Annotated in this window: 47 protein-coding genes and 3 tRNA genes (2 of these 50 cut by a window edge); 25 read left to right on the top strand and 25 right to left on the bottom strand. The window is 70.6% G+C overall.

The window, feature by feature from the left end:
- The 9 genes in view from ACIBG8_RS39445 to ACIBG8_RS39485 are tightly spaced (at most 13 nt apart) and all read right to left on the bottom strand, a layout consistent with a single transcriptional unit that may run on beyond the window.
- On the bottom strand, positions 1 to 192 hold the 5' portion of the coding sequence (locus tag ACIBG8_RS39445; protein ID WP_397348324.1) for an antibiotic biosynthesis monooxygenase family protein. It extends 117 nt beyond the left edge of the window; 192 of the gene's 309 nt are visible here — the first part of the coding sequence; its start codon is at positions 190 to 192; its stop codon lies beyond the left edge, outside the window.
- A complete protein-coding gene (locus ACIBG8_RS39450) occupies positions 192 to 932 on the bottom strand; it encodes an SDR family NAD(P)-dependent oxidoreductase (protein WP_397348325.1) in 741 nt (246 codons plus the stop codon). The genes ACIBG8_RS39445 and ACIBG8_RS39450 overlap by 1 nt, the downstream gene beginning before the upstream one ends.
- Positions 932 to 1,399: an anthrone oxygenase family protein gene (locus ACIBG8_RS39455; protein ID WP_397348326.1), complete on the bottom strand. Its 468-nt coding sequence runs from the start codon at positions 1,397 to 1,399 to the stop codon at positions 932 to 934. The genes ACIBG8_RS39450 and ACIBG8_RS39455 overlap by 1 nt, the downstream gene beginning before the upstream one ends.
- Entirely contained in the window at positions 1,396 to 1,851 is a 456-nt protein-coding gene (locus ACIBG8_RS39460) for an SRPBCC family protein (protein ID WP_397348327.1), read from the bottom strand. Before ACIBG8_RS39460 ends, ACIBG8_RS39455 begins: the two co-directional genes overlap by 4 nt.
- Positions 1,848 to 2,105 carry an acyl carrier protein gene (locus ACIBG8_RS39465; RefSeq protein WP_397348328.1) on the bottom strand — a complete coding sequence of 86 codons (258 nt, stop codon included), beginning with the start codon at positions 2,103 to 2,105 and terminating at the stop codon, positions 1,848 to 1,850. Before ACIBG8_RS39465 ends, ACIBG8_RS39460 begins: the two co-directional genes overlap by 4 nt.
- A 13-nt stretch (positions 2,106 to 2,118) precedes the next feature.
- Positions 2,119 to 3,345 (bottom strand): ketosynthase chain-length factor, encoded by a 1,227-nt coding sequence (locus ACIBG8_RS39470; protein WP_397348329.1) that lies wholly within the window; start codon positions 3,343 to 3,345, stop codon positions 2,119 to 2,121.
- Positions 3,342 to 4,598, bottom strand: coding sequence for a beta-ketoacyl-[acyl-carrier-protein] synthase family protein (locus ACIBG8_RS39475; RefSeq protein ID WP_397348330.1), 1,257 nt, complete (start codon positions 4,596 to 4,598; stop codon positions 3,342 to 3,344). The genes ACIBG8_RS39470 and ACIBG8_RS39475 overlap by 4 nt, the downstream gene beginning before the upstream one ends.
- 4 nt (positions 4,599 to 4,602) lie before the next feature.
- Positions 4,603 to 5,013 carry a cupin domain-containing protein gene (locus ACIBG8_RS39480; protein WP_397348331.1) on the bottom strand — a complete coding sequence of 137 codons (411 nt, stop codon included), beginning with the start codon at positions 5,011 to 5,013 and terminating at the stop codon, positions 4,603 to 4,605.
- Entirely contained in the window at positions 5,010 to 5,333 is a 324-nt protein-coding gene (locus tag ACIBG8_RS39485; RefSeq protein WP_397348332.1) for a TcmI family type II polyketide cyclase, read from the bottom strand. The genes ACIBG8_RS39480 and ACIBG8_RS39485 overlap by 4 nt, the downstream gene beginning before the upstream one ends.
- A 162-nt stretch (positions 5,334 to 5,495) precedes the next feature.
- On the opposite strand from ACIBG8_RS39485, the gene ACIBG8_RS39490 reads away from it, so the two are divergent.
- The 5 genes from ACIBG8_RS39490 to ACIBG8_RS39510 are packed head-to-tail and all read left to right on the top strand — an operon-like array spanning position 5,496 to position 11,581.
- A complete protein-coding gene (locus ACIBG8_RS39490) occupies positions 5,496 to 5,954 on the top strand; it encodes a DUF1772 domain-containing protein (RefSeq protein ID WP_397348333.1) in 459 nt (152 codons plus the stop codon).
- A complete protein-coding gene (locus tag ACIBG8_RS39495; RefSeq protein ID WP_397348334.1) occupies positions 5,951 to 8,260 on the top strand; it encodes an MFS transporter in 2,310 nt (769 codons plus the stop codon). Before ACIBG8_RS39490 ends, ACIBG8_RS39495 begins: the two co-directional genes overlap by 4 nt.
- Positions 8,261 to 8,268: 8 nt before the next feature.
- On the top strand, positions 8,269 to 8,652 hold the full coding sequence (locus tag ACIBG8_RS39500) for a SchA/CurD-like domain-containing protein (RefSeq protein WP_397348335.1): 384 nt from the start codon (positions 8,269 to 8,271) through the stop codon (positions 8,650 to 8,652).
- 9 nt (positions 8,653 to 8,661) lie between these two features.
- Positions 8,662 to 10,725, top strand: a complete 2,064-nt coding sequence (locus tag ACIBG8_RS39505; protein WP_397348336.1) for a multicopper oxidase family protein — start codon at positions 8,662 to 8,664, stop codon at positions 10,723 to 10,725.
- A gap of 10 nt (positions 10,726 to 10,735) precedes the next feature.
- Complete coding sequence (locus ACIBG8_RS39510; RefSeq protein WP_397348337.1) at positions 10,736 to 11,581, top strand: DUF6410 domain-containing protein; 846 nt, start codon at positions 10,736 to 10,738, stop codon at positions 11,579 to 11,581.
- Between the two features lie 3 nt (positions 11,582 to 11,584).
- Here the strand turns inward: ACIBG8_RS39510 and ACIBG8_RS39515 are convergent, their stop codons facing one another.
- The 3 genes from ACIBG8_RS39515 to ACIBG8_RS39525 form a co-directional block, all read right to left on the bottom strand.
- A complete protein-coding gene (locus ACIBG8_RS39515) occupies positions 11,585 to 12,010 on the bottom strand; it encodes a response regulator transcription factor (protein ID WP_397348338.1) in 426 nt (141 codons plus the stop codon).
- A 214-nt stretch (positions 12,011 to 12,224) separates the two neighbouring features.
- The gene (locus tag ACIBG8_RS39520) at positions 12,225 to 12,995 is read right to left on the bottom strand and encodes a BTAD domain-containing putative transcriptional regulator (RefSeq protein WP_397348339.1); all 771 of its coding nucleotides are present in this window, start codon (positions 12,993 to 12,995) and stop codon (positions 12,225 to 12,227) included.
- 183 nt (positions 12,996 to 13,178) lie between these two features.
- Positions 13,179 to 13,388: a hypothetical protein gene (locus tag ACIBG8_RS39525; RefSeq protein ID WP_397348340.1), complete on the bottom strand. Its 210-nt coding sequence runs from the start codon at positions 13,386 to 13,388 to the stop codon at positions 13,179 to 13,181.
- 5 nt (positions 13,389 to 13,393) lie between these two features.
- Here ACIBG8_RS39525 and ACIBG8_RS39530 point away from each other — a divergent pair, with 5 nt between their 5' ends.
- Genes ACIBG8_RS39530 through ACIBG8_RS39560 form a run of 7 tightly spaced genes read left to right on the top strand, consistent with a single transcriptional unit; the run spans position 13,394 to position 31,514 of the window.
- On the top strand, positions 13,394 to 15,067 hold the full coding sequence (locus ACIBG8_RS39530; protein ID WP_397348341.1) for an FAD-dependent monooxygenase: 1,674 nt from the start codon (positions 13,394 to 13,396) through the stop codon (positions 15,065 to 15,067).
- A complete protein-coding gene (locus ACIBG8_RS39535; RefSeq protein ID WP_397348342.1) occupies positions 15,064 to 23,685 on the top strand; it encodes a type I polyketide synthase in 8,622 nt (2,873 codons plus the stop codon). Before ACIBG8_RS39530 ends, ACIBG8_RS39535 begins: the two co-directional genes overlap by 4 nt.
- Positions 23,686 to 23,700: 15 nt before the next feature.
- Positions 23,701 to 25,518 (top strand): asparagine synthetase B family protein, encoded by a 1,818-nt coding sequence (locus ACIBG8_RS39540; RefSeq protein ID WP_397348343.1) that lies wholly within the window; start codon positions 23,701 to 23,703, stop codon positions 25,516 to 25,518.
- Entirely contained in the window at positions 25,515 to 26,564 is a 1,050-nt protein-coding gene (locus ACIBG8_RS39545; RefSeq protein ID WP_397348344.1) for a PLP-dependent cysteine synthase family protein, read from the top strand. The genes ACIBG8_RS39540 and ACIBG8_RS39545 overlap by 4 nt, the downstream gene beginning before the upstream one ends.
- 7 nt (positions 26,565 to 26,571) lie before the next feature.
- Complete coding sequence (locus ACIBG8_RS39550) at positions 26,572 to 27,738, top strand: M24 family metallopeptidase (protein ID WP_397348345.1); 1,167 nt, start codon at positions 26,572 to 26,574, stop codon at positions 27,736 to 27,738.
- A complete protein-coding gene (locus tag ACIBG8_RS39555; RefSeq protein WP_397348346.1) occupies positions 27,735 to 29,531 on the top strand; it encodes a carbamoyltransferase in 1,797 nt (598 codons plus the stop codon). The genes ACIBG8_RS39550 and ACIBG8_RS39555 overlap by 4 nt, the downstream gene beginning before the upstream one ends.
- A 12-nt stretch (positions 29,532 to 29,543) precedes the next feature.
- A complete protein-coding gene (locus ACIBG8_RS39560; RefSeq protein WP_397348347.1) occupies positions 29,544 to 31,514 on the top strand; it encodes a hypothetical protein in 1,971 nt (656 codons plus the stop codon).
- Here ACIBG8_RS39560 and ACIBG8_RS39565 read toward each other — a convergent pair whose 3' ends face one another.
- Together ACIBG8_RS39565 and ACIBG8_RS39570 are read right to left on the bottom strand one after the other, a co-directional pair.
- Positions 31,515 to 32,564, bottom strand: coding sequence for a hypothetical protein (locus ACIBG8_RS39565; protein WP_397348348.1), 1,050 nt, complete (start codon positions 32,562 to 32,564; stop codon positions 31,515 to 31,517). It lies immediately after the preceding gene.
- 50 nt (positions 32,565 to 32,614) lie between these two features.
- Positions 32,615 to 33,289, bottom strand: coding sequence for a sulfotransferase family protein (locus ACIBG8_RS39570; protein ID WP_397348349.1), 675 nt, complete (start codon positions 33,287 to 33,289; stop codon positions 32,615 to 32,617).
- Positions 33,290 to 33,320: 31 nt separating this feature from the next.
- Here ACIBG8_RS39570 and ACIBG8_RS39575 point away from each other — a divergent pair, with 31 nt between their 5' ends.
- Genes ACIBG8_RS39575 through ACIBG8_RS39605 form a run of 7 tightly spaced genes read left to right on the top strand, consistent with a single transcriptional unit; the run spans position 33,321 to position 41,621 of the window.
- Positions 33,321 to 34,700: a class I adenylate-forming enzyme family protein gene (locus tag ACIBG8_RS39575; RefSeq protein WP_397348350.1), complete on the top strand. Its 1,380-nt coding sequence runs from the start codon at positions 33,321 to 33,323 to the stop codon at positions 34,698 to 34,700.
- Positions 34,701 to 34,723: 23 nt separating this feature from the next.
- On the top strand, positions 34,724 to 36,235 hold the full coding sequence (locus ACIBG8_RS39580) for an NAD(P)-binding domain-containing protein (RefSeq protein ID WP_397348351.1): 1,512 nt from the start codon (positions 34,724 to 34,726) through the stop codon (positions 36,233 to 36,235).
- A complete protein-coding gene (locus ACIBG8_RS39585) occupies positions 36,235 to 37,245 on the top strand; it encodes an alpha-hydroxy acid oxidase (RefSeq protein WP_397348352.1) in 1,011 nt (336 codons plus the stop codon). The genes ACIBG8_RS39580 and ACIBG8_RS39585 overlap by 1 nt, the downstream gene beginning before the upstream one ends.
- Complete coding sequence (locus tag ACIBG8_RS39590) at positions 37,242 to 38,462, top strand: cytochrome P450 (protein WP_397348353.1); 1,221 nt, start codon at positions 37,242 to 37,244, stop codon at positions 38,460 to 38,462. Before ACIBG8_RS39585 ends, ACIBG8_RS39590 begins: the two co-directional genes overlap by 4 nt.
- 1 nt (position 38,463) lies before the next feature.
- Positions 38,464 to 39,744 (top strand): cation:proton antiporter, encoded by a 1,281-nt coding sequence (locus ACIBG8_RS39595; RefSeq protein WP_397348354.1) that lies wholly within the window; start codon positions 38,464 to 38,466, stop codon positions 39,742 to 39,744.
- 15 nt (positions 39,745 to 39,759) lie between these two features.
- A complete protein-coding gene (locus ACIBG8_RS39600; RefSeq protein WP_397348355.1) occupies positions 39,760 to 40,422 on the top strand; it encodes a response regulator transcription factor in 663 nt (220 codons plus the stop codon).
- On the top strand, positions 40,419 to 41,621 hold the full coding sequence (locus tag ACIBG8_RS39605; RefSeq protein ID WP_397348356.1) for a sensor histidine kinase: 1,203 nt from the start codon (positions 40,419 to 40,421) through the stop codon (positions 41,619 to 41,621). Before ACIBG8_RS39600 ends, ACIBG8_RS39605 begins: the two co-directional genes overlap by 4 nt.
- Here the strand turns inward: ACIBG8_RS39605 and ACIBG8_RS39610 are convergent.
- The 8 genes from ACIBG8_RS39610 to ACIBG8_RS39645 form a co-directional block, all read right to left on the bottom strand.
- Positions 41,618 to 43,861, bottom strand: a complete 2,244-nt coding sequence (locus ACIBG8_RS39610) for a hypothetical protein (protein ID WP_397348357.1) — start codon at positions 43,859 to 43,861, stop codon at positions 41,618 to 41,620. The genes ACIBG8_RS39605 and ACIBG8_RS39610 overlap by 4 nt on opposite strands.
- A 28-nt stretch (positions 43,862 to 43,889) precedes the next feature.
- A tRNA-Arg gene (locus ACIBG8_RS39615) sits at positions 43,890 to 43,961 on the bottom strand.
- A gap of 7 nt (positions 43,962 to 43,968) precedes the next feature.
- Positions 43,969 to 44,039, bottom strand: a tRNA-OTHER gene (locus tag ACIBG8_RS39620).
- Positions 44,040 to 44,115: 76 nt separating this feature from the next.
- Positions 44,116 to 46,257, bottom strand: a complete 2,142-nt coding sequence (locus tag ACIBG8_RS39625) for an RICIN domain-containing protein (protein WP_397348358.1) — start codon at positions 46,255 to 46,257, stop codon at positions 44,116 to 44,118.
- Complete coding sequence (locus tag ACIBG8_RS39630) at positions 46,257 to 47,591, bottom strand: ricin-type beta-trefoil lectin domain protein (RefSeq protein ID WP_397348359.1); 1,335 nt, start codon at positions 47,589 to 47,591, stop codon at positions 46,257 to 46,259. Before ACIBG8_RS39630 ends, ACIBG8_RS39625 begins: the two co-directional genes overlap by 1 nt.
- Positions 47,592 to 47,885: 294 nt before the next feature.
- On the bottom strand, positions 47,886 to 49,040 hold the full coding sequence (locus ACIBG8_RS39635; RefSeq protein ID WP_397348360.1) for an alginate lyase family protein: 1,155 nt from the start codon (positions 49,038 to 49,040) through the stop codon (positions 47,886 to 47,888).
- 386 nt (positions 49,041 to 49,426) lie between these two features.
- Entirely contained in the window at positions 49,427 to 49,750 is a 324-nt protein-coding gene (locus ACIBG8_RS39640) for a hypothetical protein (RefSeq protein WP_397348361.1), read from the bottom strand.
- Positions 49,747 to 50,316 (bottom strand): DUF6461 domain-containing protein, encoded by a 570-nt coding sequence (locus tag ACIBG8_RS39645; RefSeq protein WP_397348362.1) that lies wholly within the window; start codon positions 50,314 to 50,316, stop codon positions 49,747 to 49,749. The genes ACIBG8_RS39640 and ACIBG8_RS39645 overlap by 4 nt, the downstream gene beginning before the upstream one ends.
- A gap of 213 nt (positions 50,317 to 50,529) precedes the next feature.
- Here ACIBG8_RS39645 and ACIBG8_RS39650 point away from each other — a divergent pair, with 213 nt between their 5' ends.
- Entirely contained in the window at positions 50,530 to 51,000 is a 471-nt protein-coding gene (locus ACIBG8_RS39650) for an RDD family protein (protein ID WP_397348363.1), read from the top strand.
- A gap of 22 nt (positions 51,001 to 51,022) precedes the next feature.
- On the opposite strand, the gene ACIBG8_RS39655 is transcribed toward ACIBG8_RS39650, so the two are convergent.
- Entirely contained in the window at positions 51,023 to 51,811 is a 789-nt protein-coding gene (locus ACIBG8_RS39655; RefSeq protein ID WP_397348364.1) for a type II CAAX prenyl endopeptidase Rce1 family protein, read from the bottom strand.
- A 120-nt stretch (positions 51,812 to 51,931) separates the two neighbouring features.
- Positions 51,932 to 52,005: transfer RNA gene (locus ACIBG8_RS39660), tRNA-Lys, on the bottom strand.
- 93 nt (positions 52,006 to 52,098) lie between these two features.
- Between ACIBG8_RS39660 and ACIBG8_RS39665 the strand changes: the two genes are divergently transcribed.
- The 5 genes from ACIBG8_RS39665 to ACIBG8_RS39685 are packed head-to-tail and all read left to right on the top strand — an operon-like array spanning position 52,099 to position 56,891.
- Complete coding sequence (locus tag ACIBG8_RS39665; RefSeq protein ID WP_397348365.1) at positions 52,099 to 52,932, top strand: AAA family ATPase; 834 nt, start codon at positions 52,099 to 52,101, stop codon at positions 52,930 to 52,932.
- A complete protein-coding gene (locus tag ACIBG8_RS39670; protein ID WP_397348366.1) occupies positions 52,929 to 54,263 on the top strand; it encodes a VWA domain-containing protein in 1,335 nt (444 codons plus the stop codon). The genes ACIBG8_RS39665 and ACIBG8_RS39670 overlap by 4 nt, the downstream gene beginning before the upstream one ends.
- A 33-nt stretch (positions 54,264 to 54,296) precedes the next feature.
- Complete coding sequence (locus ACIBG8_RS39675) at positions 54,297 to 54,605, top strand: hypothetical protein (protein WP_397348367.1); 309 nt, start codon at positions 54,297 to 54,299, stop codon at positions 54,603 to 54,605.
- The gene (locus tag ACIBG8_RS39680; protein ID WP_397348368.1) at positions 54,602 to 56,452 is read left to right on the top strand and encodes a hypothetical protein; all 1,851 of its coding nucleotides are present in this window, start codon (positions 54,602 to 54,604) and stop codon (positions 56,450 to 56,452) included. Before ACIBG8_RS39675 ends, ACIBG8_RS39680 begins: the two co-directional genes overlap by 4 nt.
- On the top strand, positions 56,433 to 56,891 hold the full coding sequence (locus tag ACIBG8_RS39685; protein WP_397348369.1) for a hypothetical protein: 459 nt from the start codon (positions 56,433 to 56,435) through the stop codon (positions 56,889 to 56,891). The genes ACIBG8_RS39680 and ACIBG8_RS39685 overlap by 20 nt, the downstream gene beginning before the upstream one ends.
- Here ACIBG8_RS39685 and ACIBG8_RS39690 read toward each other — a convergent pair.
- Positions 56,878 to 57,089: the final stretch of a nuclease-related domain-containing protein gene (locus ACIBG8_RS39690; protein ID WP_397348370.1), read on the bottom strand. 556 nt of this gene lie beyond the right edge of the window; 212 of the gene's 768 nt are visible here — the last part of the coding sequence; its start codon lies off the right edge, out of view; its stop codon occupies positions 56,878 to 56,880. The genes ACIBG8_RS39685 and ACIBG8_RS39690 overlap by 14 nt on opposite strands.

Consider the following 57,089-nt stretch of genomic DNA (forward strand, 5'->3'; position numbering starts at 1 on the left):
GCGGAACTGCTTCTCGTCGACCCAGTCGCTCATGACGTAGTAGACGCTCTCGTCCTCGGCGTCGCGGCTGAGCCACTGCCCGATGTTGCCCGGGTCGCCGGTGATGACCGACCCGATCGACAACCAGGTGTCCTCGAACCCCTTCTCCATGCCGGGGTTGATCTCGAAGCGGATCTGCACGCGGAAGGTCATCAGATTCCTCCATCGACGCGGATGACGGTGCCCGTGACGTAACGGGACTGGGGACCGGCCAGGAAGTGCACGACGTCGGCGACCTCGTCCGGGGTGCCGAGGCGGCCGAGCGAGGTGAGCTGCTTGTAGCGGGCCTGGAGCGCGGCGTACTGCTCCTTGCTCAGGCTCAGCGCGGCCTCGGTCTCGATCACCCCGGGCTCCACCACGTTGACGCGGATGCCGCGCGGGCCGAGCTCCTTGGCCAGCGAGCGGAAGAACCCGACGAGGCCGAGCTTGGCCGCCGTGTAGGAGGTCCGCTGGGCCAGGCCGACCGAGGCCACCCGCGAGCCGATCGCGATGATGGACGACCCCTCGCCCAGCAGCGGCAGCGTCGCGCGGACGAGCTGGTAGGCGCCGGTGAGGTGGGTGTCGACGATGCGGTGCCACTCGTCGGGCTCGATGTCCTCGACCGACTTGTGGCTGATGACGCCCGCGTTGTGGACGACGACGTCCAGGCTCGGCCCGCACTCCTCGACCAGCGAGGCGATGTCGTCTGCGCTCCGGACGTCGGCGCGGATGACGCGGTGTTCTCCAGGCAGCTCCTTCAGCTCCCGCATGAGGTCGATCGCCGACTCCCCGCCCGAGAGCGAGCAGGTCACGACGTTCGCACCGGCGCGGGCGAGGTTCAGCACGATGGATCGGCCGATCCCCCTCGTCCCCCCGGTGACCAGGGCGGTCTTACCATCCAGTCGCAGATCCATCAGACTCCTCCGAGCACGAGCGAGGCTGCCACGGCATTGCCGGCCAGCGCGGTCACGGCGAACACGGTGCGCAGCAGGTTCCAGTTGCGCCAGCGGACCCTGGGGTCCACCGACGCCCAGTCCTCGGGCAGGTCCTCGGGGTCGAGGCCGGCCACGAATCGATTGATCGGGACGTTCTTCACGAGCGACACGTAGATCGCTCCGAGCAGCGCGGCGAGCGCCACGAGCAGCGGGATCACGGCCCTTCCCGGGGCGGTGAACACCAGCGCCAGGTCACACGCGGTCGCGGTGATCATGCAGATCGGCATGAACGGGTCGAACCTGGTCACCAGGAACTGGTGCACGGGGATGTACTCGTCCCGCGGCAGCCGTTCCAGCAGCGGGGCGCCGCCCAGGGAGGCGATCATCAGTCCGCCGGCGGCGAGCCCGCCGCTCGCCAGCGCCAGCGGGAGGAGCAGCCAGATCATTGCCGCTGGGCGGCCTCCTCGATCCGCTCCTTTACGGCGGCCATCTGGATGGCCGTGTTCTTCTTCAGGTGGTTGGCCATGTCCTCGTCGCCGTAGGACATCGCCTCGTTGACGTGGAACTCCTGCACCCACGTCATCTCCACACCCTCGTCGAGCTGGGTGTAGGTCCAGAAGAGGTTCATGAAGTCGAAGGCGTGCGACTCGACCCGGTGGGCGTGCACGGTCCGCGTCTTCCTGTCCGCCGTGCGCTCAGACACCCAGGAGTGGGCGCTGCCGTTCTCGTCCGGGTGCATGGTCAGCTCGAACCTGACCGTGTCGCCCTCCCGGTGGAGGATCTCGACCTTGGCGTACTCGGTGAACAGGTTCGGCCAGTTCTCCAGGTCGTTGGTCATGTCCCAGACCAGGTCCATGGGGGCGTTGACGACGACGGTCGCCTCTGTCCGCGCGCTCATGACCGCACCGCCCCTGCCTTGTTGACGAAGGTGATCAGCTGCCACGGGGTCTCCAGCTCGACGATCATGTCGTCGGGCACGGCCACGCCGTACTGCTTCTCGATCTTGTTGGCGATCTCGAGTACGGCCAGCGAGTCGTATCCCAGGTCGCGGAACGGCACGTCGCCGATCTCGCCGTCCAGGTTGACCGAGTCGTCGACCCCGACCGTGGCCCGGATGACCGAGCGCAGGTCGTCGGTGGTGAACTCCGGCATCGCGTCTCCTCTCTCAGTTCTCTTCGCTGCTCGCGGCGCGCACGACGAGCGCCGCGTTGTAACCTCCGTAGCCGCGCGCCAGAACCAGCGCGGTGCGTACGGGTGCCGGTCGTGGCCCCTCCCTGACGAGGTCGATGGCGCACCCCTCGGCGAGCCTGGTGACGTTTACTGTTGGTGGGATGAGGCCGTCCCTGATCGACAGCAGCGCGGTGGCGACGTCCAGGGCGCCCGCGCCCGCGTACACCCGGCCGGTCATCGTCTTGGGCGCGGTCACCGGCACCCCGTAGGGCCCGAAGACCGCCGTAATGGCCGCCGCCTCGATCAGGTCCTGCTCGGGTACGCCGCAGGCGTCCGCGTAGACGACGTCGACGTCGCGCGGGTGGACCTTCGCCTCGGCCATGGCCGTCCGCATGGCCCGTTCGAGGCCGGGCGGGCGCCCGTTGCCAGGACGGGGGTCGAAGGTGGCCGAGTAGCCGGCGAGCTCGCCGTAGATCGACGGAGCCCCCCGCTCGCGAGCCGAGTCCGCGTCCTCGACGATGAGGATCGCGCCGCCCTCGCCGGCGACGTACCCGTTGGCGTCGGCGTCGAAGGGCAGGTACGCGCGGTCGGGGTCGCTGCGCGTGCTGAGCCGCCGCGTGGGGATCTGGGCGACGATGCCGGCCGGCGAGAGCGCGGACTCCGTGCCGCCCGCCATGATCATGCGGTGGTCGGCGCGCAGGGCCCGGCGCGCGTGGCCGAGCGCGTCCAGCCCGCCGGCCTGCTCGGACAGCACCACGCCGCAGTGGCCGCGCAGCTTGTAGCGGATGGACAGCTGCCCGGTCGTGGCGGCGAAGAACCAGGCGATGGACATGTAGGCGCTGACGTGGCTGGGGCCCTTGCTCCACAGGTTCTGCAGCTCCCGCTGCCCGAACTCGACGCCGCCCGTGGCGTTGGCCGTGATGACGCCCCGCTCGTACTCCGGCAGGTCGTCAGGGTCGAGCGCCGCGTCGGCGAGCGCCAGCTCGGCGGCCGCGAACGCGATGTGGCTCATCATCGAGGTCTCCGGCCGCAACCGGCCGGGCACGTGCTCGGCGGGGTCGAAGGAGGACAGCTCGCCGGCCAGCGTCACCGGGTAACTGGAGCAGTCGAAGCGCCTGATCCGGTCGATGCCGCTCTTGCCATCGCAGATCGCCGCCCAGTACTCCTCTGCCCCCATCCCGTTGGGCGCGACCACGCCGAGCCCGGTCACTACGGCTGTCATGACTCCATCCCGGTGAAGACGACGGCGCTCTGGAAGCCGCCGAACCCGCTGCCGACCGACAGCGCCACGTCCGTGCGGTGGTCCCGCGCGGTCAGCGGCACGTAGTCCAGGTCGCACTCGGGGTCCTTGGTGTGCAGGTTGGCGGTGGGCGGCACGACGTTCCGCTGGATCGCCAGGGCGCAGGCGGCCGCCTCGATGGCGCCGATGGCGCCCAGCGAGTGGCCGACCATGGACTTGATCGAGCTCATCGGAACGTCGTAGGCGCGGTGGCCCAGGACGCTCTTGACCGCGGCGGTCTCGTGCCGGTCGTTCTGCTTGGTGCCCGACCCGTGCGCGTTGACGTAGTCGACCCGGTCGGGCGACAGGCGGGCCTGGTCGAGCGCGGTCCTGATGGCCTCGGCCATCTCCCGCCCGTCCGGCTTCAGCCCGGTCATGTGGAACCCGTTGGCCCGCGTCGCGTACCCGGGGATCGCGCAGTAGATGCGCGCTCCCCTGCGCCTGGCGTGCTCGGCGGTCTCCAGCACGAACATCGCCGCTCCCTCCCCGAGAACCAGCCCCTTGCGGTCGCCGTCGAACGGACGGCACGCCTCCTGCGGCCGGTCGTTGTAGGTCGACGTGGCCTTGATCGCGTCGAAGCAGGCGACGGTGATCGGCGAGAGCGGCGCGTCGGTCCCCCCGGCCAGCACCATGTCGGCCGAGCCCTCCGCGATCAGACCGACCGCGTGGCCGAGCGCGTCGATGCCCGAGGTGCAGCCGGACGACACGACCGCGACCGAGCCCTCGGCGCCGCAGTCCCAGGCGATCTCGCGCGCCAGGGAGCTGGGGGCGAAGTAGTCGTACAGCTCGGGGACCGCGTACTCGTGGTCCACGATCCACTTGCGCCCGCCGTCGCTGACGACGGTGTACTCCTGCTCCAGCCCCATCGTGCAGCCGACGGCGTTGCCCACGGACACGGCCGTGCGCTCGGGGGCGACCCGCGGGCTGCCCGCGTCCGCCAGCGCCTCGCGGGTGGCCACGACGGCGAGCTGCGCCGCCCGGTCCATCCTGCGTACCTCCTGGGCGGAGAGCCCGGCTGCGCGCGGGTCGAAGTCGCATTCCGCGGCCACCTGGCAGCGAAACCCCTCGGGGTCGAAGAACGTGATGCGCCTGGTCGCCGGCACGCCGGAGGTGATGCGCTGCCAGAACGCCTCGCGATCGAGACCGCCTGGAGCCACAACCCCGATGCCGGTCACCACGACAGTGCGGCCGTCCACTCTGCTATGCACCCCCCACTTGCGGTTGCGGTTCGTGCTGCCGGTCGGGCAGCGTCTCCAGGTCCACGTGGCCCAGCTCGGGGCTGGGCGCCAGCGGGCTCAGGTGGAAGATCACGTACGCCTGCTCGGCGCCGTCGTTCTCCATGCGGTGCCTGGCGTTGATCGGCACCATGAGCGCGTCGCCCGGCCCGAGCCGCTCGACCTCTCCGTCCACCCGCATGACCAGCGAGCCGCGCACGACGTGCACGAACTCCTCGGAGTAGGGGTGGTAGTGCTCGCAGATGAACTCGCCCGGTTCGAGGGTGAGCGCGCCGCCGAACCCGGAGGTCGACTTGACGGTGCGGGGGCTGAGCAGGACGCGGACGTCGCCCCCTCGGCGCCTGTTGGAGACGACGTCGTCCCAGGTGATCTTCATTCGCGGGTCCAGGAGTAGAAGATCTCGGCCATGGCGTCCTTCGGCTCGCGCCACCCCGGGTCATAAGGGGTCATGTACTCGGCGAGCTTGTGGTGGATGTCCTGGTAGAGCGGGTGGCTGCGGGCGCGGTAGAGGTTGGGGGTGATGTCCTCGTCCGCCTCGATGAGCTGGAAGTAGAGCCCGTGGAAGCGGAACAGCGTCCGGCGGTCGACGCCGATCATGTGGGGCAGGTCGGTCGCGTCTGATTCGGCCCACACGCGACGAACCTGATCGGTGTCGTTGGGGTCCATGCGCGCGACGATCAAAGCTCGATGAGCCACGGTCCCTCCTTATGGCGGTCCAACGCAGAGCACGCTCGCATCCCCGACTAGGAGCACCGTCCAGCACCGCTGGAGACGGCCGGGTTCCAGCGAGCCCCCATCGGCTCTCGAACGAGCGCGTGCACAGTGGCTGCCAATCCACTCCCGCAATCAGGGGACACGATGCTCACCACGCTCCTGGAGGTCGTCGCGATCGTCGCGAGCGGCCTCGTCGCAGGCGTGTTCGTCGCGATCGCCGTCAGCGTGCTGCCGGCCCTGCGTGCGCTGCCCGCCGACCGCTACATCGACATGCACCGGAGGCTCGGGCAGGGCTATCACCCCACGATGCCCCTGACGGTGAACGGCGGCACGTTCGCCGATCTCGTCCTGGTCTTCCTCACCCCTTCTCCGGCCCGCTACCTGTTCGCCGGCGCCTTCCTGCTCATGCTCGGCACGCAGGGCGTCTCCCACCTGGCCAACGTCCCCATCAACAAGAAGATCCGCGCGCTCGACCCGGCCGCGATCCCAGCGGACTGGGACGACCCCCGCCCGTCCTGGCAGAACTGGCACCTGCTGCGCACGGTGCTGGGCCTGGCCGCGCTGGTCGTCAACGCGGCAGCCACGGCATTGGCGGCCTCATGACGCGCCGCGCGATGGCAGCCGTGCTGCTGGTGGGCTTCCTCGGGTTCTTCGAGCTCGGCATGATCTACGTGGTCGCTCCCGCGATCCGCGACGAGTTCGGCGTCGCCCACTCGGCCACGCAGGCGATCATCCTGGCCTACACCCTGCCCTTCGCGCTGTTCGTGGTGACGGGCGGGCGGCTCGGCGACCTGTACGGCATCCGCCGGGTGTTCCTGGCCGGCGTCGTCGGGTTCTGCGCCGCGTCCCTGCTGGCCGCGGCGTCGTGGAACCTGCCGGTCCTGCTGGCCGCGCGCGGGGCGCAGGGCATGTCGGCCGCGCTCATGACGCCGCAGGTGCTGGCGGCCATCCGGGTGCTCGTGCCGGCCGCGCAGCGCGGCGGGGCCTTCGCCCGCTACGCGCTCGTCGCCGGGCTGGCCACGATGTGCGGGCCGCCGGCCGGCGGGCTCGTGTCGCTGACCGGGCTCGGGTGGCGGCTCATCTTCATCGCCAACGTGCTGATCGGCGTGACGGCGCTGCTCGTCGGGGCGCGGCTGCTGCCCGCCGCCGCCTCCAGGACGGCCAAGCTCGACCTCACGGGAACCCTGCTGGCCGCGGCCACCGTGCTGCTCGTGATCTACCCGCTGACCTTCGGGAAGAGCTGGTGGCTGCTGGCGCTGGCCACGGTGCCGCTGACGTTCTTCCTCCGCAACGAGCGGCGCGTCGAGCGCACCGGCGGCCAGCCGCTGGTCGTGCTGCGCTCCTTCCGCCTGCGCGTGTTCACCGCTGGCCTGCTCGTCAACGTCCTGGTCAGCGTCATCCTCAACGCGTTCTTCATGCTGCTGTCCATCTTCCTTCAGGACGGCCTGGGGCTCAGCGGCTCGAAGGTCGGCCTGATCATGACGCCGTGGGCGATCGGCACGGCCGTGGGCGCGGCGCTGACCGCGCGGCTGACCAAGCGGTTCGGCAGGAGGGCGCCGCTCGGCGGCGCCGTCCTGATGACGCTGGGGATCGCGGCGGCGGCAGCCTCCATCTCCTACATCCAGGAGGCCCCTCTCTTATTGGCGCTCTCCCTGCTGATCGCGGGAACCAGCATCAGCATCGTCTCCACGCCGACGCTCGACCTGGTCATGAGCGCGGTGCCGCGTACCGAGGCGGGCGGGGCGGCCGGCATGTTCACCACCTTCCGCCAGCTCGGCAGCGCGGCGGGCGTCGCCGTGGCCGGCGCGGTCTTCTACGCGCTGCTCGGCGGCGCGACGGGACCTGACGCGTTCGGCCGGGCGTTCACCGTCACCGCCTTCCTGAGCCTCGTCGTCTGCCTGATCATCCTGGGACTGATCTTCATGCTGCCGAAGTCCGCCGCACCCACCGACCAGACCAGCCGTCCCGCCGTCCTGCTCCTTCCCGGGCAGGGCGCGCAGAGCGCCCGCATGGCCGCAGGCCTGTACGGGCACGACCCGAGCTTCACCGCCTCCATGGACCGGGCGTTCGCCGTGCTGGGGCCCGAGCTGCGCGAGGAGTGGCTGAGCGAGCGCCCCTCCGACCTGTACGACGACGTCACCAGGGCCCAGCCGCTGCTGTACGCGGTGAACTACGCCCTGGGCCGGATGGTCGTCGACGCGGGCGTCCGCCCGGCGGCGCTCCTCGGCCACAGCGTCGGCGAGATGTCGGCCGCCGCGCTCGCCGGGGTGTTCACCTTCGAGGAGGGCCTGGCGCTGATGCGGGACCGGGTCGAGCAGATCAGGAAGAGCCCGCCTGGCGGCATGCTCGCCGTCGGCGCCTCCCCCGAGGACCTCGCCCCCTACGTGAACGGCAAGGTCGTGGTCGGCGTGGTGAACGCGCCGCGCCAGACCATCCTCGCCGGAGCGAGAGGACCGCTGGACGAGGTCAAGCAGCGCCTGGTCGCCGACGGGTTCGCCTGCCGCGCGACGCGGGCGCTGCAGGCGTTCCACAGCCCGCTGCTCACGGAGGTCTGCGCCGCCTCGGCCGACACCTGGCGCGCCGTCGAGCTCCGGTCACCGCAGATCCCGCTCTACTCCGCCTACCACCCCGGCCGCCTGACGGACGAGATCGTGCTCGACCCCGACCAGTGGGCGGCGCAGCCGGCGCAGCCCGTCCTGTTCTGGGAGGCGCTCGACCGGCTCCTGAACGACGGCGACTTCCTGCTGGTCGACGCCGGGCCAGGGCAGAGTCTGTGCGCCCTCGCCCGGCGCCATCCCGCGGTGCTCTCCGGCAAGAGCGCCGTCATCGGGCTGCTTCCCGCCCAGTCGGGCGACGACACGCGGGATCGCGACGCGGTCGCCGCAGCACTCACCGCAATCCGCTCATAAGGAGAGCCATGCCGTACGCAGCCATCACCTACAAGGTCAAGCCGGGGCACGAGGACGAGATCGAGAAGATCTTCGCCGGGTTCCGCCGCGTCACCACGCCCGTCATCACCAACGCGGCGGGCGAGAAGGTCGGCGAGCTGCTCGGCAGCGCCGTCTTCATCAAGGACGAGTTCATGGTCAGGGTCATCCACTACGAGGGCTCCATCATCGAGGTCGGCAAGCACATGGCCACCCAGCCGGGCGTGCACGACCTGGAGGAGCAGCTCGCCCCCTACCTCGCCGAGCGGCGCGACACCAAGACGCCCGAGGGCTTCCGCAACCACTTCGCGAACTCGATCATGAGGTCGATCGCCCAGCTCACCCCCGACAACTACCCGGGCGCCAGCTCGTAAGGACCGGTCATGTACAGGGCGGATTACTTCGAGCAGCTGTTCAGCATCGAGACGACGTTGTCCCTCGTGGTCCTCCTGCCCTGGTGGTGGGCCGCGCACGCCGCCTACCGCCTGCCGTACCGCAGGCGGCCGCACGTGGGTGCGCGGGTCATGCTCGGGGTTCTCGCCCTGGCCGCGCTGTTGCTGGTGGGCCGTGCGGTCCTGACCGGCATGCTGGCGGGCTTCGGCTGGGAGGTCGTCGCCGACCGGGTGATCGTGATCGCCCCGGTGACCGTCCTCCCCGCCGCCCTGACCGCCTGGTGGACGGTGCCGCGGCTGTGGCGGCTGAGCTCGCGCGGCCTGCCGGACGAGGAGGCCCGTCGGGCCGCCGCCGACCCGCGCCTGGCCTGGCCCGTCCAGGTCACGGCCGTCGGCGCGGCCATCGGGTTCGTGTACGGCTTCCTCTGGCCGATCTCGCTGCCGTTCACCGGCGAGGCCCTGCTGGGCTTCGTGGTGTTCTGCCTGTGCGCGGCGCTGCTCTGGACCAGGCTCGTACGGCGGAGCCGCGCGGAACTGCGCCGTCCCCGCTGGACCGTGCGCTGGCTGCGCCGCCTGCTCGTGGGCGCGGTGGTCGTGGCCGCGGCAGCGGGCTGCACCGTGGTGTCAGCGCAGTCCAGCAGGACACCGCCGGTCATGAAGATGCACGCCACCGACCATGCGGCGGCGCACGCCCCCGCCGCCTACGCGGCGGGCTCCGCCCCGCCCAGCAAGGACTCGATCAGCGTGACCTCGCTGACCGAGCCCGACACGGGCGCGCCGGACAAGCGCTTCACCCTGGAGGCCCGCGAGCAGCGGATCACGCTCACCTCGGGCGCCGTCGTCGACGCGTGGGCGTTCAACGGCACCGTCCCCGGCCCCGAGCTCCGCGTCCGCGCCGGGGACCTGGTCGAGATCACCCTGGTGAACCGGCTGCCCTCGGCCAACGTGAGCGTGCACTGGCACGGTATGGACGTGCCCAACGCCGCCGACGGCGTGCCAGGCGTCACCCAGGACGCGGTCCCGCCCGGCGGGCGCTTCGTCTACCGGTTCCGCGTCAAGCAGAGCGACGTCGGCACCCACTGGTACCACTCCCACCAGGTCGCCTCGGAGCAGGTCGAGCGCGGCCTGTTCGGCCCGCTCATCGTCGAGCCGGCGGGCGGGCTGAAGGAGACCGGCGTCGTCGACCGGACCGTGATGATGCACACCTGGAAGTCGCAGGGTAAGGACGTGCGCGCCTTCGGCCTGGCCGACGGGCTCGACCGGCAGTCCATCCCGGCCGGCAGCAAGGTGCGGCTGCGCCTGGTCGACACCGCGCCGACGCCCCGCTACCTCACCGTCGACGGGACCTCCTTCCAGGTGACCGCCGTCGACGGCAACCCGATCAACCAGCCGTCCGCACTGTCCAAGGTGCGGCTCACGCTGGGCGGCGGAGGCCGCTACGACCTCGAGTTCACCATGCCCGACGGCCCCGTGCGGATCACCGAGTCCGAGGCCGACACGGCCGGGCTGCTGATCAGCCCGGACGGCACCGGCGACCTGGCGCCCACGCCCAACGCGCCGGAGTTCGACCTCGCCGCGTACGGCAAGCCGTCCACCACCCCGTTCGGCCCGGCGAGCGACTTCGACAGGACCTTCACCTTCGTCTTCGACAACCGGCCCGGCTTCTACAACGGCTCCTTCACCTTCCTGTGGACCATCAACGGCAAGGTCTTCCCCGACATCCCCACCCCTGTCGTGCGCAAGGGCGAGCTGGTCAAGATGCGCTTCGTCAACCGCAGCCACCTCGACCACCCGATGCACCTGCACGGCCACACCATGCTGCTGCTGTCCAGGAACGGCAGGCCGGTGACCGGCAGCCCCGTGTGGCTCGACACGGTCGACGTGCAGCAGGGGGACGTCACCGAGGTCGGCTTCCTCGCCGACAACCCCGGCGTCTGGATGGACCACTGCCACAACCTGCTGCACGCGAAGGCCGGACAGGTCATGCACCTCATGTACGACAACGTGACGTCTCCCTTCGAGTCGGGGAGCTCCACGCCCAACAACCCTCTGTGAGAGGTGAACGATGAACGAGTTCGTCATCGGACGCGACACCGGGCCGGCGGGCAGGATCCTCCGGCTGCTCGCCGGGCTGGCCGGCCTCGGGCTGCTCGCCCGGCGCCTGAACGGCGCCTCAGTGGCGCAGATCGCCTTGGTCGGGGTGTTCTTCCTGCTGCTCGTCGTGGCGTACAGCGTGGTGTGGCGGCTACTGGGTGACCGGGTGATCAGCCGGATCAGCCCGTGGATCACGAGCGGCGTGCTGCTCCTGCCCGTCCTGGCCTACGGGACCAACCCGGGCGGCTCCTCGTTCTTCAACGGCATCGCGGCCACCATGTCGGTCTCGCTCCTCGTCAACGCGGCGAGCGGCTACGGCGGGGTTGAGGTGGCCGCGATCCCCGCGCTGGTGTGGCGGCGGCGCTATCCCACCTACAGCCCCTTCAACACCGCGGACCTGCTGGAGCGGGCGATCCGCGACCGGTCGCCCGGCGCGCTGCCCGGCGTCGTCGCCGTGGTGTCCGCGCTGATCTGCGTGGCGGTGTTCGTCGGGTACTGGCTGCTCCCGCTGACGTCCTACGTCCCGGCGATCGGCGCGGCCGGCAAGGCCCTGCCCACGGTGGGCGCCCTCCTGCTGCTCGTCCCCGCCGCCGTCTTCGGGTACGAGGCGTGGCGGCGCAAGTCGCGCGTGCAGGCGCTCGCGGCGCTCACGGCCCTGCTGCTGACGCCGGCGTTCGTGGTCCTGTCCCAGGGCGGCGGCGGGCCGCAGGGCGTGTTGTGGGGGTCGATCTCGCTGGTCGGCGTGGTCGTGGGCGTCGTCGCGCTGGTCCGCCTGCTGCTGCCGCGGCGGCCCGCGGCGGAGCAGGCGGAACAGTAGGTTTCATATGTCCGTGGTGTCGGGCTGCTTGGGGCGGGCCGACACCACTCCGCCCTTGATCACGGCGTCCATGCGGGAGACGGCGCCGAGTTTGCCGAAGATATTGCGGAGGTGCCGTTTGACGGTCCCCTCCGCTATTCCCATGCGGCTGGCGATCTGAGCATTGCTCCGGGCCTCCGCCACCAGGGCGAGTACTTCCTGCTCGCGCTTGGAAAGGACGCTGACCGGAGCCTGCTCGATATCGTCCTGCTGCGTCGCGGTGACGCCTACGATGATGACCGTGGAACTGGGCGCTGCCTGCTGCAATGCCTGGACCGTCGAGGACAACTCGTCATGATCGGAAATGATGTCGAGGATGGCGTCTCTGGTCTGCCGGTCACCGCCGATGATCAGAACAGCCTCTTCTTCTCGACTTTCCTCGTATTTCATCAGACGTTTCCCCCGTGTCAGACACCTGACGCGCGCAACCCTTGGGCGACCGGCACGCATGCGACGAAAAACCCCGAAACCAGGACAATAATACAAGATCACCCTATGTCTAGAAATGCCTTATGTCTAGACATAGGGAATTGGCATACCAAAACGGGCGATTTTCTCCGCCGCAAACCCGTTTGCCAGAAGATCCTTACTCAGACGCCCGCGATCACAACAACCCGTACGAGGGAACGGCGGGCAGCTCGGAGCCGGTGAGGATCGATCGCTGCAGCCGCTGAACGGGCTCCTGTGGCTCCAACCCGAGCTCGTCCCGCAGGGTTGTCCGCATGTCGGTGAAGGCCTGGAGCGCGTCTCCACGGCGCCCCGCACGGTACAACGCCTCGATGAGCCGGGCGTAGAACCATTCGTTGAGCGGGTGGAGAGCGACGAGGGAACGCAGCTCGGCGATGAGCAGCGACACCCGGCCGAGCCGCATGTCGGCCTCGATCCGCATCGTCAGCGCGCGGATGCGCAGCTCTTCGAGATGGACGGAATGCGCCTGGAGCAGGGGACCGCACGGGGTGTTGGACAGCGGAGCCCCTTTCCAGAGCCCGAGAGCCGTCCGCAGGACCTCGGCGGCCTCCTCCGGCCGCCCTTGCTCGAGCAGCCTGCTGCCCCTGTCGATCATTTGCTCGCAGACGCGAGCGTCGAACTCGTCCCCGTCAAGCCGCAGCAGATATCCAGGCGGCTTGGTAATCAAGCGTTCCGTGTCGCGATTCAGCTCCTTTCGCAGTTGATAGATGTAGGTCTGCATGGTTGTTACCGCGCTCGCCGGCGGACGATCGCCCCACAGCTCGTCAATTACCGACTGCATATCGACGACGCTGTCCGCTCGCAAGAGCAATAACCCCAAAGTGCACCGAAGTTTTGGCGCACTAGGGGTCATCGCACAGCGCCCGCGATATACCTCTAGCGGTCCGAGTACCTTGAAGAGCAGCATTAGCCCCCCAGAAAGGAGTTTGACCTGCTATCGCAGTAGACTTAACACACTGCTTGTAAGAAGAGCAAGGCAAGTACTCCCTAAGAGGGATTTATGCTCCGAAAGAGACATTCGCTTGGAGCGTGACAATCCCCATTATTATTATTTATTTCAATAACCATTCACCACGCGCACACGGGAACCTCAGCGGCGTGAGCGCCGGAAGATGCCGAACTCGATCAGCACGCCCAGGAGCGCGCCGCCGCCGAAGGCGATCAGCTCGTCGAACCCCAGGGCGGTATTACGGGTCATCAGCAGCGTCACGAGGATGTTGCCGACGACGATGCCGCCGATGATGAGGAGGATGAGCCTCACCGCCGGCCAGGTGCCCCCCTTGGTGGACTGGGTGCTCATGATGCATGCTCCTTCCAGGAGTGCCGTCTCTATATGTAGACAGCCTACGCCTGAGTAAGGGGTCGGGCCAGCCCGTCCCAGCCGGAGTGGACATCCGCTCTAGCGCGTGCGGTCACGCTGCCCTTGTGCGTGACGAATACACACCAGTCCTGATCATCGGCGGCGGCTCCGTCGGCCTTTCTGCAGCCCTGTTCCTGTCTTCGCAGGGTGTGCCGTCCGTGCTGGTCGAGCGGCACGACACGATTTCCGTCCATCCACGGGCGTGGGGGTGGTACCCGCGGACGCTCGAGCTGTTCCGCCAGGCGGGCATCGCCGACGCGGTCCTGGCCGCGAGCGAGGGGTTCGCCGGGCACAACCTCAACGGCAAGGTCGAGTCCCTGGCCGGCAAGGAGATCGTCGTCTCGGTCATCCCCGAGCCGGACGAGGTCGGCGGCGTCAGCCCCATCCCCAGGATCATCTCGCTCCCGCAGGACCGCGTGGAGCCGATCATCCGCGACCGTGCCGTCGAGCTCGGCGCCGACCTGCGCTTCGGCACGGAGGTCACCGGCCTGGAGACCCAGGACGGCCGGACCGTGGCGACCGTGGTGAACGGCGGCGAGAAATACACCATCAGCGCCAAGTACGTGATTGCGGCGGACGGCACCCGCGGCCGGATCCGCGAGTCGCTCGGCATCGAGCGCGGCGGGCGCGGCGTGATGCGGCACCAGATCAGCATCCTGTTCCACGCCGACCTGGCTCCCGCGCTGGGCGAGCGCCGCTTCGCCGTGTGCCAGGTGGAGAATCCCGAGGTCAGCGGGGTGCTCGGGCACGACGACACGTTGCTCCAGGGCACGCTGATCAGCACCTTCCACCCGGAGAGGGGCGAGCGTCCCGAGGACTTCACCCCGGAGCGCTGCGTCCACCTCGTCCGCGCCGCCGTCGGCGTGCCCGACCTGGCGGTCGAGCTGCGCGACGTGCTCACGTGGGAGATGGCCTCCTTCGGCGCTGAGACGTACGCCAGGGGCAACGTGTTCCTGGCCGGCGACGCCGCGCACGTGATCCCGCCGGTCGGCGGCTACGGCGCGGGCACCGGCATCCAGGACGTCCACAACCTGGCGTGGAAGCTCCGCGCCGTGCTGGCGGGACACGCCTCGGAGCGGCTGCTGGAGACCTACGACGCGGAGCGGCGCCCGGTCGCCGCCGCCACGATCCAGCAGGCCGAGCTGCGCCTGGCGGCCAGGGCCGGGTTCGCCACGCCCGAGCAGCAGGCCATGGTGCTCGACACGATGTCGGTGACGTTCGGCTACCACTACAGCTCGGCGTCGATCTGCCCGGAGAAGGCGGACGACCTGCCGACGTTCGTCCACCCGACCGAGCTCACCGGCCGTCCGGGCACCCGCGCGCCCCACCTGTGGGCGCGCAGGGACGGCGCGACGATCTCCATCCTCGACCTGTTCGGAACCGAGGCGGTCCTGCTGTGCGGGCCGGACGGCGAGGACTGGCGAGGAGCAGCGGAGGACCTTCCCCTGCGCGTCCACAGGATCGGGCGCGACCTGGAGGCCGACGGCTGGCCCGAGGCGTACGGCGTGCCGTACGACGGGGCCGTCCTGGTCCGGCCGGATGGATTCGTCTGCTGGCGCTCCGGCTCGTCCGAGCTCGGCCTGGCAGAAGCCCTCGACAGGATGATGTGCCGCTCATGAGGTTGCTGGAAACCCCCATCGCGATCATCGGCGTCTCCTGCCGCCTTCCCGGCGCAGGGGACCCGCGCGCGTTCTGGAAGCTGCTGCGCGAGGGCGCGAGCGCCGTGCGCGACACCCCGCCGGACGGGCGGCCGCCGAGCGGAGCGGGCGGCTACCTGGACCGCGTGGACGGCTTCGACGCCGACTTCTTCCAGATGGCGCCGCGCGCGGCCGCCGCCGCAGACCCGCAGCAGCGGCTCATGCTGGAGCTGTGCTGGGAGGCGCTGGAGGACGCGCGCGTCGTCCCGGCCCGGCTGCGCGGCAGCCGTACCGGCGTGATCATGGGCGCTGCCTCCGACGACTACCTCGCCATGACGTACGGCACGGCCGAGACGATCGGCCCGCACACGCTCGCCGGGGTGCAGCGCGCCATGATCGCCAACCGCGTCTCGCACGCACTCGGCCTGCGCGGCCCGAGCCTCGTGGTGGACGCCGGCCAGTGCTCCTCGCTGGTCGCCGTGCACGAGGCGTGCGCCAAGCTGCGCGCGGGCGAGGCCGACGTGATGCTGGTCGGCGGCGTCCACCTGATCCTGGCCCCGGCGAGCAGCCTGAGCGTGGGCCGCGCGGGCGCGCTGTCGCCCGACGGGCAGTGCTTCACCTTCGACGCCCGCGCCAACGGGTACGTGCGCGGCGAGGGCGGCGTCACGCTCGTCCTCAAACCGCTGCCGGCGGCGCGCGCCGACGGGGACCGGGTCTACTGCGTCATCCGGGCGAGCGCGGTCAACAACGACGGGCCGTCCGACGCGCTGACCGTCCCCAGCCGCCTGGCCCAGGAAGAGGTGATCCGCGAGGCGCACCTGCGCGCCTGCGTCCAGCCGTCCGAGGTCGGGTACGTGGAGCTGCACGGCACGGGCACGCCGGTCGGCGACCCGGTCGAGGCGGCCGCGCTCGGCGCCGCCGTGGGGGTCGCCCGGCCGGGCGGCTCACCGCTGCCCGTCGGGTCGGTCAAGACCAACATCGGCCACCTGGAGGGCGGCGCGGGCATCGCCGGGCTGCTCAAGGTGGTGCTCAGCATCCACGAGGGCACGATCCCGCCCAGCCTCAACTTCGCCGCGCCGCACCCGCGCATCCCGCTGGCCGAGCTGGGCCTGCGGGTCCCGACCGAGCCCGAGCCGTGGGGCGGCGGTACGCGGGTGGCGGGGGTGTCCTCCTTCGGGATCGGCGGCACCAACTGCCACGTCGTGCTCACCGAGGCCCCGGGAAGCGCGCAGGAGCCTGTCGCGCCCGCGCCGCGCGTGGCGCCATGGCTCCTGTCCGCCCACTCCCCCGCGGCCCTCCGCGCCCAGGCCGCCGCCCTCATCCCGCTCACGACCTCGGACACGGCCGACGATGCCGCCAGGGTCGGGTGGTCGCTGGCCGCCACCAGGACGGCGTTCCCCTACCGCGCGGCCGTGGTCGGCGAGTACGGCGACGCGCTCGCCGCCATCGCGCGCGGCGAGCCGGGCCCCCAGGTGGTGACCGGCCAGGCGGGCGAGGGCGGGCTGGCCTTCCTGTTCCCCGGCCAGGGCAGCCAGTACCTCGGCATGGGCGACGCCCTGCGCGGGGCGTTCCCCGTCTACGCCGAGTGGTACGACCTGATCGCCGCCGAGCTGGAACCCCTGCGCTCCGGCGAGCTCACCGACACCAGGCACGTCCAGGCGGGACTCTTCGCCGTGGGCGTCGCCCTCTACCGGCTCTTCGAGAGCTGGGGCGTCAGGCCGGACTGGGTGGCCGGGCACAGCGTCGGCGAGATCGCCGCCGCCCACGTCGCGGGCGTCCTGCCGCTGGCCGACGCCTGCCGCCTGGTCGCGGCCAGAGGCGCGCTGATGGCGGGCATGTCCACCGACGGCATCATGATCTCCGTCCAGGCCTCAGCGGCCGACGTCCAGGCCGCGCTCCCGCCCGGCGGAGAGGTCTCGATCGCCGCGCTGAACGGCCCACGCTCGACCGTCATCTCCGGCGCGGAGCCCGAGGTGACCCGGGTGGCCGAGCGCCTGGCCGCCGAGGGGAAGCGCACCAGGAAGCTCGCCACCGACCGCGCCTTCCACTCCCCGCACATCGACCCCCTCATGGACCGCCTCGCCGCCACGGCAGCCGGGCTCGACTTCGGCGACGTCGACGGCCCCCGCATGGTCTCCACCCTCACCGGGCGCCCGGTGGGCGCCGGCGAGCTGCGCGACCCGCGCTACTGGGCGCGCCAGGCGCGCGAACCCGTCATGTACGGCCCCGCCGTACAGGCTCTGCGTGAGGCCGGGGCGAGGACCTTCGTCGAGCTGGGACCGGGCGCGCAGCTCAGCACGATGGGCCGCGTGTGCGTCCAGGACGCCGTTTTCCTGCCCACCCTGCGCCGCGAGGACGAGGCTCGTTCCGTCGTCCGCGCGCTGGCCGGGCTGTGGGTCAACGGGCGCGACCCGGACTGGCGCGCCGTCTTCGGCCGGCGCGCGACGGTGGACCTGCCCACGTACCCGTTCCAGCGGCAGCGCTACTGGATGGACGACGTCCAGGCCCCCGAGCCCCAGCCGGTCCCGGCGGGCGACGACCCGCTGCGCCTGGTCCGCGCGCACACGGCAGCCGTGCTCGGCCACCGGCGTCCTGACGACGTCGATCCCGGCCGTTCCTTTCACGACCTGGGCCTGACCTCGGTCACGGCCATGGAGCTGAGCGCCGCCCTGTCGGCCGCGCTCGCCAGGGACGTCCCCGCCACCGCCGTCTTCGACCACCCCACCCCGCTGGCGCTCGCCGAGCACCTCGCGAGCGGGCCCGAGGAGAGCGCGGAGGCGAGGACGGTCTCGACCGGCGACGCGCTGGCGATCGTCGGGATGGGCTGCCGGTACCCGGGAGGGGTACGGTCGCCGGAGGACCTGTGGCAGCTCGTCGCTGCGGGCCGCGACGCCATCTCCCCCTTCCCGCAGGACCGCGGCTGGGACATCGGCCGCCTCTACGACCCCGACCCTGAACGTCCGGGCACCTCCTACGTCAGGCACGGCGGCTTCCTCGACGACGTGGCCGGGTTCGACGCCGACTTCTTCGGCATCAACCCCAAGGAGGCCGAGGCCATGGACCCGCAGCAGCGGTTGCTGCTGGAGGTGTCCTGGGAGGCGCTGGAGCGCGCCCGCCTCGACCCGTCACGCCTCGCGGAGAAGCCGGTCGGCGTCTTCGTCGGCGCGACCGCGCAGGAGTACGGCCCGCGGCTGCCCGAAGCGGGCGGCTACGCCCTCACCGGCACCACGACCAGCGTCGCCTCAGGGCGGATCGCCTACTGCCTGGGCCTGTCCGGCCCCGCGCTCACCGTGGACACGGCGTGCTCGTCGTCCCTGGTGGCCCTGCACCTGGCCGCGCGGTCGCTGCGCAGCGGCGAGTGCGACCTCGCGCTGGCCGGTGGCGTCACGGTCATGGCGGGCCCCGGGATGTTCGTCGAGTTCAGCAGGCAGCGCGGGCTGGCGCCCGACGGCCGGTGCAAGCCGTTCGCCGCCGCAGCGGACGGCACCGCGTGGGCGGAGGGCGCGGGCATGCTGGTCCTCGCCCGCCTGGAGGACGCGCTGGCGGCCGGGTACCCCGTGCTCGCCGTCCTGCGCGGCACGGCCGTCAACCAGGACGGCGCGAGCAACGGCCTGACCGCGCCGAGCATGCGGGCGCAGGTCAGGGTCATCAGGGACGCGCTGGCCGACGCCGGCGTCCGTACCCAGGATGTGGACGCCGTCGAGACGCACGGCACGGGGACCACGCTCGGCGACCCGATCGAGGCGCGCGCCCTGATCGAGGCCTACGGCGGCGACCGCGACCAGCCCCTGTGGCTCGGTGCGCTGAAGTCGAACCTCGGCCACACCCAGGCGGCGGCGGGCGTCGGCGGGGTGATCAAGATGGCGGAGGCGATGCGGCACGCCACGCTGCCCGGCATCCTCCACCTGGACGAGCCCAGCGCGCACGTCGAGTGGGGCGCGGTCGAGCCGCTGCGCGAGGACCGGCCGTGGACGGCCGACGGGCGGCCGCTGCGCTGCGCCGTCTCCTCCTTCGGCATCAGCGGCACCAACGCCCACGTCATCCTGGAGCAGCCGCCCCTCCCGGCGGCCCCGGCAGCGGGCGAGCCGGCCCACGACCCGGTCCCCCTGCTCCTGTCGGCGAAGTCCGACACGGCGCTGCGCGACCAGGCGGTACGGCTCGGCGACCTGCTGGACGCCGAACCGCCCGTCGAAGGTGTCGCACACGCCCTGGCCACGACGCGCACGCGGTTCCCGCACCGGGCCGTGGTCCTCGCCGATCACAAGGCGACACTGGCCGCACTCGCCGAGGGCCGTGCCGCCGAAGGGCTGGTCCAGGGAACGGCAGCCCAGGGCAGGACCGTGTTCGTCTTCCCCGGCCAGGGCGCCCAGTGGCCCGGCATGGGCGTGGAGCTGGCCGAGACGGAGCCCGTCTTCGGCGAGCGCCTGCGCGCCTGCTCCGACGCCCTCGCCGAGCACGTCGACTGGTCGCTCATGGACGTCCTGCGCGGTGCCCCCGGCAGCCCGCCGCTCGACCGGGTCGACGTCGTCCAGCCCGCGCTGTTCGCGATCATGGTGGCGCTGTCGGCCGTCTGGGAGTCCTGGGGCGTACGCCCCGACGCGGTGATCGGCCACTCGCAGGGCGAGATCGCCGCCGCCTGCGTCGCGGGCGCGCTCAGCCTGGAGGACGCGGCCGCCGTGGTCGCCATCCGCAGCCAGGTCATCACCGAGCTGGCCGGCACCGGCGGCATGGGCTCGATCGCCCTGACGGAGAAGGAGGCACGCCTCCGGCTGCGCGGCACCGGCCTGCACCTGGCGGCCGTCAACGGCCCCGCCTCGGTGGTGATCGGCGGCGCGGCCGACGAGCTGACCGCCTTCCTGGCGGACGCCGAAGCGGACGGCCTGCACGCCAGGCGCATCAACGTGGACTACGCCTCGCACACCCCGAGCATGGCGGCGATCCGCGACAAGCTGCTGGCCAGGCTCGACGGCATCACCCCGCGCGCCGCCTCGATCCCGTTCCGCTCCACCACCCGCGGCACCACCTTGACGGGCACGGAGCTGGACGCCGCCTACTGGTACGAGAACCTCAGCTCGCCCGTCCTGTTCGAGGACGCCGTGGCCGAGCTGGCGACGACCGGGCACGGGCTGTTCGTGGAGACCAGCCCGCATCCCATCCTGACGCTCGCGGTGAGCGAGACCCTGGAGTCGCGCGGGTCGTCCGGCGCGGCCGTCGGGAGCCTCCAGCGCGACCGCGGCGGGTGGCCGCGGCTGCTGACCGCGCTCGCCGACGCGCACGTGCACGGGGCGCCGGTCGACTGGGACCGGCTCGGCCTGCGCGCGCACCCCGTCGACCTGCCCACCTACCCCTTCCAGCACCGGCGCTTCTGGCTCGACGCCCCCGCTGCCACCGGGCTGCGCGAGGCCGGGCTGGCCGAGGACCGGCATCCGTTCCTCGGCGCGCGGGTGGAGCTCCCGGACGGCGACGGCGTGCTGTTCACCGGCCGGCTTTCCGGTGCGGGCTGGCTGGCCGGGCACGCCGTCGCCGGTCGGGTCCTGCTGCCCGCCACCGGCTTCCTGGAGCTGGCCGCGCACGCGGCGGAGGTCACCGGGCGGGGCGTGATCGGCGAGCTCGAACTCGTCCGCCCCGCCGCACTCCCCGAGGGGGACGCCCTGCCGCTGCGGGTCACGGTGACCGACGGGCGGCTGAGCGTGCACACCCGCGAGGAGGGCGGCCCCTGGACGCTCCACGCCACCGGGGTGCTGACCTCCGGCGAGAGCACGGACGCGACCCCCGCTCCGGAATGGCCACCTCCTGGAGCTGACGAGATCGAGCTGACCGGGGCCTATCCCGCGCTGGCCGCGCGCGGCTACGAGTACGGGCCCGCGTTCCAGGGGCTGGTGCGGGCGTTCGAGCACGGCGACGAGGTGTTCGCCGAAGTGGCGCTCCCATCCCAGCTCGCCGCCGACGGCTTCGCCGTACACCCCGCTCTGCTCGACGCGGCCCTGCACGCCTGGCTGTACGCCAGGGAGTCCCTCCTGCTGCTGCCGTTCGCGTGGCGCGACGTCCGCGTGCACGCCACGGGCGCGACCAGCCTGCGCGTACGGCTCGCGCCGGTCGAGGGGACCGGCGAGGTGGCCCTCTCCGCGACCGACGACCAGGGCCGCCCTGTCATCACCGTCGGCGGCCTCACCCTGCGCCCCGCACCGGCGGCGGACACCGACTCGCTGTACGAGGTGCGCTGGCGACCGGCCGACCTGGCGGAGGAGGCGGACTACAGAGCCGTCGAGATCGCCGCGGACACCCCGGCGGACGCCGCCCGCGAGGCGCTGCAGCTCCTGCGCGAGCATCTCGACACCGACGACGCCCACCTCGTCCTGGTGGTCCGTCCAGGCCTGGCGCACTCCCCCGTCGCCGGTCTGGTCAGGTCGGCGCACGCGGAGAACCCGGGCCGCTTCACCGTCCTGGAGACCAGTGCGGCACCCACCGCAGCGCTGCTGGCCCGCGCCGCCGCGAGCGGCGAGCCGCACCTGCGCTTCGACGGCACCCGCCTGCGCGTGCCCCGCCTGGCGGAACGCACCGACGACGACGCCCTGACGCCACCACCGGCCGGTGCCTGGCGGCTCGGGCTGACCGAGAGAGGCCTCATCGAGAACCTCACCATCGAACCGGCGGAACCCGAGCCGCTCGGTCCGGGCATGGTCCGGGTGGCCGTGCGCGCCGCCGGGCTGAACTTCCGCGACGTCGTCGTCACGCTCGGCATGCTGCCCGGCGAGGAGGGTCTCGGCCTCGAAGGTGCGGGCGTGGTGCTGGAAACAGCGCAGGACGTGACCGGCCTGAGCCCGGGAGACCGGGTGTTCGGGCTGCTCCGCGACGCCTTCGGCCCGGTCGCCACCGCCGACGCCAGGACGCTCGCGCGCATGCCGGACGGCTGGACGTTCGCCATGGCCGCCACGGTCCCGGTCGCGTTCCTCACCGCCTACCTGGGCCTGGTGGACGTGACCGGGCTGCGCCGCGGCGAGAGGCTCGTCGTGCACGCGGCGGCCGGCGGCGTGGGCATGGCGGCCATCCAGCTCGCCCGCCACCTGGGCGCCGAGGTCTTCTGCACCGCGCACCCGCGCAAGTGGGACGTGCTGCGCGGCCTCGGCATCGACGACGAGCACCTCGCCTCCTCGCGGACGCTGGACTTCGCCGACGCCTTCCCGGCGGCGGACGTGGTGCTCAACTCGCTGGCCGGGGAGTTCATCGACGCCTCCATGCGCCTGCTGGTCCCCGGCGGGCGCTTCGCCGAGATGGGCAAGACCGACCTGCGCGACCCGGCCGACCATCCGGGCATCACCTACCGCCCGTTCAACCTGCCCGACGTGGACCCCGACCGGATCAGCGAGATCCTCGCCGCGCTCATGCCGCTGTTCGGCAGCCGCGTGCTGCGCCCGCTGCCGGTGACCGCGCACGACCTGCGCAGAGCCCGTACGGCGTTCCGCGACATGAGCCGGAGCAACCACACCGGGAAGATCGTGCTGACCGTGCCGCACCCCATCGACCCCGGCGGGACCGTCCTGATCACCGGCGGCACCGGCACCCTGGCCGCGCACGTGGCCAGGCACCTGGTGGCCAGGCACGGCGTCAGGCACGTCCTGCTCGCCGGCCGGCGCGGCCCCACCAGGGAGACCGACGCGCTGGGCGCCGAGCTGGCCAGGCACGGCGCGCAGGTGCGGGTCGAGGCGTGCGACGTCGCCGACCGCGTGGCCGTCGACCGGCTGCTGTCCCGCATCTCGCCGCAGCGGCCGCTGACCGCCGTGGTGCACGCGGCGGGCGTCCTGGACGACGGCGTCGTCTCCTCGCTCACGCCCGAGCGGCTCGACGCGGTGATGCGCCCCAAGGCGCTGGCCGCGCTGCACCTCCACGAGGCCACAGCGGGGATGGACCTGTCGGCGTTCGTCCTGTTCTCCTCGGCGTCGGGCGTGCTCGGCGAGGCGGGCCAGGCCAACTACGCCGCGGCCAACGCGTGCCTGGACGAGCTGGCCCGCCACCGGCGCGGCCAGGGCCTGCCCGCGATCTCCCTCGCCTGGGGGTTGTGGGCGGAACGCAGCGGCATGACCGGGCACCTCGGCGAGGCCGACCTGGCCAGGATCCGCCGCTCCGGCATGGCGCCGCTGCCCACGGCCGAGGCGCTGGGCCTGTTCGACGCGGCCCTCGGCCTGGACGCGGCCTGCGTGGTGCCGATGCGGCTGGAGGCGGTCGCCGTACCGGACATTCCTCCTGTCCTGCGCGACCTCATCCAGCGGGCCGAGCAGCAGGAAGGCGTGAGCACGTCGGTGAGCGGGGACCAGCTGCTGGAACTGATCTGCACCGAGGCGGCGGGCGCGCTGGGCCACGACAGGGCGGCCCTGCGCCCCGAGGAGAACCTCAAGGAGCTGGGATTCGACTCGCTCACCGCGATCCAGCTGCGCAACCGCATCGCGGCGGCCACCGGCCACCGCCCGTCGGCCGGACTGATCCTGCGCTCCGCCACCCCGCTCGCGATCTTCGAGCGGCTGGAGGCGGAGCTGCGGACCCCAGCCGCGCTAGACGGCTCTTCGAAGCGGCCCGGCGATGCTGAGGCTGTCAGGCACTCGTAGCAGAAGGGCGATCCGATGTCAGGTGTTGTCGGATGGATCGACTATTCCAAGAATCTGGCGCTGGAAGCGCCGCTGATGACGGCGCTGACCGGGACTCTGGCGCAGCGCGGCCCTGACGACGAGGGGGTGTGGATCTCCCCGCACGCCGCGATCGGCTTCCGCGAGCTCGACCTCGGGGTGGACGGTCGCCCGTTCGCCCTGGAGCCGGGGCCTGTGGCCGCCTGCGTCGTCGGGACACCGTACGGGCTGGACGAGCTCCGGCGGAAGCTGCCGGGCGTGCCGTCCGGGGTGTCGGCCGCCGAGCTGGCCGTGCGCGCCTATCTGGAGTGGGGAACCGGCTTCGTGCCGTGGCTGGACGGTCCGTTCGCGATCGTCATCTGGGACGGGCGCTCCCGCGAGCTCGTCCTGGCCAGGGACAGGATCGGCGGCCAGCCGCTGTTCTTCACGACCACGCCGACCGGCGTGCTGTTCGCCTCGCGCAGGGACACGCTGCTCGCCCACCCCGAGGTCAAGCCGAGGGTGGACGTCGACGGGCTGCGCCAGGTCATCTCGCACGCGCTCCCGACCGGGCCGATCTTCGCCGGGTTCGAGGGCGTCGGTCAGGCCGAGATCGTGACGTTCGACGGCGAGGGCAGGGTCAGGCGCGAGCGCTACTGGCAGCTGGCCACCCAGGAGCACACCGACGACCTGGACGCGACCGTCGGCACGATCCGCGGCCTGCTGGAGGAGAGCATCAGGCTCAACCTCCCCGAGGACAGCTCGTCGCTGGCCGCCATGCTCTCCGGCGGCATCGACTCCTCCTCCGTGGCCGCGCTCGCCGCCGCCGAGCTGCGGCGCAGGGGGCACGACCCGCTGCGCACGTACACGATCGACTACCTCGACAGCGAGTTCCAGGCCGACGTCATGCGGCGCACCAAGGACGAGCCCTACGCGCGCATCGCGGCCCAGCACATCGGCTCGGCGCACACGGTGATCAGCCTGCGCCCCTCGGACATCCTGCACCCGCTCGTCAAGGACGGCCTGCTGTACGCGACCGAGGCGCCGACCCGCATCTACGACATGGACGCCGGACAGCACATCTTCCTGCGCCACACGGCGGCGACCGGGTCCAAGGTCATCCTGACCGGGTTCGGCGGCGACAACGCGTTCCTGGGCTCCAACTGGGCGATCGACAGAGGGCTCGTGGAGTCGGGCACCTTCCCGTGGGTGGCCCTGGCCCAGCGGCACGGCGCCGTCAACGGCTTCGGCACCGGGCTGCTCAACAAGGAGACGCTGGCCGTCCTCGACTTCCCCGTCTACTACCGGGACACCTACGCCACCGCCATCGCCAACGTGGCGCACCTGCCCGGCGAGGACCAGTGGCAGCGGCAGCTCCGCCGGGTCTCCTACCTGGTGCTGACGCTGTTCCGCACCGACTACGCGATGTTCTCCGCCGCCGGGCTGCAGGCGCGCTCGCCGATCAACAGCTACAAGCTGCTGCAGTACGCCTACAACATCCCCGCCGAGCTCCAGGCGCACGGCGGCATGGAGAAGGGCCTGCTCAGGGCGGCCGTGGCCGACCTGCTCCCCGAGGAGATCGTGCAGCGGCGGCGCAGCGCCACCCCGGTCAGCAACCACCCCGACTACCCGGGGCAGCTGCAGGCCGAGCTCAAGGAGATCCTCGCCGACAACCAGGCCCCCGTACGCCCGCTGATGGACCTGGACCTGGCCGCCTCCCGCGCCGGCGACCCGCAGATCCTCGCCGAGAACCGGATCGCCCGCGCGGACGTCGAGCTCATGATCCAGCTCAACAACTGGCTGACCGCCTACCGGGTGCGATTGGCGCTGCAGTGATCCACAACGACATCCTGAGCACGATCGGCGGCACGCCCGTGATCCGGCTGCGCCGGCTCACGGTGCCTGGCACCGAGATCCTGATCAAGGCGGAGGGGTTCAACCCCGGCGGGAGCATCAAGGACCGGGCCGTCCTGTCCATGATCCGCCGCGCCGAGCTCAGCGGCCGGCTGCGCCCGGGGGGCACGATCATCGAGTCCACCTCGGGGAACGTCGGCAAGGCGCTCGCCCTGATCGGCGCGGTCAACGGGTACCGGGTCATCCTCGTCGTGGACCCGAACGCCCCCAGGTCGAAGCTGGAGTACGTGAAGGCGCTGGGCGCCGAGATCGTGGTCGTGGACACCGCCGACGAGGGCGGCCTCTACCAGCGGCCCCGCATCGCCCGGGTGAAGGAGCTGCTGCGCGAGATCCCCGGCTCGTTCTGGCCCGACCAGTACAACAACCCGGACAACCCGCGCGCCCACGCCGAGCAGACCTCCTACGAGCTGCTGAGCGACGTTCCGCAGTTCGACGCTCTGGTGACGGCCGTGGGCACCGGCGGCCACATCAGCGGGCTCTCCTCGACGCTGAAGCGCGAGCTGCCCGGCCTGGTGACCATCGGGGTGGACGCCATCGGCTCGGCGGCCATGGGCTTCCCCTTCTCCGGCTACCTGATGCGCGGGCTGGGGCTGCCGTGGATGCCCGGCTGCATCGACATGGACCTGCTGGACCATGCTCATCTCGTGGCCGACCACGAGGGCATCGCCACCAGCATCGTGCTCGCCAGGACGGAGGGGATCCTGGTGGGCGAGTCTGCCGGGGCCGCCGTGTTCGGCGCGCTGCACTACGCGCTGCACCACAACCCGAGCCGGATCGTGGTGGTGGCGGCCGACGACGGCATCCACTACCTCAGCGAGTCCTTCAACGAGGACTGGCTGCGGAAGAACGGCCTCTGGCAGAAGATCGCCGCCGGTGGGCTGACCGACCCCGAGCGGCTGGTCGAGGCGGCGCGCAACCCGGAGTCGCTCCCCGTCCAGCTCACCCGTCGCTACGCCATAACCCGGTAGGACACCGATGAACGTCGAACGGTTACGTCAGCGGATGGCAGAACTGGACGTCGACGCCGTAGTGGCGACGATACGGGAGAACGTCTTCTACCTGACCGGCATCTCCAACGTGAGCCAGTCCGTCCTGCCGCACACCGGGCAGTGCTACGCCGTGGTGACCGCCGACAGGACGGACCTCGTCTCCCCGAGGTGCGACCTCGACCAGGCCCTCGACGCGACCGTACGGCTGGGCGGGATCGTCGGGTTCGGCGACTTCTTCCGCGAGGTCACCCCGGGCGCCGCGCTGGAACCGGCCGAGGAACGCCTGCGGGAGGCCGCCATCGACGTGCCTGGCGCGGCGACCGCCCTGGACGCGCTGGTCCTGGCCGTGGGCCGGGGCTTCTCCGGCACGCTCGCCGTGGACGAGGACGGCGTGCCGTACGGCTTCATGGAGAGGCTCAGCGACGCCCTGCCGCACGCGCGCGTCATGCAGGGCGCCGACCTCCTGCGCTGGACCAGACAGGTGAAGACGCCCGACGAGATCGACCGGCTGCGCGAGGCCGCGGTGATCACCGAGGACGCCATCAAGGCGGTCGTCGCGATCACCAGGCCCGGCGTCACCGAGATCGACCTGGTCCGCGAGTTCGAGCGGGTGATCGTCGCCGCGGGCGCCCGCCCCGGGTTCACCCTCATCAAGTTCGGCAGGTCGGCGGTCGGCGGCCAGCGGCTGCCGACCGACGTCCCGCTGCGCGCCGGCGAGGCGGTGTGGATGGACGTGGGCTGCGTGCACCGCGGCTACTGGTCGGACCTGGCGCGCGTCCACAGCGTGGGCGAGCCGCCGGAGAAGCTGGTCCGCTACCACGCGGCCATGAAGGAGGGCGCGGATCGCGCCCTCGCCGAAGCCCGCCCCGGCATGGCGGGCAAGGAGCTGTTCGACCTCGTCGTGTCGGCCGTCCGCGAGTCTGGCGTGCCCCACTACCGCAGGCAGCACGTCGGGCACGGCATCGGCGTGGAGCTCTACGATCGCGTGCTCATCACCCCCACGAGCGAAGACAGGCTCGAAGAAGGCACCGTCGTCAACGTCGAGACCCCCTACCACGAGCTCGGCTTCGGAGCCGTCCAGGTGGAGGACCCCTTCGTCGTCGGTCGAGCGGGCAACACGCTACTCACCACTCTCAGCCGGGACCTCTCATGATCATCGTTGGTCTTTCCGCGTTGTTCCACGACTCCGCGTGCGCCGTCGTCATCGACGGGCGGCCCGTCGCCGCCGCGCACGAGGAGCGCTTCACCCGCCGGCGCTACGACCGGGCAATGCCGGTCAACGCCTTCCGCTCGTGCCTGCTCGACGCCGGGATCGACATCGCGGACGTCGACTGCGTCGCCTACTACGAGGATCCGGTCGCCAAGCTCTCCCGCCAGCTCTGGACGGGTGTCGACCAGGAGTACGAGCCGCTGCTGGAGTTCGACTACACGGCTTCCGGCATGCCGCGGCTGCACGGCCAGAGCCTGGCCCAGCTCGACGCGGCCCGCCCGCTGCGCGAGATCCGCGAGCTGCTCGGGTTCGACGGCCCCGTCCACACCTTCACCCACCACGAGTCGCACGCGGCGAGCGCCTTCTACTGCTCGGGTTTCCGCGAGGCGGCGCTGTTCACCGCCGATGCCGTCGGCGAGTGGACCACGACCAGCTACGGCCACGCCGACGACGGCGGGCTGAAGCTCCTGGAGGAGATCAGCTTCCCGCACTCGCTGGGCCTGTTCTACAGCGCGCTCACCTCCTACCTGGGCTTCGCCGTGAACAGCGACGAGTACAAGGTCATGGCGCTGGCCTCGTCGGGCAAGCCGCGCTTCGCCGACAAGATGCGGCAGATGCTGGTCAACGGCCCAGGCGGCGGCTTCGAGCTGGACCAGGAGTTCTTCTCCTTCGGCGGCGCGGACCGCATGTTCACCGCTGCCGTCCCCGAGCTGCTCGGCCGGCCCCCGCGCGAGCCGGAGAGCGAGTTCGACGCCTTCCACGAGGACGTCGCGGCCAGCATGCAGGACCTCCTGGAGGAGGTCCTGCTGGACAAGGCGCGCCACCTGCACGAGCTCACCGGCTCCGACAACCTCGTGTACGCCGGGGGCGTCGCGCTGAACTGCGTGGCCAACAGCCGGATCAGGCGCGACGGCCCCTTCACCGAGATGTTCGTGCAGCCCGCCTCCGGCGACTCGGGCGGTGCGCTCGGCGCCGCGCTGCTGTGCCACCACCGGCTCTCCGGCTCGTTCACCCCGGAGGCGCTCCGCGACGCGCGGCTCGGCCCGCGCTACGACGTCAGGCACGTGCGCGACTGCCTGGTGCGCGCCGAGGTGCCGCACAGCGACTTCGCCGGCGACGAGGCAGGGCTGCTCGCCGCCACCGCGGAGCTGCTGGCCCAGGGCAAGGTCGTGGGCTGGTACCAGGGCCGGATGGAGTACGGCCCGCGCGCGCTCGGCGCCCGGTCCATCATCGCCGACCCGCGCGACGAGCGGATGCGCGACCACATCAACGCCCTGGTCAAGAAGCGCGAGGCGTTCCGCCCGTTCGCTCCTGTCGTACCAGAGGAGAGGTGCGCGGAGTTCTTCGAGCGCGACCTGCCCGCCCCGTTCATGCTGGAGACCGCCCAGGTACGGCACGCGTCAGCGCTGCCCGCCATCACCCACGTGGACGGCTCAGCCCGCGTCCAGACCGTGAACAGCGAGGTCGACCCCCGCTTCCACGGCCTGCTCACCGAGTTCGGGCGGCTGACCGGCTACCCCATCCTGCTCAACACCTCCTTCAACATGCGCGGCGAGCCCATCGTCTGCGACGCGGGCGACGCGCTTGCCTGCTTCGTCCGCTGCCGCATCGACGTCCTCGTGCTGGACGACCTGCTCATCCGCCGCGAGGACACCCCGCCGAGCTGGGCCATCGCCGAGGCGGCCATCCCGCGTCACCCGCCCGTGTCGCGCAGCGACAGCTACACGTTCTTCTGAAAGGGGGACGCCATGAAGCCAGCTGACCGCCTCGCCCGACTGCTCTCGGACACCCGTGGTGCCGAGATCCTCGCCGAGTTGCAGAAGGTCATGAGAAAGCCGGGCGTCACCGCCGAGCCGGAGCCGCAGGACGGCATCGGCGTGTGGGACACCGTGTCCACCGACGAGGGAGTGGCCCTGCGGCGGCGCGAGAACGCGGCGGACTGGTTCCGCTGGGCCGACGTGCCGTACGTCCCCGCGCCCGCCGGACGCCGCCGGGTGGCGCTGGTCGGCGAGTCCGTGGCGCGCGGCTGGCTGCTGGAGCCGGGGTTCACCCCGGCCAAGGCGCTCGCCGCGCAGCTCGCCGGCGACCAGGTGGTGGACCTGGCCCGCAGCAACATCGACATCTGGACGCTGCGCGCGACCCTGCGCGCGCTGCCCGCCGTCGAGCCCGACGTCGTCGTGCTCTACGCGGGCAACAACTTCATGTTCGCCCCGCTCGACGACGGCTACCGCGACGTGCTGGCGGCGGCCGTCCGCCGGGGCGGGTACCCCGAGATGCGCAGGGTGTACGTGGAGAACGTGATCCTGCCCGAGGTGGACCGCCTGCTGGAGGACCTCCTGCGGCTCAGCGAGACCAGCGAGATCGTCGTCGTGGTGCCGGAGAGCAACCTGGCCGGGTGGACACCGGCCGCCGAGATCGAGGTGCCCGTCCTGCCGGAGGCCGACCTGCGCTCGTGGTACGCCCTGCGCGCCGAAGCGGTGGCCGCGGGCGACCCGGCTCGGGCCGGGGCGCTGGCCGCCAGGATGGTGCAGCTCGACCGCGGGCTCAGCCCGGTGTCGTGGCGCATCAGGGGCCACGCGGCGCTGGCCGGGGGCGCTCCCGCCCGCGACTTCCTGGAGCGGGCCCGGGACGCCACCCCCGGCCTCCTGCTCGACCACGTGTCCGGCGTGATCACCCCGATCAGGAAGCGCCTGCTGGACTTCGCGCGGGCCAACGGGCTCAAGCACGTCGACGCGGGCGTGGCGCTGTCCTGGGACGAGCACCCCTCGCTGCCCGATCCCGCCTGCTTCCTCGACCACATCCACCTCAACGACGTGGGCATCGAGCGCGTCATGGCGCACGTCGCCGACGCCGTGTCCGGCCTGCCCGCCGGGACCACCGAGCCGGGCCAGGGCGCGTCTCCCCGTGTGCGCGCCCTGGGCCACTCCCTCGCCGCCGGGTACCGCGCGCTGCGCGAGCAGCCGGCGGAAGCCGTACGCGAACAGCTCGAAAGGGCCCTGGCCGCCGACCCGGACAGCACGAGGCAGGTCATCGGGAGCTACCTCGACGTGCTCGAGACGCCCGGCCCCCGCTGGACGCATCCGGCCATGACCGGCCTGCACGCCGACCCGCAGACCATGCAGGTGTGCTACCAGATCGCGCAGACCAGGGAGCACTCCGGCGGCTACTGGACCTTCCGCCGCGTGGTCCAGGAGCTGCTCGGCCGCCCGACCGACCCGGCGACGTGCCGGTGGCGCTCGGTCGACCTGCTGGGGCGCGTCGACGGGCGCGCCTTCCGCGCACCCAACTTCGTGCCCGGCAAGGCGTTCTTCGAGGCGACCAAGGAGAACACGACCTTCCACCTGGCCCTCGCCTCTCCTCAGGGCGGTTGGCTGCGCCTGGTCCACCGCCTCCCCCACGGGAACGCCACGGTCAGCGTGAACGGCGTGCCCGTGGGCGAGCTGCCCCAGGCCGCCACCTGGTGCCGTACGGCCCTGCAGATCCCCGCGTCGGCCACCCGCGAGGGGGTGAACACCGTGGAGATCGCCTGGCCTGTGCCGCGCACGGCCTACGCCGACGCCGTCGAGGCGGACGGCTCGGCGCTGGCCAGGCGGCTCTTCCCGAGCGTGCTCCCGGTGTTCGGCGCCCTTTACACGGCCACCTTCGAGCTGTCCGGCGCTCGGGGGGAGGAGGAGCCCGTCCGGGCCTCGCGGGTGAGCGCGTCGACGGGCTGGCAGTAGCTACTTGCAGCGGACGGAGAAGGCCGACCAGTTGGACATGGCGCGGTTGGGCGCGAGGATCTGGAGGGCGAAGGCGTACTCGGCCGGGCTCCAGACCCTCGTGTCCGCCTCCACCGCCCGCTCCAGGGGGTCACCGGCCTTGAAGGTGAGCGTCTGCTCGGTCCAGAGGTCGTCCTCCGGCCCCCAGGGATCCGAGGCGTGCGCCCTCAGCTTCCCCTTCCACTGGATCCGGACGGTCGCCGGGGTGCTGGTCACCCGCACCACGGCCCTGAGGTGCTCGGGCACGCCGCCGTCGCAGTAGGAGTCGTAGGAGGGGATCGGGTCCACCTTGGCCTCGGCGGTCACCGGCTCCTGGCAGGTCACCGTGAACGTGTGGCGTGGCGTGGTGAGCCAGCCGTCGATCTCCAGGACCGCCCAGTGCTCGCCCGACTTGTAGGCGCTGCCGTACTCGATCTGCTTGGACTGCTCGCCGCCCTGCCCGAAGGACAGCGTGGCCCAGTTCCCGTCCTGGGAGGAGGTCTTCCAGCGGTATCGCAGCGTCTCCGGCCCGTGGTTCACCGACACCGTCGCGACCAGGCCGACCGCGGCGTACGCGCCCTGGCAGTCGCCGACCGCGTGCTTGATCGTCGCGCGCACGTCCTGCCGCTCCTCCGCCGGGGGCGGCGGCTGCGTGCACGACGACACGGTGAACCGGGCCTTCTGGGAGGTGAAGCGCCGGGGCGAGAGGACCTGCACGGCCTGCCAGCCCGGGTAGTCGTCCTCGATCGTCCACCGGGAGCGCACCGTCTTGACGCCCGCGTGCCGGAACCTGAGGGTCTGGATCCGGCCCTTCGTCCCGTCGCTGCGCACCCACCGGTAGGTGACCGTACCCCTGCCCGACCTGATCCGCGCGGTGAACCCGACCTGCGCAGGGCACTCCCCGTCCACCGAGGCCCGCACGCCGCTGACCGTCACCGGCTGCCGTCCGCCCGCCGACGCGGGCACCGCCGTCATGCTCAGTACGGCTCCAGCCACCCCGAGGGCGGCGAGCCATGTGCTCAGGAATCTCATGCCTGCGAGTGAATGCCGTAAAGGTGCGCGGCAGATGAGTAGTGAGCTACTCACTTCCCCCGCACGATGAGCCGCAGCCGCCGCCGCGAACGTTTGGCCGCGAACGCGGTCCTCTCGTTGGCGTGCGGGAACGGCTCCTCGGGCACGGGCACGCCGAGGAATTCGCACAGCGGCTCCCAGCCCTGCCCGGCGTCGAAGACCAGCAGGCGTTCCTTCGGAAGGGCGGCTTTGACGTCCGCTATGTGCTGGTCGAAGACCTTCAGGACGTGCTCCCTGTCGTCGATCCTGCCGCCGAAGATCGGGTCCATGACCGTGGCCCTGGCCATGCGCGGGTAGAGGGCGAAGTCGGGGGCGCGCCTGGCCACCAGCCACCTGAGCACCCGCCTGCGCAGGGGCAGCCGGGTGCGCTCCGCGAGGGCGCTGGCGAAGATGGTGGTGCTCACGCTCTCGTACCACCGGGCGGGGTCGCGGACGGTGAGGACGACCTTGGCCTCCGGGTAGTGCGCGGCCAGCTCCTTCCAGTAGGCCGACGCCGGCCAGTCCACCGCCGACTGGAAGCCGGCGAACATCTCCTCCCACGGCACGCCGTCGAGCCACTGGCGGATGCGGAACGGCTCGGCGATGACCGTGGACATGTGGTAGCACGGCCCGAAACCCAGCCGTTCGAGCGCCGCCTGCAAGGACCTGGTTCCCGTACGCCCGAACCCCGCGCCGATCACCTTCATAATCTGCAATATCCCTCTTACCGTCTTTAATGTGAACTTTCCCGAGCCACTCCTCAACGTCCTGGCCACCGACCCCGGCAGCCCCGTCATGGAGCACGGCGACAGGGTCGTCACGCGGGGCGAGCTGTACGCCCTGATCAGCCGCCTGGCAGCGGCACTGCGCGGCCGAGGGCTCGGCCCAGGCTCCGGCCTGGCCGTCAGGACCGAGGTGACGCCTGAGGCCTTCGCCGCCCACATGGCCGCGCACGTCGTCGGCTGCCGCGTCGTCGGGATCCGCCCCGGCTACCCGCCAGGCCAGCTCGCCCACGTCCTGTCGATGGACGTCGACGCCAGGCTCAGCGACCGCCACAACGAGCTGCCCGGCGGGGCGCTGCTCCTGGAGGACCTCCTGCACGAGACGCCCACCGCGCCGGAGCTCACCGTCACCGCCCGCCCCGGCGACGTCGCCACGGTGACGTTCACCAGCGGCAGCACCGGCCGGCCCAAGGGCTGCGCGCTCACCTACCAGGGGCTGAGCGCGCACTGGGCGTGGCAGCCGGACGTCTGGTCGCCGGTCGCCCGCAGGTTCGCCGCGGCGTTCGAGCGTTACCTGCTGTTCGGCACCCTGGCCAGCATGGTCGTCATGGAGTTCGTCGCGCCCTGCCTGCTGGGCGGCGGCACGGCGGTGATCCCCGAGGACGACGGCAGGCCGGTGTTCCCGCAGGCGTTCGAGCGGTACGGCGTCACCGGGTCGATCATCACCGTCGCCCGCCTGCACCGCATGCTCCCCGTCGGCAGCCTGCGCGCGCTCATGGTCTCCGGCTCCCCGATCAGCGAGAAGCGCCTCAGGGAGGCCGCCGAGCGCCTGGGGCCCATCGTCTTCCAGGGGTACGGCCAGACCGAGGCGGGCTCCATCTCCATGCTCACCCCGGAGGAGCTGGACACCGCTCCCGGGTCGGTCGGCAGGCCGCACCAGAACGTCGAGATCGACATCAGGGCCGGGGAGATCCACGTGCGCAGCCCGTACATGATGTCCGGGTACTGGGGACGGCCGCCGCACGACGGCTGGATCAACACCCGCGACCTCGGCCGCTTCGAGGACGGCCACCTGTACCTCGACGGCAGGACCCGGGATGTGATCATGGTCAACGCCATGGTCGTGTACGCGGGACCGATCGAGCGCACCCTGGCCGCCCATCCCGACGTGGCCGAGGCGTACGTGGTCGGCGCGCCGGACGACGACACCGGCGAAGCCGTACACGCCTTCGTCGTGCCCGCCTCGGGCGGGAAGCCTCGTTACGCGGACCTCGCCGCGCTGGTGCTTCGCGAGCTGGGAGCGGACAACGTCCCCAAGACGCTGACGCTGATCGAGGAGGTCCCGGTGGGAACGAGCGGCAAGCCGGATAAATCACGACTTCTGAGCATTCTCTGATAAACCCGCGCCAACAATGCGGTGTGAATTCTTTTGACTACCTCGTCATCGGCGCCGGTCCCGCCGGGTTGCAGCTCGGCCACCTCCTCCACCAGGCGGCGCGCAGCTACCTGATCCTGGAGGCCGGACCGTCGCCCGGCACGTTCTTCCGCACCTTCCCCCGGCACCGGCAGCTCATCTCGATCAACAAGAAGCACACCGGCTGGGACGATCCCGAGCTCAACCTCAGGATGGACTGGAACTCCCTGCTGTCGGACGACCAGAACCTGCTGTTCACCCGCTACAGCGACCGCTACTTCCCCGACGCCGACGACATGGTCCGCTACCTGGCCGACTTCGCCACGGCCTGCGGCCTCAACATCACCTACGACGCCCAGGTGCTTTCGGTGGAGCGCGGCGACGGGCTGTTCACCGCGACGGACGCGCAGGGCAGGACCTACAGCGCGCGACGGCTGATCGTCGCGACCGGCGTCACCCGCCCCAACCTCCCCGCGATCCCCGGCATCGAGGACGCCGACCTGTACGGCCTCGTCGACACCGACCCCACCGCCTTCACCGGACAGCGCGTCCTCGTCATCGGCAAGGGCAACTCCGCCTTCGAGACGGCCAACAACCTCGTGGAGAACGCCGCCGTCATCCACGTCGCGGGCCCCAACTCCGTCCGCATGGCCTGGCGCACCCACTTCGTCGGCCACCTGCGCGCGGTCAACAACACCCTGCTCGACACCTACCAGCTCAAGTCCCAGAACGCCCTCCTCGACGGCGACGTCAAGCGCATCGAGCGGCGGCCGGACGGCTCCTACCTGGTGACCGTCAGCTTCGCCAGGGCCAACGAGGTCACCAAGGACATCCCGTACGACCGGGTGATCGTCTGCACCGGGTTCCGGTTCGACGCGGAGATCTTCGGCGCGAGCTGCAGGCCCGCGCTGGTCATCGACGACAGGTTCCCCGAGCTCACCCCCTGCTACGAGTCCGTCAACGTGCCCGGCCTGTACTTCGCGGGCACCGTCACGCAGTCGCGCGACTTCAAGCGCGGCACCAGCGGCTTCATCCACGGCTTCCGCTACGGCGCCAGGGCGCTGCACCGCCACCTGGAGTCCAGGTACCACGGCGTCCCCTGGCCGGCGCGGGAGCTGAAGGCCGAGCCGCAGGCGCTCGCCGACGCGGTGATCGAGCGGGTCAACCGCAGCTCCGCGCTCTGGCAGCAGTTCGGGCTGATGAGCGACGTCATCACCTTCGACGGGCAGGGCGGCGCGACCTACCGGGAGGAGGTGCCGGTCGGGATGGAGCGGGGCGACCACGTCGCGATCACCCTGGAGTACGGGCCGGACCACGACCAGGTGGACCCGTTCGACGTGGCGGTCGGCCGCATCAGGCAGAACGACGCGGCGCGGGCGGCGGAGGGGCACTACCTGCACCCGGTGGTCCGTACGCCGACCGAGGTCCACCACATCACCGAGAACCTGGAGAACGAGTGGACCTCGCCAGAGGTGCACGTCGAGCCGCTGCGCGCGTTCTTCGCCAAGGTGTTGTGATGTTCGAGGCGGCGGCCCGCGCGCGCCTGGACCCGGCCCACTACCGCTACTTCTCGGGCGGCGCCGGCGAGGAGGTCACGCTGCGCGCCAACGAGACGGCGTTCCAGCGGATCTGCCTGCTGCCGCGCGTGCTGCGCGGGACGGGCAAGCTCCAGACGGACGTGACCCTGTTCGGCAACAGGGCCGCCATGCCCGTCCTGGTCGCGCCGACCGCCTTCCACCGGCTGGCCCATCCCGAGGGCGAGCGGGCCACCGCGCGGGCCGCCGCGTCGGCCGAGACGATCATGATCGTGAGCATGGCGGCGACGGTCGCGGTGGGCGACATCGCCGCAGCCGCGCCCGGCGCGCGGTTGTGGTTCCAGCTGTACGTCCAGCCCGACCTCGACTTCACCAGGACGGTCATCAGGCGGGCCGAGGCAGCGGGCTGCACGGTCCTGGTGGTCACCGTGGACTCGCCGGCGAGGGGCAGGCGCGAGCACGACCACGGCTTCCACGACCTGCCCGACGGCATGTACTGCGAGAACCTGCGCGACGGCGACCGGGTCCGCCCGATCGCCATGATGCCCGAGCTGACCTGGGAGCACCTGGCCGTGCTCAGGCGGCTGACCGACCTGCCGATCGTGGTCAAGGGCGTCCTGCGCCCCGACGACGCCCGGCTGGCGCTCGACCACGGCGCGGACGGGATCGTGGTGTCCAACCACGGCGGTCGGCAGATCGACACGGTTCCCGCCACGATCGACGTGCTTCCCGAGATCGCGGCGGCCGTGGCCGGGGCGGTGCCCGTCCTTCTGGACGGTGGCGTACGGCGCGGCACCGACGTGCTCAAGGCCCTGGCGCTCGGCGCGGACGCGGTGGCCGTCGGCCGTCCGGTGCTCTGGGGGCTGGCGGCGGACGGCGAGCGCGGCGTGGACAGCGTCCTGCGCACGTTCCGCGAGGAGGTCGAGCACGCGCTGACCATGTGCGGCTGCGCCTCGTTGCGCGACCTCGGCCCGGGGCTGGTGCGACGGTGATCCAGCAGACCATCACGGCGTTGCGCACGAAGCTGTTCGCCAGGGACGGCATCGAGGTGCCCGTCGACCTGTTCGAGGAGCTCTACGCACATCCGGCGGCCGGGGGCCGCAGCAAGGGCGCGGCCCTGTCCGACCTGTTCTGGTACTGGTTGTCGCCGGGCGCCGAGGTGCACCAGGAACACCTGGAGGCGGGCGAGCGCTACGAGGCGGTCGCCCGCACCACCAGGGCGTTCCTCTCCGTACGGCGAGCCGAGGCGGAGGAGCTCACCCGTCGCTGCGTGGCCCGCACCGTGTCCGGCGCATCCGGGCCGGTACGGCTGCGCGACCTGATGATGCCGCTGTGGGCGGAGTTCACCTACGAGCTCGTCTTCGGCGAGCGCTGCCCTCCCGAAGCCCGCGCGCTGATCGCTGCCAACGCCGACGACGTGGCCACCGCACTGAAGTGCTGCGGCCTGCGGCACATGCGGCGGCGCGACCGGCTGACCCGCTACCTGCGGCAGAACCTCCACCGGGTACGCCTCCCGCTGCCCGCCGAGCTGACCCTCCAGGAGCAGGCCTTCTACCTCCAGGGCACCTTCTTCACCACGGCCGTCGTGCAGATGTCGGAGGCCATGGCCCACCTGCTGCTCGTCCTGGCCCAGCACCCCTCGGCGCAGGAGCGGGTCCGTGAACAGGACGCGCACTACCTGGACCTGGTCATCGCCGAGACGCTGCGCCTCTACCCGCTGTTCGGCATCGCCCACCGCATCACCACGGACGACATCGACCTCTCCACCGGTGTCACCGTCCCGGCCGGGTCCGTGCTCTGCTTCAACTACCAGGCCTTCCACCACGCGGGCGTCGACGACCCTGGCCGGTTCGATCCGGAACGGCCCCGGTGGCCGCACCACGTCCCGTTCGGCGTGGCGGCCAACCGGCCGTGTCCCGCCTGGCGGCTGGCGCCGATCGCCATGCGGGCCGCCACCCTGGAGATCCTGCGCGACCGCGCGCTGCACTCCACGGTCTCCCACACCAGGCCGATGCCCAACAGGGGGCCGTGCCTGATCACCGCGCCCGGCACCGCGCCGTCGCCGCGTGCGCTGGCGCTCATGCGGTACCGCGACGGCGTCGAGGACGTCTGGCGCAGCGCCGTACAACTCGTCCTCGGCACCTACATGGTGTGGGACGCGCGAAGGAAGCGCCTCTGCGCGCGCCACTTCCTACAGGAGGAGCTCTGACATGCCCGTCGATCCCAACCTCGCACTGGTGCTCAAGGTGCTGCCCGCCCTGGCCGTCATCCTGCTGGCCGCCGCGATCTGCGGGCGGCTGGCCATGATGGTGATGCAGCCGCGCGTGCTCGGCGAGATGGTGGCCGGCGTCCTGCTCGGGCCCACCCTGTTCGGATGGCTGTTCCCCGAGGCCCAGGCCGCGCTGTTCCCGCGCGAGGTCAGGCCCGTCCTGTACGTGCTGAGCACGATCGGGCTGACCCTCTACATGTTCCTGGTCGGCGCGGGCCTGGACCGGAGCGGCAGGACCGAGGGCGAGCTGCGCAGGGCCTCCGCCCTGGCGGTGTCCGGCATCGTGCCCTCGCTGCTGCTCGGTTTCGGCACCGGGCTGTTCCTCTACGACCTGCTGTCCAGGCCGGACGTGCCGCCGCTGGAGTTCGCCCTGTTCGTGGGCGGCGCGCTGTCGCTGACCGCGTTCCCCATGCTGGCGAGGATCCTGTACGAGCGCCGCCTGGAGAACTCGCCCCTCGGCCGCCTCAGCCTGCTGGCCGCCTCCATCGACGACGCGGCCGCCTGGTGCGTCCTGGCCGTGCTGTCGGCCATGCACCTCGGGCACGGGATCGGTGGCGCGCTGCCCACCATCGGGCTGTCGGCGCTGTTCGCCCTGGTCATGCTCGTCGTGGTCGCGCCGATGCTCCGCCCGATGGGCGCCGCCGTCGCCAGGACCGGCCGCTTCAACGCCACCGCCATGTATGTCGTCGTGCTCGTCCCCCTCACCGCCGGGTGGATCACCGACTGGATCGGCGTCTACGCGGTCTTCGGCGGGTTCGTCGCGGGGCTGGCCATGCCGCGCGACCCCGCCTTCAGGCAGGCGCTGCACGACCGCATGATCGACGTCGTCTCGACGCTGCTGCTGCCGGTGTTCTTCACCTTCTCCGGGCTGAACACCCACCTGGGCGGCATCGCGGGCGGCGCGATGGTGCTGGCCTTCGGGCTGATCCTGGCCGCCGGGTTCGTCGGCAAGTACTTCGGGTGCGCGGTGGCGATGCGGTGGCTGGGATTCGGCTGGCGCGAATCGTACGCCGTGGGCGCGCTCATGAACGCGCGCGGGCTGATGATCCTCATCTTCATCAACATCGGGCTGGCCCAGGGAATGATCACCCAGGAGCTGTTCGCCATGCTCGTGCTGGTCGCGGTCCTGACCACGGCGGGCGCGCTGCCGCTCTACAAGCTGGCGCTGCCCGCGCGGCTCGAACCGGCCCCCGTAGTGGACCTGGCAATTCTGCGCCCATGATGTAACGGTTGGGGAGTGTCTGGGACACCACTGCTTCTCATCGAGGACGACCGAGATCTGGGGCACATGCTGGTCGACCTGTTCACCGAGCAGGGCTACACGGTCGACCTGGCGCCGGACGGGCAGCGCGGCCTGCACCTGGCACTGAGCCGCACCTACAACGCGATGATCATCGACAGGGGCCTGCCCACGATCGACGGCGTCGATCTGCTGCGCAGGCTGCGCGGGCGGGGCGTGACGGTGCCCGCGCTCGTGCTCACCGCCTTCGGCTCGCTGGAGGACCGGGTGGCGGGGCTGGACGCGGGCGCCGAGGACTACCTGGTCAAGCCGTTCGAGATCGACGAGCTCCTGGCCAGGGTGCGGGCGCTGCACCGCAGGAACCTCGACCAGGCCACGCTGCTGCCGCTCGGCGCCGGGTGGCTCGACCCGGAGTCGCACACCGTGCGGCTGCCGACCGGCGAGCAGGTGACGCTGTCCGGGCAGGAGTGCAGGCTGCTGTGCGCGCTGGCCAGCAGGCCGCGCCAGGTGCACACCCGCGCCTCGCTGCGCCAGCGGGTCTTCGACGGGGCGCGCAAGGAGTCGATCGTGGACACCTACGTCTACTACCTGCGCGGCAAGCTGGGGCAGCGGGTCGTGAGCACGGTGCGTGGCGTGGGATACCGGCTGGGCGAGTTATGAGGGACCCGCTCCTCTCCCAGGCGCGCAGGCGGCTCACGCTCCAGGTGGCAGGAGGGATCTCCGCGGTGCTCGCCCTGTTCGGCGCCATGGTCTACTGCGTCGCCGTACACGGGCAGGACGCCTCGGCCCGCAGGCAGCTCGACCTGGTCGCACGGCAGGCCGTGATCACGCAGCCGCCGCCGTGCGTGTGGCTGTTCTCCTCCACCGGCGCCCGCTCCCCCGGCGCGCCCAGCGCTCTGCCCGTCCGCACGGCCCTGTCCCAGGTGGCCGCCTCCGGCGTGGCCCAGGTGTCCGAGGTGTCTTTGGACGGCCAGACCTACCTGATCCACACGGCGCAGCGCGGCCGGTCGACCGTGCAGGCCGCCATGAACCTGCACGTCCAGGCCGACGAACGCACCAGGCTCCTGAACACTCTGGGCGTCGCCGAGCTCGCCGGGTTGCTGACCGCCCTGCTGATCGGCCAGATCGTGGCCAGACGGGCCATAGCGCCGCTGGGCGAGGCACTGGCGAGGCAGCGCCGCTTCGCCGCCGACGTCAGCCACGAGTTGCGCGCGCCCCTGACCCGCCTGAACACCCGGGCCCAGCTCCTTTCGCGCCGCCTGCGGGGCGGCACGGATCCCATCCTGCTGCTGGACGAGGTGGACCACCTGGTGGCGGGCAGCAGGCAGCTGGGCGAGGTGGTGGAGGACCTCCTGCAGTCGGCCCGGTTCAACCAGCTGCGCCGCCCCTTCCACCCGGTGGACCTGGCCGAGCTGGCCGCAGAGCAGATAGCCCTGGAAAAGGCCCGCAGCGAAGCGCTGGGAGTGCGCGTGGAACTGCACTGCACCGGCACCCCGACGGTCTGCGGCGTACCGTCGGCACTGCGCCGGGTGGTGGCGGCGTTGCTGGACAACGCGCTGCGCCACACCGGCGCCGGCGGCTCCATCAGCCTGACGCTGACCTCGGGGCCCGCGCTGGTGGAACTGATCGTCCAGGACAACGGCGAGGGCCTGGACCCGCACGACACGGAACGCCTCTTCACCCCGTTCACCAGCGGGAACCGGGGGTACGGGTTGGGGCTGGCGCTGGTACGCGAGGTGGTGGACGGCCACGGCGGCACGATCACCGCCGACGGCCACCCAGGCGCCGGCGCCACCTTCACCGTCCGCCTCCCCGCCTACTTTCTGGGCGCTCTTGAGGTGAGAGGTCCCTTTTGTTAGGAGCTCTCCGGGAGGCACCAGTGGGCGCCGGTGGTCCAGCCGAGGAAACGACGCCCACGACTCCCCGGGACGGTTCCGCCCGCGTCGAAGCGCCCGCCGTTGACGACGTGGGCGAGCCCGGCCACAGCCGGACCGAACCGATCGCCGACACCGGCGTCCGCGACCTGCCTGCGCAGGCGGTTGACGGCGGCGAGCTGCTGCGACTCGGCACAGAAGCTGAGGTAGAAGATCGCCTGCCGCCAGGCGTACGCCGTGTTCTTGACCATGTGGAGGGCAGCGTGACGCTCCGTGACCCGCATGGCCTGACGGGCGACGATCCAATCGAAGGTGCGCTCGGCGAGGCCGCCGAGGTGCTCCTCCAGGTGAAGGGTGTGGACGAGGGTGGCCAGGTTCTGGGTGGTCAGGATCTGGCTCTGTTCGAGCACGGTGCCGTTGGCCGCGACGTAGCTGTGGCCACCACCGCTCTGGGCCTCCTTGGCCCGCGCCGCGCACACGCCCGCGAAGTCGTCCGCGGTCCGCTTGCCCCACCAGCTGGTACGGCGCGCCGGAGCCGTCCAGGCGTCGGCCGCCGGGAGATCGTAGTAGCGGGCGTAAAGCGTCCCCGCCATCGTCCGGCTGGCGATCTCCGCCGCCGTGCGCCACTTCTCGGTGAACGTGCCCGCGAAGATGTCCGCGGCGACCTCCTCGACCAGGGGCATCGGCAGGCCGGCCCCCTTGGCCAGCGCGCCGAGCTCGCGGAGCAGCGGGTTGGGCAGGATCGCCTGGGGGAAGGCGGTCAGCGCCAGCACCGCGGTCTGCTCCAGCGTGCGCCGGGCGGTGCGGGCGGTGTCGGGGCGAGGCGCGCGGAAGCGTTCGAGCGCACCGACCCAGGGCAGCTCGTCGAGCCGGACCTGGTGTTCCAGGTTGAGCAGCAGCAGGCTGCGCCGCCGCCGGAACGCGCCGTAGGTCTGGGCGTAGAGCCTCGCCAGGTCCTCGTCGCCGAAGTCGGCGGCCAGGACCTGCGCGGTGATCTGCGGCAGCACCCTGGCCAGCACCTCGCCCGAGGTGATCACGCCACGGGCCACGAGCTCGTCGACCGGCGCCTCCAACGCCCGGGTGACCTTGGCCAGCAGGTGCGGCGGGATCGGATGGCCCGCGGCCACCTCCGGGCTCTCGTCCTGAAGGGTCTCGCCAGCGAGCGGTTCGACCGCTGGAATGCCGCCGTCCTCCGGGTAGCGGTCCAGCCGCCCCGCCAGCAAGGCGGCGAGCGAGGCGTGCGTCGGCCGGGCCGCTTCCACGGCCTGCGCGCTGCGCAGGGCCGCGCGCTGCTCCGAGCCGGGGGCGCCGTGCTTGCTCACGGTGTTGACGAGCACGCGGCGGATCCAGCCGACGTCACGACCCGAGAGGGCGCTGCTGTCGTGCTCGCAGACCTCCAGCGGACGGCGCAGCCGGGCGAAGTTGCTCTTGGGACGGTCGTGAGCACGGGCCAGTGTGTGCTGCTCGCTCGCGCTCCGGTAGTCGGCGAGCCACCGGGCCCGCCGCTCCGTCCAGTCGGCCGGCCACACCCGGCACGGCCAGCCCGTCTCCAGGTCCTCGTCGAGGGTGTCGCACCACAGCGCCACCAGCCGATCGTACAGCGGCAGCCATACCCGCAGGGTCTCCACCATCGTCGCGATGTCGGCGTTGACGGTGGTCGCGCGCAGGGCGTCCTTGACCTCTCCGACCGGCGCGAGCCGTACCGTCGCGCCGGAAGGCCCCGCCGACTGCTCCAGCCGGGGGGTCATCCGCAGCCGGTGCATGAGCGGCCGCAGCCGTACCACCAGATCGAGCGCCGCCCCGTGATGGCCGCGGTCGAGCAGCCAGGCCACCACCATCAGGGCGGCGTCCTCGGGCACGTCGATCCGGTAGCTCCCCGACGCGAGCGCGGCGAGGAGCTCGGCCTGGCCTGCGTCGCTGAGGTAGTAAAGGTTGAGCCGCTCACGATCGGTCGCCCGGGCGAGCTCGTCCTCGCGCATGGGAGTTTCTGCCAGGTACCGGCCGGTGGCGAATCCGCCGTGCGCGACCTCGAGCGTCACCCACGCGGGCGTGTCGGCGACCGGGGTACGCGAGCCGATGTCCAACCGGCCGGTGGCCATGCCGTCCAGCACCGCCCGCCAGGCCGCCACCTTGGCGTCGTCCTCGGACACGGCCTTGTCCAGGGCTCGCTGGAGCTGCCCGAAGGCGTACCCCGGCGACGCCGTGAACCGTGACTCGTCCGACACGACAACCCCCCTGGCATGGCTTGCGAAGACCTGAAGGCGAGGATCGAACTCGCGCCCTCCCGGATAGGAGCCGGGTGATCTACCACTGATCTACTTCAGGACCGTCGACATGGAGGCAGGATTCGAACCTGCGCCCTCCCGGTCCCAGCCGGGCGATCTGCCACTGATCTACTCCATGCTCCCTTCGCCCACCATAGCGAGGGGGTGCGGCACTTGTCGGATGCTTTTTGCCCGCCACCCCCTCGCGCGATGACCTAGGGGAATTCGTTGAGGTTGGCGACGTTCTGCGATGAGTTGGAGGGGCCGCCGGTGTTGTTGATGACGTGCGCGATGGTCCCTGTGCCGCCCAGGGAGACGGTCACCATGTGGTGGAAGCGCACCCCCGGCGTGCTGGGCGCCTCGAACGCCCGCTCGGCCACCACGCCCGGATTGACGTTGAAGTAGCAGTAACTCCCCAACCCCCACGCCTCGTGCGACGTCACGGAGTTGGCGACCTTGTAGGCGGCCCAGCCACGCGTGGAGCCGTTCATCCAGGCGGCCTGGTTGGGCGGGTCGTACGGCATCTCGTTCTGGAAGAAGTAGGTACGCCCGCCGTTCCCGTTCCAGATCACCTGTGCCTGGTGATAGTGCTCCACGAACAGGCCGTAGAACGTGACGTCGTCGCCGTTCACGATGAGCCCGTTGGTCGTGGTGTTGGTGGTCCACCCGACGCCGCTGCCGTGGTCGGCGCGCCAGATCCAGGTGTGGTCGCCGATCACGTTGTCGCTGTTGATCACCAGGCTCTGCGCCGCTTTGCCCACCCCGGCGCCGCCGACGCGGAAGAACACGTCGTGCAGCGAGGTGGGGTTGGCCGCGTGCGAGGCGCCGGAGCCAGGCGGGCCGACCTGCATGAGCGTCTGCGAGCTCGTGGACCCGGCGTCGATCAGCAGCCCGGCGATCTTCACGCCGTCCACGTCGGCGACGGTCATCGCGGTGATCCCGTTGTCCGGGACGAACGTGGCCAGACCCAGCCCGAGCACCACGGTGTCCGGCCTAGTGATCCTGATCGTGTCGTTCAGGTGGTAGACACCGGGCGTGACCAGCAGGTTCTTGCCCGCCGCCAGCGCCGCGTCGATGTCACCGGCGGTGTGGCCCGGCTTGACGACGAAGAACTGGTCGATCGGCAGCGAGCTGCCCGCGCCCGGCCACGTGACCCCGGCCGAGTTCGCCTTCAGCGCGGGCACGAACACCTGGTAGGCGCCCGCCGCGTCGATGTACAGGAACGGCTTCTCGCGCACCACCGGCGTCTGACCGACCGTGGTGTACGGCGGGCTGGGGAAGGTGTTGCCCGGCGCGCCGTTCACGCCGACGAACACCATGTTCCAGTTCGACCCGGTCCAGCTGCCGAAGGTGGAGTTGCGGGAGATCCACTGCTGCTGCGACCCCGACCGCACCTGGCCGTCGATCTTGCTGTCGGAGATCCACCCGCCGCTCGACCAGCCGCCGTCGTCCAACTGCAGATTTCCGCGGACATGCATCCTCCGGTACGGCGCGGCCTGCGAGACCGCCCACCGGTCCGTGCCGCCCGGCGGGTTGACCGACAGGTTCTCCGCGCTGCGCCAGAAGTTCTGCGTGGCGTTGCCCTGGAACCAGTCGGCCTCCACGTGCACGGGGCCGTTGATCGTCACCGCGTCCGGCGTCTGCCCGAGGCCGAGGACCTGGGTGTAGAAGCCGACGTTCACGTCGACGTTGTAGGTGCCCGGCTTGAACAGCAGCGCGAAGCGGTTGCCGCCGAACTGGTTGGTCTGCTGCTGGTTGAAGACCGTGTTCAGCCTCGACTGGATCGTCGAAGACGGTGTCGACGGGTCGAAGATGCTGACGTTGGGCCCGAGGTCGGGGTCGTTGCCGGTGGGCGGGCCGCCGGACAGCGTGAAGGACTGGGCGGCGGTGCCGTTGCAGGTGTACTGCTGCAGCTGCACGCTGTCGGCCTGCGAGGCCCCGGCCACGTCGAGGCACTTGCCGCTGTGCCGGTTGACGAAGTGGTAGGAACCGCCCGCCTCCTCGACGGGCTGCCACTGCTGGTTGTCGCCTCCGCCGTACGCCCAGAGCTGGATCTTGGCGCTGTCGGCGGTCGAGACGCCGGTGACGTCCCAGGCCTGGGCGGCGTTGCCGTTCGCGTTGACGCGGTAGTAGCCGCCGCTGGTCGCCTGGAGCTGCCAGAGCTGGGCGCCGGAGCCGTTGCAGGCATACTGCTGTACGGCGGTGCCGTTGGCGGTGGCCGCGGCGCGCGCGTCCACGCACTTGCCGCTGTGCTTGGCGACCACGGTGGTCCATCCGGTGGGCACGGCCGCCTGCGCGTTCTGCGTGATGGTGAGCCCGGCCGCGACCAGGGCCAGGGCGAGGATGACGCGTTTCATCAGAACCCCGCCGTCACTCGGCTGAAGTCCCAGTTCGCCTGCGCGACACCGCTGCAGGTGTCGTTGAGACCGCCGGGGCAGGGCCGGTCGCGGTTGACCGACCAGAACGCGAGCCTGGTGAGCCCGTGGGAGGTGGCCCAGTCACGGATCTGCGTCCACGTGGCGACCGTGGTGATCTCGCTCTGGTCGGAGTAGCCGTTCATGCCGGAGATGCCCATGTGCGCGTACGCCTGGGCGTCCGTCCAGCCGAACGCCGCCTTGAGCTGGTTCTTCAGCCCTTCCGAGGCGTTGACGGTGCTCTGGTACATGTTCGAGCCGCCGCCGAAGTCGAACGGCATGATCGTGTAGTTGTCGATCGGCACGCCGAGCTCCCGTGACCGGTTGATCAGGCGGGTACCCGCTCCCGCCGGGCCGCCGGTGGAGGTGCCGAAGGTGACGGCGATCTTGACGTTCGGGTTGTTCGCCTTGACGATCTTCAGGCCGCTGAGGATGCGGTCCTGGACGGTGTAGTTCTCGAACTCGTCGCTGTTCTCGATGTCGAAGTCGACGACCGCTGGCCCGACGGCGTTGATGACCTGCTGCACCGCGCCCGCGTACGCCTCGGGCGTCGAGCAGTTGGGGCCGAGCTTGTTGCCCGACCAGCCGCCGAAGGAGACCTGGACGCTGCCGCCCTCCGACTTGATCGTGTTGATCGCCTGCTGGTCCGTGCCGCCGGTGAGCGCCCGCGAGCCGTCCCACCTGGGCGTGCAGCCGCCGCCTGACAGGATGAACGCCATGGTGAAGGACTTCACGCCGCTGGCGTCCATGACCGTGCCGGGGTTGGGCGGGCTGCCCCAGCCCATGTAGAGGTACGGCGCGCCGGGCATCCTGCTGGGCGCGGGGCCGTTGGTGGGCAGTGTCCATTTCTGGTTCGCGCCGGTGCCGCAGGACCAGATCTGCAGCGGGGTGCCGTCGGCTGAGCTGACGTTGGTGGCGTCCAGGCACTTGCCTAGCGCCCTTACGGTGCCGTCGCCCTGGGCGTTCCACTGTTGCGCGGCCGTGCCGTTGCAGTCCCAGATCTGCACCTTCGTGCCGTTGGCGCTGTTGGCTCCGGCGACGTCCAGGCATTTGCCTAGCGCTCTGACGGTGCCGTCGGCTTGGGTGGTCCATTGCTGCGCGGCCGTACCGTTGCAGGTCCAGAGCTGGACCTGGGTGCCGTTGGCGGGGTTGGCGCTCGCCACGTCGACGCATTTGCCGCCATAGCCGGTGATCTGGCCGGTGGCCGCCTGGGCGGGGGTCGAGAGGCCCGCGACGGCTAAGAGCGTCGCGGCGGCGAGGAGGAATCCTCGTTTCATGGGGGGTGCCTCTTTCTGTGGGGGGTTCAGCCCTTGAGGGGCCGACACTTGGGGGCCTTTGGGCCACCCCTTTAGGGACCAGCCCTTGAGCGGGGCCCTGGGGGCCTTTGGGGCCCTTAGGACCAGCCCTTGAGCGGGGCCTTTGGGGACCTTTTGGGCCTTTGGGGGCAGCCCTCGAGTGGGGCCCTAGGGGCCTTTGGGAGCCTTTGAGACCAGCCCTTGAGCGGGGCCTTTGGGGCCAGCCCTTTAGGGGTTCAGCCCCTTTGTCGGAGAGTGCAGCCTTTCCTTGAGGTTTCATCCGGCCGCGTGGGTGAGGGTCTCCCAGGCGACGAAGAGCACGTTGGTGCCCGCCGGACGGTTGCGCTCGGTGAGCGCCTGCGTGTTGGTCATGCCGTAACCCATGCGGTTGTGCAGGGCGTTGAAGCCGACCTCAGTGACCGGCCCCAGACCGCGATTGACGCTGCCCCCACACAGCCAGGACGGCGGCGCCGTACCGAGCTCGTATTTGGCCTGGAAGCCCAACGCGTGCCGCAGACGGTCAGCCACCTCGGGATAGAGATCCTGACCCTGAATCCGCGCGGTCTCAGCGAAATGGGAGATAGCCGACAATCCATAGCCGGTGTGCACGAAGTCCCGACAGGTCTCCTGCGTGAGCCCGTCGACAAAGGTCGTCTGCCCCTGCCAGTAGCCGATGATCTTCGCACGCGTATCCAGACCGCTACCCGGCGCCGTCCTGGGCAGCGCGCCGTCGGTGGCGAGATAGATGTAGGCAGGCACCCGAGTGCGGAACTTGGCGACCGCCCTGTCATAGACGTCGCGGTCCTCAAGAAAGACCGAGATACCGAGCGCGGCCTCCATCATGGACAACTCCCAGTTGCCGTTGCTGTGCGACCCGTTGATCACCTCAGGGAGGTAGACGTTGCGCAGCATGGCGGCAAACCGATTGACCCGATCCTGCGGCCAACCGGTGTAGGTGTACCGGATGATCTCCGCGGCCCGCGGCCAGGACGACCCCGCCCAGCCGGTCTGCAGCGGGGCGTTGCTGTTGGTGTGGTCCTGGATGACACCGGACCAGGCGTCCATGAGCTGGATCGCCTTCTGGGCGTAACGGGCATCTTGGGTGACGTACCAGGCCAGCGCCTGGGTGTAGGCGGCCAGCGCGTCCTGACGCTCGTCGGTGCAACCGTTGTTGGGGTTGGAGTAGGGACCGCACTCAACGACGGCCCGGGGCTTGGGCGCCCGCCCGAGCGAGGCGAGAGAGTTCGCCATCATCTGGTCATAGGCACCTTTCCAGGGCTGCTCGCCCGCCCTGACCTTGGTGCGGATGAGGTCGAGCTGCGAGCGCCCCAGAAGGACGCCTGGGTGGGTGAACGTGGGCGGGGCGGCGCGTGCGGGGAGCGGGGTCAGCCAGGCGGCTAAGAGCGCGGCGAGAGTGACGAGAATCTTCATGACTGCCCTTCGGCCACATATGTGGACAGGTGCCGTCAACATGGACCGGCGACCGTGACCTTACGGTGACCTTGGAAGAGCGTCAAGACTTATTTTAAGGTTTGTTTCCTAAGAGTTCCCGCCACATGCCACCTCGCGGCGTCCATCGGCCCGTCGGCGAGCAGCGGCTCGCCCGTCGCGGACTTCTGTATTTGGCGGGCCTCGTCCTGGCCCGTCGCGGACTTCATCATTTGGCGGGCCACGTCATGGCCCGTCGGGCGAGCAGCGGCTTGCCCGCCGCAGACTTCTTTGTCTGGCGGGCCTCGTCATGGCCCGCCGTTCCGGCGCCGCCGCACCCCTCCGGCCGTTCATCCAAGCGTTCCTAGGCGCACCACCGTGGCTCGCAGTCACTCGTCCTCCACAAGCCACCGGAACCAGGCGGGACCAGCGTCGCTGTCGACGTGCAGCAGAAACTCCGCGACAGTCCGTCCGCGTGGATCCACCAGGTCCAGCTCGGCATTCAGCAGGTCATAGAGCTGCTCCCACTCGGCGCCGAGATCGTCCGCCTCAAGCAGCGCCAGCTCCCTCGCGAACACCGCCGCCCACGGCACATAGCCGTCCTGAGCGACAAACCGGCCGAGCAGCCACGGAAAGTCGGAGTCGTCAACGTGGATCTCCCCAACCAGCCGACCGGCCTCGCTCAGCCGCCAACACCCCATCGAGAGGTTCATGTCAGATGCGCAGTCGACCCGATCAGCTCCGGCTCGTCGATCGACTGCGGTGTCAGCCGCACTCCGGTCACCCGCTCAGCCAACGCGAGCGCCATGAGAATCGGATCGCCCCAATCCTCGTCCGGGTCAGTGTCCTCAACAGGCATGCCCAGCTCGACCATCTCCGCAAGCAGCCGATCCGGATCGCTGCCGGTACGAGCATCGGGCCCGTCAGTCTCGAACCAGGTCACCACCCGACCATCAGCGGCGTACACGAACTGCTGGTGAGCGTTGACGTTCAAGAACACCGCAGCGGTCACCGTACCCACCGACAGCCGTCTGGCCACGGCGTCCAACGTGCAGGCATAGCCGTTCGGCTCAACGAGGATGGTGCCACCCTCGACCGCAGCCGCCGTGATCCCACCCTCATCCGCGAAGTCCTCCACCTCAGCCTCCGGATCGGCGAAGATTCCGAGCCGGGCGAAGACCTCAGCCGGGGTGAGGCCGCGCACGAAGGTGGCACAGAACGCCATAGCCAGGCTCACATCGTGCTCGTCGAACCAGGCATAGTCGTCCGCAGTCACCATCAGGATGCTCCTCGTACATCGGGGGGTTGAGCCGAAGCAGAGCCTGCCAGACACGACCGACAGAACTGTCAGCCCCACCTCGTAGGGGTCATGACGTGCTCAGGGCACCTAACTCGCTGGCACCGAACCGAAGCTCATCTGTCATGTGAAGCGGTAGATGCCTGTCTCGCCCAGAGGGACTCTGACCAGGGCTGGTAGGGCAGAATCTGACGGATGTCCGCCACCTCCCCAAACGTCGTTCGTCTCTACATCGCCGGCCCGATGCTGCGGCTGTTCGCCTTCCTCCTCGACGTCATCGTCCTGCTCGCAGCGGATTGGTGTCTCGGGCTGGTGCTTCCGCAGGTGCCGGAGGTCGTGTCGCTGCTCATGGCCTTCTGCTACTTCTGGCTGCTGCACGCCTGGCGGGGGCAGTCGGTCGGCAAGTGGGTCGCCGGGATCCGCGTCGTCTCCCCGCAGACCGGCCACCCACCCACACTGGGCGCCGCCGCCGTACGTGCCGCGCTGTCGGAGGGGCTCCCGTTCGTCCCGGTCATCGGCTGGCTGCTGTTCCTGTTCGACGTCGCGCCGCTCACCGGGACACGCGACCGCCAGTGCGCCCACGACATGATCGCCCGCACAGTCGTGGTCACCGTCCCTGCCGAGGACAGCCGCATGACCCGCTTCCTCCCCCGCAAGGTTTCATGAGCGCGCCCCGATTCTGACCGGTTCACATGGTGTAGGCGCCGGTGGCGAGGGCGATGATGCCGACCAGGGTCATCAGCAGGGCCGAGCCGGGGTGCATGGTGATGGAGATGCGGATGTCCTTGTTCTTCCAGGCGAGCCAGACGCCGGGGTAGAGGAAGACGAGCTTGGACAGGACCGTCCAGGGGGCCCAGAAGTGGTAGACGGAGAACAGGGCGGTGTTGACGATGGGGGCCCATGTGCCGAGTTGGGGCAGGCGGGGCAGCAGGAAGCCGCGGAAGTAGTACTCCTCCAGCAGGGGCAGGGTGAAGCCGGTGAAGGGGGCGCAGATGAGCAGGGTGGTGAGCACGACCTCGTGGGGGTAGCCCAGGAGGTAGGTGGCGCCGTCGGGGCCTGCGCCCTGGTAGTTCACCCAGGTGAAGAACCAGTCGTAGACGAGGTTGTCCAGCGGGGTCAGCGCCAGGGAGACCACGGTCATCCAGACCAGGCAGGCGGCGCCGAGCCAGACGACCTTGCGCCGGGCCAGCGGTTTGTCGCGGTAATGCACGATCCCTTGCATGGTGTAGCGGCCGGTCTTCTTCTTACCCAGCCACAGCAGGAAGAGCTGGAGCGGGAAGAGCACGATGGCCAGGGCGATGGCCCAGGCCAGAAAGATCGGAAACTCCATCGCCCGGACCAGAGGAGCGGCCAGGAAGGCGTAGACGCCGACGATGGCCGCGCCGGGCACCAGGTGCAGGGCGATGGAGAACGGAACGGAGTGACGGTCGGCGAGCAGCTTGGCGACCAGGCCCTTGGGCTGCATGGCGGTATCCATGCCGAGAATGCTCGCCGTACGCCCCTACACGGACCTGACACCACCCTGACACGGCTCCCCGCCGCCGTAAAACGAAGAAACCCCAGCCCGCCACAGAGGCGAGCTGGGGTTTCTTACAGGTGCGCCGCCAGGGACTCGAACCCCGGACCCGCTGATTAAGAGTCAGCTGCTCTAACCAACTGAGCTAGCGGCGCGCGTGCAGAAAGGAATATACCGGCTCCCCCGCCCCAGGTCGAATCAGTACAACTGCTACCCTAGAACAACATTCTACAAAGCCTGGAGCGCCTATGTGGTTCCACTCCCCCGCCGACGTGAGCGAGCGGCTGGCCGCCGTCGACTACCTCTCCGACGACGCCATAGCCACCTCCGTCTTCCTGGCAGCCGCCCTCGAAAAGCCGCTGCTCACCGAAGGCCCGGCAGGCGTGGGCAAGACCCAGCTGGCCAAAGCGATCGCCCAGGCCACCGGCGCGAACCTGATCCGGCTCCAGTGCTACGAGGGGCTCGACGAGGCCAGGGCGCTGTATGAGTGGAACTACAAGAAGCAGCTTCTCAGGATCCAGGCCACCAGCGCCGACGATGACATCTTCAGCGAGGAGTTCCTGCTCGAGCGGCCGCTGCTCAAGGCGATCAGAAGCGCGGAGCCGACGGTCCTGCTGATCGACGAGACGGACAAGGCAGATGTCGAGGTTGAAGGGCTCCTGCTGGAGTTGCTGTCCGACTTTCAGGTGACCATTCCGGAGCTGGGCACCGTGCAGGCCACGCGCAAGCCGTACGTCGTGCTCACTTCCAACGCCACCCGCGAGCTGTCGGAGGCGCTCAAGCGGCGCTGCCTCTACCTGCACATCGAGTATCCGACCCCGGAGCGCGAGCGGGACATCGTGCTCAGCCAGGTCCCGGAGATCCGCGCCGACCTGGCCGAGCAGCTCGCCAGGACGGTCGCCACGCTGCGGTCGCTGGAGCTCAAGAAGGCGCCCAGTGTGGCAGAGAGCGTTGACTGGGCGCGTACGCTGCTCGCGCTCGGGAGAGACGATCTCGACGAGGAGACGGTGGGCCAGACGCTCGGGGTGGTGCTCAAGCACGCCTCCGACCAGACCAGGGCGCGCAAGGAGCTGGGGTTGTGAGCCTGGTCGACCGGCATGTCGGGTTCGTGCACGCGTTGCGCGGGGCCGGGTTGCCGGTGTCGCTGGCCGAGGGGCTGGACGCGGCGCGGGCGCTCAGCGTGATCGACCTGGCCGATCGCGAGTCCCTGCGCGCCGCTTACGCGGCGACGCTGGTCAAGAGGCCGAGCTACCGTCCGGGGTTCGACGTCCTGTTCGACCTGTGGTTTCCCCGCACGGTGACCGGAATACCGAAAAATCCGGAAAAAGCGAACGAAACCACACCCATCAACGAGCTCCGCGACCACCTCGCCAACCTGCTCCAGCAGAGCAGTGACGCGGAAATGCGGGAGTTCGCCCAGGCCATGGTGGAAAGGTTCGGCCGCCAGCCCGCGGGCCCAGGCCGCCAGAACTGGTTCTCCTACAGCGTCCTCCGCGCCCTCTCCCCGGAAACCCTGATCTCCAGACTCCTCAAGGGCAAGACCGGCCTGGAGGAGAAAACCGCGCGCAACAACGTCACCACCAACATCAAACGCTTCGAGGAAGCGGTGGCGGAAGACGTCAGAAGGCGGATCGCCGAGGACTCGGGCGTCGAGCGCATCGCCAAGTCGAGCGTCCGCCCGCCCCTCGACCAGCTCGACTTCCTCCGCGTCACCAAGGCCGACCTGGCCAGACTCCGCCGCGAGGTATATCCGCTGGCCCGCAGGCTGGCCGCCCGTCTCATCATCAAGCACAAACACGGCAGAAGAGGCAGGCTCGACTTCAGGAAGACCGTGCGCGCCTCCATCTCGACCGGCGGCGTCCCGATGGACCCCAGGTTCAAGCCGCCCAGGCCGCACAAGCCCGAGTTGGTCATCCTCTGCGACACCAGCGACTCGGTCTCGTCGTTCGCGCACTTCACGCTGCTGCTCACCTACGCGCTGCGCGAACAGTTCACCAAGGTCAGGGCGTTCGGCTTCGTCGACACCGTGGACGAGATCACCCGCTTCTTCGAGCCAGGCGCCGACGTCGTCGACGCACTGACCAGACTCGCCACAGAAGCTGATATGTCCCGCTTCGGGCGGACGAACTACGGCGCCGCCCTCGAGAAGTTCACCGAGCGGTACGGCGAAGCCATCGGCCCCAAAACGTCCCTCCTCATCCTGGGCGACGCCAGATCCAACTACCAGCCCCCAGCCCTGGACACGCTCAAACGCCTCACCAGCAAGGCCAGACACGCCTACTGGCTCAACCCGGAACCCAAGGCCCAATGGGACACAGGCGACTCCATCGCCACCCCCTACGCATCCGTCATCAAGATGTACGAATGCCGAAATATCGTCCAACTAACGGATTTCATAGAGGAGATCGCCTAGCCTGAATCCCCACTCGCAAGATCGGGAGGGCGTGTGGGCGGCAAGGTCCCCAATCCCAAGCAGGCCTGGCTGAAGCAGCTCAGAGCTGACTACCTGGCCCGGATGGGTTCCATCAAGGGCGCCCTCGACCAGGCCGCCAAGGACTTCGGCGGCAACGAGGTGATCTCAGGTCCCTGGCGCGACAAGGAGACCCCGGAGATCGTCGGCCGCAAGGGCCGCGTCAACCGCCTGGCGGACGCCGTACTCGAAGCCATCGACGCCGAGATCCGCGCCACCCCTGAAGAGGTCACCGAGGGCGAGGCCCAGATGTACCGCAGGCTCAGAAGCGGGCGGCTGGGATGAGCAGGCCGGACGACGGCGGTGGCGGCACCTTCAGCGGGATGAAGTGCGCCGAGTTCAGCAAGACCGTCAAGTCATTGCAGACCGGGGCGCAGACCCTCAAGGACACCAGGAACATCTTCTCCAAGCAGTTCGGCGACTGCGGGATCAGCACGGAGGCGCTCGACCAGCTCGCCACGATCGGCAACGAGGTCGACCAGTTCATCCCTGAGGCCAACCGCCGCCTCCAGCTCGGCCTGGCCATCCAGCGACGCAACGATCCCTGGCTGAAGTCGCCGGGAAACACCACGTTCGTCGCCGAGCCCCCGATGTCAATCGCCGACGCGCGCAAGCACGGCAAGGACCTCGCCGACCGCTTCAACAAGCTGAACCGCACCGACGGCAAGACCATGGACGAACTCCACAAGATCGCCCTGGAGCTGCAGGGCTACGCGGGCGACCCCGAGGTCGCCGCCGCCTTCTTCGCCGGGATCCAGCCGCCCAACCGGCTGACCTCGCTGCCCTCGGTCATGTACGCCAGTGGCGGTCGCAAGACGTCCCAGGAGGACCTCAAGATCATCTCAATGGCCCTGGGCGAGGCCATCAGCTCCGACCTCCCCGGCATGGACAAGATCAAGCAGTTGCTCACCACCCCGGGCATCCCGGTGACGAACTGGGACCGCCTGGCCCTGCTGCAGTACGGCAGGTTCCCCGCCGACTTCGTCAGGCAGGCCGCCCAGAACCTCGCGCTCACCGAGTTCGGCAAGAACCAGAACCAGGACTGGCGCGGCGGCAACTCCACGGCGCAGGCCTTCCCCGAGCTCTCCCCCGACAACGTCGCGCTGGCGCTCAACCTGCTCGGCAACAACCCGGAGGCCGCCCGCCAGACGATCGTCGACCCCGACCAGATCCTCGCGTACGTCAAGAAGAACGGGGACGTGGCTCCGTCGCTGGCCCGGTACATCGAGGGCGGCTCGGGGCTGGCCGGGGAGGAGCCTGGCAAGCACTCGCCGGAGGCGGTGAAGTTCGCCCTGTCCTGGATGATCGCGGCGGGCAGCAAGGACCTCAATCCGCGCGTGCGCGACGCCATGGCCAAGGTGGCGGGCTCCTACAAGGACCAGTGGCCCAGGCCGGACGGCGACAAGTTCGCCTTCGGCCCGCCCACCCCGCCCGACCTGGAGTTCGACGACGACTTCCCGTTCGACCCCAACGCCAGGCCCACGGCGAAGGACGAGGCGTCCTGGAGCGAGTGGCAGCGCAAGCTGCACGGCGGGCAGATCCTGCGCCCCGGCCTCGACGACGCCCTGGCCGCCTACAGCCGCTACACCGACGCCTCGGGCGCCCCGCTCGAGGTCGACTACGGTGAGGGCTACAAGGAGGACAAGAACATCAAGCTGACCGTCGACAACGAGATCATCAGCGCCCAGCAGTGGGCCGAGAAGATCTTCAAGCAGACGGGCATGACGGAGTTCCCGATGACCGGCCTGCCCTCCGCCGCCAAGAAGCTGAGCGGCACCGGCTACGCCACCGACACCGAGAACTGGCAGAAGACGCTGGGCAACTACCAGGTCTGGTCGAGCGCCGTCGTCACCGTCAAGGACGGCCAGGTGACGATGCGCATCACGGTCAACGCCGAGGACATGTACAACTTCAACCGGGACGACAAGGACATCGCGACCGGCGCCCCCGACAACGAGAACGGCCGGTTCTCCACGCTCGGCTGGGCCAAGCCGTTCAGGACGCACGGCTCGATCACCAAGACGCTGACCTGGCCGCTCGGACAGACCGCCGACCCCAAGGTGCCGGACGGCGGCGGATCGAACCGTGACAGAGGTGGGGAGGATCGCCCTGATGGCATCGGTGGTGATTAGAGCGCTCGTCCTGGCCGCCGCGTTGATGATCGGCGGCTGCGGGCAGGCGGCAGACCCAGGCACAACGACACAGGAGACGACCGTGCGCACCGACCCGGAACCCGTCACCAAGCGCTTCCCCGCGTTCGGCGACTTCACCACCGCCCGCTGGCTGAGCGGCCGGATCGGCGACGGCGACCTCGGCCCCTCCGACGTGTGGATGCAGGGCCTGGTCACGCTCACGCCCGAGGTCGCCAAGAAGGCCCGCGCCCAGTACACGTGGACTCCGGCCGACCCGCAGCCCGAGGTCAAGCCCCAGCTCACCGGGTCGATCCCGGCGACCGGCACCTGGCTGCTGAGCGAGAAGTACGGCGAAGCCGCCATCCCCGCCGGCTACAGCGGCGACATCTACCTGCGCGAGGGCACCGACCTGGTGCTCTTCGACGTCACGAGCTCTTAGCCAGCTCCCGCGCAGCCGTACGGGACAGGAGTTCGACCTGTTCCTGCGTCAGCACGCCCGGTTCCGCCACGCGGATCAGGCGGGCGATCAGGGACGGCTTGGCCAGGGTCAGGCCCTCGGCGACCACCATGCCGCCCCTGGGGAGCTGGCCGCAGTGCACGGCGAGCATCGGGCGGATCGTCACCCGCAGGCCCGTCT

This window comes from Nonomuraea sp. NPDC050556 (assembly GCF_044457355.1).
Taxonomy (GTDB): domain Bacteria; phylum Actinomycetota; class Actinomycetes; order Streptosporangiales; family Streptosporangiaceae; genus Nonomuraea.

Excerpts from the sequence above, each read along its gene's own strand:
- ACIBG8_RS39450 (WP_397348325.1), bottom strand. The coding sequence starts at position 932 with ATGGATCTGCGACTGGATGGTAAGACCGCCCTGGTCACCGGGGGGACG.
- ACIBG8_RS39455 (WP_397348326.1), bottom strand. The coding sequence starts at position 1,399 with ATGATCTGGCTGCTCCTCCCGCTGGCGCTGGCGAGCGGCGGGCTCGCC.
- ACIBG8_RS39460 (WP_397348327.1), bottom strand. The coding sequence starts at position 1,851 with ATGAGCGCGCGGACAGAGGCGACCGTCGTCGTCAACGCCCCCATGGAC.
- ACIBG8_RS39465 (WP_397348328.1), bottom strand. The coding sequence starts at position 2,105 with ATGCCGGAGTTCACCACCGACGACCTGCGCTCGGTCATCCGGGCCACG.
- ACIBG8_RS39470 (WP_397348329.1), bottom strand. The coding sequence starts at position 3,345 with ATGACAGCCGTAGTGACCGGGCTCGGCGTGGTCGCGCCCAACGGGATG.
- ACIBG8_RS39480 (WP_397348331.1), bottom strand. The coding sequence starts at position 5,013 with ATGAAGATCACCTGGGACGACGTCGTCTCCAACAGGCGCCGAGGGGGC.
- ACIBG8_RS39490 (WP_397348333.1), top strand. The coding sequence starts at position 5,496 with ATGCTCACCACGCTCCTGGAGGTCGTCGCGATCGTCGCGAGCGGCCTC.
- ACIBG8_RS39495 (WP_397348334.1), top strand. The coding sequence starts at position 5,951 with ATGACGCGCCGCGCGATGGCAGCCGTGCTGCTGGTGGGCTTCCTCGGG.
- ACIBG8_RS39500 (WP_397348335.1), top strand. The coding sequence starts at position 8,269 with ATGCCGTACGCAGCCATCACCTACAAGGTCAAGCCGGGGCACGAGGAC.
- ACIBG8_RS39505 (WP_397348336.1), top strand. The coding sequence starts at position 8,662 with ATGTACAGGGCGGATTACTTCGAGCAGCTGTTCAGCATCGAGACGACG.
- ACIBG8_RS39510 (WP_397348337.1), top strand. The coding sequence starts at position 10,736 with ATGAACGAGTTCGTCATCGGACGCGACACCGGGCCGGCGGGCAGGATC.
- ACIBG8_RS39515 (WP_397348338.1), bottom strand. The coding sequence starts at position 12,010 with ATGAAATACGAGGAAAGTCGAGAAGAAGAGGCTGTTCTGATCATCGGC.
- ACIBG8_RS39520 (WP_397348339.1), bottom strand. The coding sequence starts at position 12,995 with ATGCTGCTCTTCAAGGTACTCGGACCGCTAGAGGTATATCGCGGGCGC.
- ACIBG8_RS39525 (WP_397348340.1), bottom strand. The coding sequence starts at position 13,388 with ATGAGCACCCAGTCCACCAAGGGGGGCACCTGGCCGGCGGTGAGGCTC.
- ACIBG8_RS39530 (WP_397348341.1), top strand. The coding sequence starts at position 13,394 with ATGCTCCTTCCAGGAGTGCCGTCTCTATATGTAGACAGCCTACGCCTG.
- ACIBG8_RS39535 (WP_397348342.1), top strand. The coding sequence starts at position 15,064 with ATGAGGTTGCTGGAAACCCCCATCGCGATCATCGGCGTCTCCTGCCGC.
- ACIBG8_RS39540 (WP_397348343.1), top strand. The coding sequence starts at position 23,701 with ATGTCAGGTGTTGTCGGATGGATCGACTATTCCAAGAATCTGGCGCTG.
- ACIBG8_RS39550 (WP_397348345.1), top strand. The coding sequence starts at position 26,572 with ATGAACGTCGAACGGTTACGTCAGCGGATGGCAGAACTGGACGTCGAC.
- ACIBG8_RS39555 (WP_397348346.1), top strand. The coding sequence starts at position 27,735 with ATGATCATCGTTGGTCTTTCCGCGTTGTTCCACGACTCCGCGTGCGCC.
- ACIBG8_RS39560 (WP_397348347.1), top strand. The coding sequence starts at position 29,544 with ATGAAGCCAGCTGACCGCCTCGCCCGACTGCTCTCGGACACCCGTGGT.
- ACIBG8_RS39565 (WP_397348348.1), bottom strand. The coding sequence starts at position 32,564 with ATGAGATTCCTGAGCACATGGCTCGCCGCCCTCGGGGTGGCTGGAGCC.
- ACIBG8_RS39570 (WP_397348349.1), bottom strand. The coding sequence starts at position 33,289 with ATGAAGGTGATCGGCGCGGGGTTCGGGCGTACGGGAACCAGGTCCTTG.
- ACIBG8_RS39585 (WP_397348352.1), top strand. The coding sequence starts at position 36,235 with ATGTTCGAGGCGGCGGCCCGCGCGCGCCTGGACCCGGCCCACTACCGC.
- ACIBG8_RS39595 (WP_397348354.1), top strand. The coding sequence starts at position 38,464 with ATGCCCGTCGATCCCAACCTCGCACTGGTGCTCAAGGTGCTGCCCGCC.
- ACIBG8_RS39605 (WP_397348356.1), top strand. The coding sequence starts at position 40,419 with ATGAGGGACCCGCTCCTCTCCCAGGCGCGCAGGCGGCTCACGCTCCAG.
- ACIBG8_RS39625 (WP_397348358.1), bottom strand. The coding sequence starts at position 46,257 with ATGAAACGCGTCATCCTCGCCCTGGCCCTGGTCGCGGCCGGGCTCACC.
- ACIBG8_RS39630 (WP_397348359.1), bottom strand. The coding sequence starts at position 47,591 with ATGAAACGAGGATTCCTCCTCGCCGCCGCGACGCTCTTAGCCGTCGCG.
- ACIBG8_RS39635 (WP_397348360.1), bottom strand. The coding sequence starts at position 49,040 with ATGAAGATTCTCGTCACTCTCGCCGCGCTCTTAGCCGCCTGGCTGACC.
- ACIBG8_RS39640 (WP_397348361.1), bottom strand. The coding sequence starts at position 49,750 with ATGAACCTCTCGATGGGGTGTTGGCGGCTGAGCGAGGCCGGTCGGCTG.
- ACIBG8_RS39645 (WP_397348362.1), bottom strand. The coding sequence starts at position 50,316 with ATGGTGACTGCGGACGACTATGCCTGGTTCGACGAGCACGATGTGAGC.
- ACIBG8_RS39650 (WP_397348363.1), top strand. The coding sequence starts at position 50,530 with ATGTCCGCCACCTCCCCAAACGTCGTTCGTCTCTACATCGCCGGCCCG.
- ACIBG8_RS39655 (WP_397348364.1), bottom strand. The coding sequence starts at position 51,811 with ATGGATACCGCCATGCAGCCCAAGGGCCTGGTCGCCAAGCTGCTCGCC.
- ACIBG8_RS39665 (WP_397348365.1), top strand. The coding sequence starts at position 52,099 with ATGTGGTTCCACTCCCCCGCCGACGTGAGCGAGCGGCTGGCCGCCGTC.
- ACIBG8_RS39680 (WP_397348368.1), top strand. The coding sequence starts at position 54,602 with ATGAGCAGGCCGGACGACGGCGGTGGCGGCACCTTCAGCGGGATGAAG.
- ACIBG8_RS39685 (WP_397348369.1), top strand. The coding sequence starts at position 56,433 with ATGGCATCGGTGGTGATTAGAGCGCTCGTCCTGGCCGCCGCGTTGATG.